The 57,671-nt window shown below is 32.3% G+C and carries 61 protein-coding genes and 1 pseudogene (2 of these 62 cut by a window edge); 44 read left to right on the plus strand and 18 right to left on the minus strand.

Annotated features, from left to right (window positions below; translation table 11 throughout):
- The 9 genes in view from ELQ16_RS04090 to recO are tightly spaced (at most 18 nt apart) and all read left to right on the plus strand, a layout consistent with a single transcriptional unit that may run on beyond the window.
- Positions 1–422 carry the 3' portion of an OmpA family protein gene (locus tag ELQ16_RS04090; protein ID WP_134238298.1) on the plus strand. Its footprint begins 79 nt before the window's first position, so the window shows 422 of its 501 coding nt (coding positions 80–501); its start codon lies beyond the left edge, outside the window; its stop codon occupies positions 420–422.
- Positions 419–1,450 carry a tol-pal system YbgF family protein gene (locus ELQ16_RS04095; RefSeq protein WP_134238299.1) on the plus strand — a complete coding sequence of 344 codons (1,032 nt, stop codon included), beginning with the start codon at positions 419–421 and terminating at the stop codon, positions 1,448–1,450. The genes ELQ16_RS04090 and ELQ16_RS04095 overlap by 4 nt, the downstream gene beginning before the upstream one ends.
- Positions 1,451–1,466: 16 nt before the next feature.
- Positions 1,467–2,039, plus strand: a complete 573-nt coding sequence (locus ELQ16_RS04100; RefSeq protein WP_134238300.1) for a peptidylprolyl isomerase — start codon at positions 1,467–1,469, stop codon at positions 2,037–2,039.
- Position 2,040: 1 nt separating this feature from the next.
- Positions 2,041–2,961, plus strand: a complete 921-nt coding sequence (fabD, locus tag ELQ16_RS04105) for an ACP S-malonyltransferase (protein ID WP_134238367.1) — start codon at positions 2,041–2,043, stop codon at positions 2,959–2,961.
- A complete protein-coding gene (gene pfs, locus ELQ16_RS04110; RefSeq protein WP_134238301.1) occupies positions 2,962–3,648 on the plus strand; it encodes an aminodeoxyfutalosine nucleosidase in 687 nt (228 codons plus the stop codon).
- Positions 3,645–4,400, plus strand: coding sequence for an ATP-binding protein (locus ELQ16_RS04115; protein WP_134238302.1), 756 nt, complete (start codon positions 3,645–3,647; stop codon positions 4,398–4,400). Before pfs ends, ELQ16_RS04115 begins: the two co-directional genes overlap by 4 nt.
- Positions 4,401–4,418: 18 nt before the next feature.
- Positions 4,419–4,940 carry a cysteine hydrolase family protein gene (locus ELQ16_RS04120; RefSeq protein WP_134238303.1) on the plus strand — a complete coding sequence of 174 codons (522 nt, stop codon included), beginning with the start codon at positions 4,419–4,421 and terminating at the stop codon, positions 4,938–4,940.
- Positions 4,941–4,946: 6 nt separating this feature from the next.
- Positions 4,947–5,654: a DUF2726 domain-containing protein gene (locus ELQ16_RS04125; RefSeq protein ID WP_134238304.1), complete on the plus strand. Its 708-nt coding sequence runs from the start codon at positions 4,947–4,949 to the stop codon at positions 5,652–5,654.
- Positions 5,655–5,662: 8 nt separating this feature from the next.
- On the plus strand, positions 5,663–6,277 hold the full coding sequence (recO, locus tag ELQ16_RS04130; protein WP_134238305.1) for a recombination protein RecO: 615 nt from the start codon (positions 5,663–5,665) through the stop codon (positions 6,275–6,277).
- On the opposite strand, the gene ELQ16_RS04135 is transcribed toward recO, so the two are convergent.
- The 7 genes from ELQ16_RS04135 to bamA are packed head-to-tail and all read right to left on the minus strand — an operon-like array spanning position 6,278 to position 13,906.
- The gene (locus tag ELQ16_RS04135) at positions 6,278–8,107 is read right to left on the minus strand and encodes an aryl-sulfate sulfotransferase (RefSeq protein WP_134238306.1); all 1,830 of its coding nucleotides are present in this window, start codon (positions 8,105–8,107) and stop codon (positions 6,278–6,280) included.
- Between the two features lie 13 nt (positions 8,108–8,120).
- Positions 8,121–9,038 (minus strand): tRNA-dihydrouridine synthase, encoded by a 918-nt coding sequence (locus tag ELQ16_RS04140; RefSeq protein WP_134238307.1) that lies wholly within the window; start codon positions 9,036–9,038, stop codon positions 8,121–8,123.
- Positions 9,035–10,018 carry a hypothetical protein gene (locus ELQ16_RS04145; protein ID WP_134238308.1) on the minus strand — a complete coding sequence of 328 codons (984 nt, stop codon included), beginning with the start codon at positions 10,016–10,018 and terminating at the stop codon, positions 9,035–9,037. The genes ELQ16_RS04140 and ELQ16_RS04145 overlap by 4 nt, the downstream gene beginning before the upstream one ends.
- Positions 10,008–10,370, minus strand: a complete 363-nt coding sequence (gene dksA, locus ELQ16_RS04150) for an RNA polymerase-binding protein DksA (protein ID WP_134238309.1) — start codon at positions 10,368–10,370, stop codon at positions 10,008–10,010. The genes ELQ16_RS04145 and dksA overlap by 11 nt, the downstream gene beginning before the upstream one ends.
- Positions 10,371–10,378: 8 nt before the next feature.
- The gene (locus ELQ16_RS04155; protein ID WP_134238310.1) at positions 10,379–10,831 is read right to left on the minus strand and encodes a 23S rRNA (pseudouridine(1915)-N(3))-methyltransferase RlmH; all 453 of its coding nucleotides are present in this window, start codon (positions 10,829–10,831) and stop codon (positions 10,379–10,381) included.
- Between the two features lies 1 nt (position 10,832).
- Positions 10,833–11,675: an acetyl-CoA carboxylase, carboxyltransferase subunit beta gene (gene accD / locus ELQ16_RS04160; protein ID WP_134238311.1), complete on the minus strand. Its 843-nt coding sequence runs from the start codon at positions 11,673–11,675 to the stop codon at positions 10,833–10,835.
- Positions 11,676–11,689: 14 nt separating this feature from the next.
- Complete coding sequence (gene bamA, locus ELQ16_RS04165; RefSeq protein ID WP_134238312.1) at positions 11,690–13,906, minus strand: outer membrane protein assembly factor BamA; 2,217 nt, start codon at positions 13,904–13,906, stop codon at positions 11,690–11,692.
- 81 nt (positions 13,907–13,987) lie between these two features.
- Between bamA and ELQ16_RS04170 the strand changes: the two genes are divergently transcribed.
- The 11 genes from ELQ16_RS04170 to ELQ16_RS04220 all read left to right on the plus strand — a co-directional run bounded on the left by ELQ16_RS04170 (position 13,988) and on the right by ELQ16_RS04220 (position 25,635).
- A complete protein-coding gene (locus tag ELQ16_RS04170) occupies positions 13,988–14,815 on the plus strand; it encodes a prephenate dehydrogenase (protein WP_134238313.1) in 828 nt (275 codons plus the stop codon).
- Positions 14,816–14,881: 66 nt separating this feature from the next.
- A complete protein-coding gene (locus ELQ16_RS04175) occupies positions 14,882–16,258 on the plus strand; it encodes a M23 family metallopeptidase (protein WP_134238314.1) in 1,377 nt (458 codons plus the stop codon).
- On the plus strand, positions 16,255–17,139 hold the full coding sequence (gene lpxC / locus ELQ16_RS04180) for a UDP-3-O-acyl-N-acetylglucosamine deacetylase (protein WP_134238315.1): 885 nt from the start codon (positions 16,255–16,257) through the stop codon (positions 17,137–17,139). Before ELQ16_RS04175 ends, lpxC begins: the two co-directional genes overlap by 4 nt.
- Positions 17,140–17,180: 41 nt before the next feature.
- Positions 17,181–17,582, plus strand: a complete 402-nt coding sequence (locus ELQ16_RS04185; RefSeq protein WP_134238368.1) for a tRNA threonylcarbamoyladenosine biosynthesis protein TsaB — start codon at positions 17,181–17,183, stop codon at positions 17,580–17,582.
- A gap of 7 nt (positions 17,583–17,589) precedes the next feature.
- The gene (gene thrB / locus ELQ16_RS04190) at positions 17,590–18,468 is read left to right on the plus strand and encodes a homoserine kinase (RefSeq protein WP_134238316.1); all 879 of its coding nucleotides are present in this window, start codon (positions 17,590–17,592) and stop codon (positions 18,466–18,468) included.
- 24 nt (positions 18,469–18,492) lie between these two features.
- On the plus strand, positions 18,493–18,747 hold the full coding sequence (locus ELQ16_RS04195; protein ID WP_208335061.1) for a DUF448 domain-containing protein: 255 nt from the start codon (positions 18,493–18,495) through the stop codon (positions 18,745–18,747).
- Positions 18,734–21,346 (plus strand): translation initiation factor IF-2, encoded by a 2,613-nt coding sequence (gene infB, locus ELQ16_RS04200; RefSeq protein ID WP_134238317.1) that lies wholly within the window; start codon positions 18,734–18,736, stop codon positions 21,344–21,346. Before ELQ16_RS04195 ends, infB begins: the two co-directional genes overlap by 14 nt.
- Complete coding sequence (gene rbfA / locus ELQ16_RS04205) at positions 21,343–21,705, plus strand: 30S ribosome-binding factor RbfA (protein ID WP_134238318.1); 363 nt, start codon at positions 21,343–21,345, stop codon at positions 21,703–21,705. Before infB ends, rbfA begins: the two co-directional genes overlap by 4 nt.
- Entirely contained in the window at positions 21,695–22,117 is a 423-nt protein-coding gene (gene rimP / locus ELQ16_RS04210; protein WP_134238319.1) for a ribosome maturation factor RimP, read from the plus strand. Before rbfA ends, rimP begins: the two co-directional genes overlap by 11 nt.
- 559 nt (positions 22,118–22,676) lie before the next feature.
- On the plus strand, positions 22,677–24,299 hold the full coding sequence (locus ELQ16_RS04215; RefSeq protein WP_407919961.1) for an McrB family protein: 1,623 nt from the start codon (positions 22,677–22,679) through the stop codon (positions 24,297–24,299).
- Positions 24,286–25,635, plus strand: coding sequence for an McrC family protein (locus ELQ16_RS04220; protein ID WP_134238370.1), 1,350 nt, complete (start codon positions 24,286–24,288; stop codon positions 25,633–25,635). Before ELQ16_RS04215 ends, ELQ16_RS04220 begins: the two co-directional genes overlap by 14 nt.
- Here ELQ16_RS04220 and ybeY read toward each other — a convergent pair.
- The 5 genes from ybeY to ELQ16_RS04245 form a co-directional block, all read right to left on the minus strand.
- On the minus strand, positions 25,632–26,036 hold the full coding sequence (ybeY, locus tag ELQ16_RS04225; protein ID WP_134238320.1) for an rRNA maturation RNase YbeY: 405 nt from the start codon (positions 26,034–26,036) through the stop codon (positions 25,632–25,634). The two genes, ELQ16_RS04220 and ybeY, sit on opposite strands and share 4 nt — an antisense overlap.
- Positions 26,036–26,797: a type I methionyl aminopeptidase gene (map, locus tag ELQ16_RS04230; RefSeq protein WP_134238321.1), complete on the minus strand. Its 762-nt coding sequence runs from the start codon at positions 26,795–26,797 to the stop codon at positions 26,036–26,038. Before map ends, ybeY begins: the two co-directional genes overlap by 1 nt.
- 10 nt (positions 26,798–26,807) lie before the next feature.
- Complete coding sequence (murI, locus tag ELQ16_RS04235) at positions 26,808–27,557, minus strand: glutamate racemase (RefSeq protein WP_134238322.1); 750 nt, start codon at positions 27,555–27,557, stop codon at positions 26,808–26,810.
- Between the two features lie 15 nt (positions 27,558–27,572).
- Positions 27,573–28,721, minus strand: coding sequence for a Na+/H+ antiporter NhaA (gene nhaA / locus ELQ16_RS04240; protein ID WP_134238323.1), 1,149 nt, complete (start codon positions 28,719–28,721; stop codon positions 27,573–27,575).
- A 96-nt stretch (positions 28,722–28,817) separates the two neighbouring features.
- Entirely contained in the window at positions 28,818–29,006 is a 189-nt protein-coding gene (locus tag ELQ16_RS04245) for a YjfB family protein (protein ID WP_134238324.1), read from the minus strand.
- Between the two features lie 128 nt (positions 29,007–29,134).
- Here ELQ16_RS04245 and ELQ16_RS04250 point away from each other — a divergent pair, with 128 nt between their 5' ends.
- Positions 29,135–29,536: a pyridoxamine 5'-phosphate oxidase family protein gene (locus ELQ16_RS04250; RefSeq protein WP_134238325.1), complete on the plus strand. Its 402-nt coding sequence runs from the start codon at positions 29,135–29,137 to the stop codon at positions 29,534–29,536.
- Positions 29,537–29,725: 189 nt separating this feature from the next.
- On the opposite strand, the gene cydB is transcribed toward ELQ16_RS04250, so the two are convergent.
- From cydB to ELQ16_RS04270, 4 genes are all read right to left on the minus strand, one after another.
- Complete coding sequence (gene cydB / locus ELQ16_RS04255; protein WP_134238326.1) at positions 29,726–30,853, minus strand: cytochrome d ubiquinol oxidase subunit II; 1,128 nt, start codon at positions 30,851–30,853, stop codon at positions 29,726–29,728.
- Positions 30,853–32,391, minus strand: a complete 1,539-nt coding sequence (locus tag ELQ16_RS04260; protein WP_134238327.1) for a cytochrome ubiquinol oxidase subunit I — start codon at positions 32,389–32,391, stop codon at positions 30,853–30,855. The genes cydB and ELQ16_RS04260 overlap by 1 nt, the downstream gene beginning before the upstream one ends.
- The gene (locus tag ELQ16_RS04265; RefSeq protein WP_134238328.1) at positions 32,388–32,618 is read right to left on the minus strand and encodes a DUF4492 domain-containing protein; all 231 of its coding nucleotides are present in this window, start codon (positions 32,616–32,618) and stop codon (positions 32,388–32,390) included. Before ELQ16_RS04265 ends, ELQ16_RS04260 begins: the two co-directional genes overlap by 4 nt.
- Positions 32,619–32,699: 81 nt before the next feature.
- On the minus strand, positions 32,700–33,044 hold the full coding sequence (locus ELQ16_RS04270; protein ID WP_134238329.1) for a cupin domain-containing protein: 345 nt from the start codon (positions 33,042–33,044) through the stop codon (positions 32,700–32,702).
- Positions 33,045–33,341: 297 nt separating this feature from the next.
- Here ELQ16_RS04270 and flgE point away from each other — a divergent pair, with 297 nt between their 5' ends.
- The 4 genes and pseudogenes from flgE (at position 33,342) to ELQ16_RS09970 (ending at position 37,239) form a co-directional block, all read left to right on the plus strand.
- A complete protein-coding gene (gene flgE / locus ELQ16_RS04275; protein ID WP_134238330.1) occupies positions 33,342–35,840 on the plus strand; it encodes a flagellar hook protein FlgE in 2,499 nt (832 codons plus the stop codon).
- 640 nt (positions 35,841–36,480) lie between these two features.
- Positions 36,481–36,621, plus strand: a complete 141-nt coding sequence (locus ELQ16_RS10150) for a hypothetical protein (protein WP_208335062.1) — start codon at positions 36,481–36,483, stop codon at positions 36,619–36,621.
- A gap of 76 nt (positions 36,622–36,697) precedes the next feature.
- Positions 36,698–36,993 (plus strand): annotated as a pseudogene (locus ELQ16_RS10465) (type II toxin-antitoxin system RelE/ParE family toxin).
- A 96-nt stretch (positions 36,994–37,089) separates the two neighbouring features.
- Entirely contained in the window at positions 37,090–37,239 is a 150-nt protein-coding gene (locus tag ELQ16_RS09970) for a hypothetical protein (RefSeq protein WP_166739650.1), read from the plus strand.
- 544 nt (positions 37,240–37,783) lie between these two features.
- Here the strand turns inward: ELQ16_RS09970 and ELQ16_RS04290 are convergent.
- The gene (locus tag ELQ16_RS04290; RefSeq protein ID WP_134238331.1) at positions 37,784–39,121 is read right to left on the minus strand and encodes an anaerobic C4-dicarboxylate transporter; all 1,338 of its coding nucleotides are present in this window, start codon (positions 39,119–39,121) and stop codon (positions 37,784–37,786) included.
- Positions 39,122–39,134: 13 nt separating this feature from the next.
- The gene (locus ELQ16_RS04295; RefSeq protein WP_134238332.1) at positions 39,135–40,547 is read right to left on the minus strand and encodes an aspartate ammonia-lyase; all 1,413 of its coding nucleotides are present in this window, start codon (positions 40,545–40,547) and stop codon (positions 39,135–39,137) included.
- Between the two features lie 223 nt (positions 40,548–40,770).
- Between ELQ16_RS04295 and ung the strand changes: the two genes are divergently transcribed.
- The 19 genes from ung to ELQ16_RS04390 all read left to right on the plus strand — a co-directional run.
- Positions 40,771–41,472 (plus strand): uracil-DNA glycosylase, encoded by a 702-nt coding sequence (ung, locus tag ELQ16_RS04300; protein ID WP_134238333.1) that lies wholly within the window; start codon positions 40,771–40,773, stop codon positions 41,470–41,472.
- 374 nt (positions 41,473–41,846) lie between these two features.
- The gene (locus ELQ16_RS04305) at positions 41,847–43,391 is read left to right on the plus strand and encodes an ABC transporter substrate-binding protein (protein ID WP_134238334.1); all 1,545 of its coding nucleotides are present in this window, start codon (positions 41,847–41,849) and stop codon (positions 43,389–43,391) included.
- Positions 43,376–44,329 (plus strand): ABC transporter permease, encoded by a 954-nt coding sequence (locus ELQ16_RS04310; RefSeq protein ID WP_134238335.1) that lies wholly within the window; start codon positions 43,376–43,378, stop codon positions 44,327–44,329. The genes ELQ16_RS04305 and ELQ16_RS04310 overlap by 16 nt, the downstream gene beginning before the upstream one ends.
- Entirely contained in the window at positions 44,322–45,107 is a 786-nt protein-coding gene (locus tag ELQ16_RS04315) for an ABC transporter permease (RefSeq protein ID WP_134238336.1), read from the plus strand. Before ELQ16_RS04310 ends, ELQ16_RS04315 begins: the two co-directional genes overlap by 8 nt.
- Positions 45,107–45,871, plus strand: coding sequence for an ATP-binding cassette domain-containing protein (locus ELQ16_RS04320; RefSeq protein ID WP_134238373.1), 765 nt, complete (start codon positions 45,107–45,109; stop codon positions 45,869–45,871). Before ELQ16_RS04315 ends, ELQ16_RS04320 begins: the two co-directional genes overlap by 1 nt.
- Positions 45,862–46,542, plus strand: a complete 681-nt coding sequence (locus tag ELQ16_RS04325; RefSeq protein WP_134238337.1) for an ABC transporter ATP-binding protein — start codon at positions 45,862–45,864, stop codon at positions 46,540–46,542. Before ELQ16_RS04320 ends, ELQ16_RS04325 begins: the two co-directional genes overlap by 10 nt.
- Positions 46,543–46,698: 156 nt before the next feature.
- Entirely contained in the window at positions 46,699–47,088 is a 390-nt protein-coding gene (locus ELQ16_RS04330) for an NAD(P)H-quinone oxidoreductase subunit 3 (RefSeq protein WP_134238338.1), read from the plus strand.
- Positions 47,070–47,573: an NADH-quinone oxidoreductase subunit B family protein gene (locus ELQ16_RS04335; RefSeq protein ID WP_002777888.1), complete on the plus strand. Its 504-nt coding sequence runs from the start codon at positions 47,070–47,072 to the stop codon at positions 47,571–47,573. Before ELQ16_RS04330 ends, ELQ16_RS04335 begins: the two co-directional genes overlap by 19 nt.
- Positions 47,574–48,365 carry an NADH-quinone oxidoreductase subunit C gene (locus tag ELQ16_RS04340; protein ID WP_134238339.1) on the plus strand — a complete coding sequence of 264 codons (792 nt, stop codon included), beginning with the start codon at positions 47,574–47,576 and terminating at the stop codon, positions 48,363–48,365. It begins immediately after the preceding gene.
- Between the two features lies 1 nt (position 48,366).
- A complete protein-coding gene (nuoD, locus tag ELQ16_RS04345) occupies positions 48,367–49,593 on the plus strand; it encodes an NADH dehydrogenase (quinone) subunit D (protein ID WP_134238340.1) in 1,227 nt (408 codons plus the stop codon).
- On the plus strand, positions 49,590–49,817 hold the full coding sequence (locus ELQ16_RS04350) for an NADH-ubiquinone oxidoreductase subunit E family protein (RefSeq protein ID WP_087724194.1): 228 nt from the start codon (positions 49,590–49,592) through the stop codon (positions 49,815–49,817). Before nuoD ends, ELQ16_RS04350 begins: the two co-directional genes overlap by 4 nt.
- Entirely contained in the window at positions 49,814–50,506 is a 693-nt protein-coding gene (locus ELQ16_RS04355; RefSeq protein WP_134238341.1) for a hypothetical protein, read from the plus strand. The genes ELQ16_RS04350 and ELQ16_RS04355 overlap by 4 nt, the downstream gene beginning before the upstream one ends.
- Complete coding sequence (locus tag ELQ16_RS04360; protein ID WP_134238342.1) at positions 50,503–52,965, plus strand: NADH-quinone oxidoreductase subunit G; 2,463 nt, start codon at positions 50,503–50,505, stop codon at positions 52,963–52,965. The genes ELQ16_RS04355 and ELQ16_RS04360 overlap by 4 nt, the downstream gene beginning before the upstream one ends.
- Positions 52,958–53,956: an NADH-quinone oxidoreductase subunit NuoH gene (gene nuoH, locus ELQ16_RS04365; RefSeq protein WP_134238343.1), complete on the plus strand. Its 999-nt coding sequence runs from the start codon at positions 52,958–52,960 to the stop codon at positions 53,954–53,956. Before ELQ16_RS04360 ends, nuoH begins: the two co-directional genes overlap by 8 nt.
- A gap of 9 nt (positions 53,957–53,965) precedes the next feature.
- Positions 53,966–54,631: an NADH-quinone oxidoreductase subunit NuoI gene (gene nuoI, locus ELQ16_RS04370; RefSeq protein WP_134238344.1), complete on the plus strand. Its 666-nt coding sequence runs from the start codon at positions 53,966–53,968 to the stop codon at positions 54,629–54,631.
- Positions 54,628–55,131, plus strand: a complete 504-nt coding sequence (locus ELQ16_RS04375) for an NADH-quinone oxidoreductase subunit J (RefSeq protein ID WP_134238345.1) — start codon at positions 54,628–54,630, stop codon at positions 55,129–55,131. Before nuoI ends, ELQ16_RS04375 begins: the two co-directional genes overlap by 4 nt.
- Entirely contained in the window at positions 55,128–55,424 is a 297-nt protein-coding gene (gene nuoK / locus ELQ16_RS04380) for an NADH-quinone oxidoreductase subunit NuoK (RefSeq protein ID WP_134238346.1), read from the plus strand. The genes ELQ16_RS04375 and nuoK overlap by 4 nt, the downstream gene beginning before the upstream one ends.
- A 1-nt stretch (position 55,425) precedes the next feature.
- Complete coding sequence (gene nuoL / locus ELQ16_RS04385; protein ID WP_134238347.1) at positions 55,426–57,222, plus strand: NADH-quinone oxidoreductase subunit L; 1,797 nt, start codon at positions 55,426–55,428, stop codon at positions 57,220–57,222.
- Position 57,223: 1 nt separating this feature from the next.
- A protein-coding gene (locus tag ELQ16_RS04390; protein WP_134238348.1) for a NuoM family protein crosses the window boundary here: on the plus strand, positions 57,224–57,671 show its start. Its footprint extends 1,046 nt past the window's final position; 448 of the gene's 1,494 nt are visible here — the first part of the coding sequence; it begins with the start codon at positions 57,224–57,226; its stop codon lies beyond the right edge, outside the window.

Below are 57,671 nucleotides of genomic sequence, written 5' to 3' on the forward strand. Positions count from 1 at the left end.
GTGGTGGTTCTGATGTAAGTTCTGGACGTGGAACAGGTGGAGCTGATAAATTTGAGAATATCGATGCTAAGATTGATAGATTAAATAATACTTTAGGAAAAGTTTATTTTGATTTTGATAGATTTAATGTTAGAGCTGATATGTATTCGGTTGTAAGAAACAATGCAAATATTTTTAATAATGAAGTGCAAGAAGCACAAATCACAGTTGAAGGCAATTGTGATGAATGGGGAACAGATGAGTATAATCAAGCTTTGGGATTAAAAAGAGCTAAAGCGGTTAAAGAATCTCTAGTTTCTCAAGGCGTAAATGCAAACAGAATTGCAGTAAAAAGCTATGGAGAAACTAATCCAGTATGTACAGATAGAACTAAGTCTTGTGATGCACAAAACAGACGTGCGGAGTTTGTTTTAGCTAAATGAAACAGTATATTTTAGCAGTAGCTCTTTTTGGAGCTACACTTCTTTATGCAGAAACTTCAGCTTTTGATGCAGGAAATTTGCAAAATTCATCGCCTTATGGTTTAACGCCTAACGAAAAAGTATTTAAAGAGAAATTAGATATTTTAGATAATGGATATTCCCAAGTTAATTCGCAAATTAATATTTTGAGTGAAAAAATAGATGGTTTGCAGAGTATTATCGAAGGTATTAACTTGCAATATGCAAAAACAGATGTGCGTCTTAGTAGGATAGAAGATGCAAATTTAAGCAGTAATGATGCAAATTTATCTCAAGAAATTCAGAATTTAAAAATTTATGTTGAAGAAAGTAGAAGAATTCAAGAAGCAAATAATCAACAGTTTAAAAAAGTTCTTATGGAGCTTAGTCAGCTTGTGGATTCTATTAATAGTAATTATATGTCAAAAAAAGTTGATGTTAATCAAAGTACAAATATTAAAACAACCATTACTTCTAACCAAACAGTAAAGCCAGTAGTTAATATTTCTGATAAAAATATTACTTCGCAAATCGGAATTTTAGAAGATTCTAATAATACAAGTGCATCACAAGATGTTTTGGTTGAAAATAATGTTACACAAGAAAATCTAAATCAATCTTATCAAGCACCTGTGGTGGATAATTCTTGGAAGCAAAAGACCCCAAGAGAAATTATGGAACTTGCTATTAGAGAGGTTGAAGATTCAAAATTTAAAGAAGCTAAGGAAAAATTTGAACTTTTAATTGTTTATAAACACAAACCTTCTGAGTCAAATTTTTATCTCGGAGAAATTGAATATAAGCAAGGAAATTATCATGAGGCTATTACTTATTATAAAAAAAGCTCTATGATTAGTTCAAAAAATAGTTTTACTCCAAAGCTTTTATATCATACAGCTATTTCGTTAGATAAAATTGGTGATGTTCAAAATGCAAATAGCTTTTATAAAGCTCTAAAAACTAATTATCCAAAATCACCTGAAGCAAAAGCTTCCCCAGATAGAAAATAAAAAGTAAGGAGAAAAAATGGCTATAGAAAAAAATAGTGTAGTGTCGATGTTTTACGAATTAAAAGATGCAAATACTAATGAGGTTTTAGAATCAAATTTGTATGCAGAACCTATCTCATTTATTTTAGGTAAAGGACAAATTTTAGAAAGTTTGGAAGAAGAAGTGATGAAGCTTGATTGTCCTAGCAATGCTGATGTTATCATTAAAAAAGATAAGGGTTTAGGCGAATACGATGAAAATGCGATCCAAACTTTGCCAAAAGAGCAATTTGCTGGCATTGATTTAAAAATAGGCATGGAGCTTTTTGGAGAGGGCGAAAATGGCGAAACCGTTCGTGTGAGTGTAAAAGAAATCGGCGAAAACGATGTAACAATTGATTATAATCATCCTTATGCAGGACGCGACTTACTATTTTCTCTAAACATTGTAGATGCTAGAGCTGCAAGCGAAGATGAAATTCTTACAGGCATTATAGCAGGAAGCAGAAGTTGCGGTTGTGGAAGCGGACATGGACATGATCATCATCACGGGCATGGCGGTGGTGGATGCTGCGGTGGTGGCGGACACGGTGGTTGCGGTTGCCACTAAGATGAATGCCGCATTTATTTTTCCAGGTCAAGGCTCTCAAAGTCTTGGCATGGGTAAAGATTTTTATGAAAACTCTAAAGGCGCAAAAGAACTTTTAGGTAATGCAAGTGATTTGTGTAAAATTGATTTTAAAAATTTACTATTTACTCAAAATGAAGACTTAAATAAAAGCGAATTCACTCAACCTGCTATACTTTTAAATTCTCTTATGGCTTATACTGCTTTACTAGAAAAAAAACCTGATTTAAAAGCTAAATTTGCACTAGGACATTCTTTGGGTGAATTTTCAGCTTTGGCAATTAGTGGTGCGTTTGATTTTTTAGAAAGCATTTTGCTTGTGAATAAAAGAGGATTATTTATGCAAGAAGATTGCGCAAAAGTTGAAGCGGGTATGATGGTGATTTTAGGACTTGATGATGGCAAGGTAGAAGAGCTTTGTAAGAAAGCTAGAGATAAAAATAAGCAAATTTTTGCAGCCAATTATAATTGCGATGGACAAATTGTAGCAGCAGGCTTAAGGGCTGATTTGACAAGCTTTGAAAGTGAATTTAAATTAGCAGGCGCTAAAAGAGCTATGCTTTTAAATATGAGTGTTGCAAGCCATTGTCCGCTTTTAGAAAATGCTTCAGCTAAGCTTTGCGTAGAACTTGAAAAGGTATTAAAAACAAATTTTAATCCCGTAATTTCTAATGCAAATGCAAAGGCTTACACAAGCAAGGAAGAAGCGCTTTTATTGTTAAAAGCACAACTCATCTCTCCTGTGCTTTATAAACAGAGTATTAAAGCTTACGAAGAGGAAGTGGATTTTTTTGTGGAATTTGGTGCAAGTGTACTTAAGGGTTTAAATAAAAAAATCACCGCAAAAGAAACTTATTCTTTGACAAATTTAAATGATATTGATGAATTTTTAAAGGTTTTATAAATGAAAATAGCGATTTTAGGTGCAATGAGCGAAGAGATTACCCCTTTGCTTGAAACGCTAAAAGATTATACAAAATTAGAACACGCAAATAATACTTATTATTTTGCAAATTATAAAAATCACGAACTTATTCTTGCTTATTCTAAGATAGGCAAGGTAAATTCAACTCTAAGCGCTAGTGTGATGATAGAAAAATTTGGTGCACAAGTTTTACTTTTTACCGGAGTTGCAGGAGCTTTTAATCCAGAGCTTGAAATAGGTGATTTACTTTATGCAACCAAACTAGTACAATACGATCTTGATATTACAGCTTTTGGTCATCCTTTGGGTTTTGTTCCGGGAAATGAAATTTTTATTAAAACAGATGATAAATTAAATAATCTTGCCCTAGAAGTAGCAAAAGAGTTAAATATAAAACTTCGTGCAGGAATTATTGCAACAGGCGATGAATTTATTTGCGATGAAGCCAAAAAAGCAAAAATCAGAGAAATTTTTAATGCCGATGCTTGTGAAATGGAAGGTGCTAGTGTAGCTTTGGTATGTGATGCTTTAAAGGTACCCTGTTTTATTTTAAGAGCGATGAGTGATAAGGCTGGAGAAAAGGCTGAATTTGATTTTGATGAATTCGTGATTAATTCTGCTAAAATTTCAGCGAATTTTGTACTTAAGATGTGTGAGAAATTATGATAAATCTTAGTAAGAAATTAATACGCCAAGTCGCACAGGCTAATGCGAAATTTAATCTTATAAAAGACGGAGATAAAGTCCTTTTAGGGCTTAGCGGCGGAAAAGATTCTTTAGCTTTGGCTCATCTTTTAAAAAGAATGCAAGCTCATGCTCCTTTTAAATTTGAGCTTGAAGCAGCAACTTTAAGCTATGGTATGGGCGAGGATTATTCAGCACTTCATGCACATTGTGAAGAGCATGGCATTAAGCACAGCATAATTGATTCTAATATTTATGAAGTTTCAGGCGATACGATAAGAGAAAATTCGAGTTTTTGTAGTTATTTTTCAAGAATGCGTCGCGGAGCTTTATATACTTACGCGCTTGAAAAAGGTTTTAATAAACTGGCTATTGCACATCATTTAGACGATGCAGCGGAAAGTTTTTTTATGAATTTTATCCACAATGGAGCTTTAAGAACTCTAGCGCCTATATATAAAAGTAAACGCGGTATTACAGTGATCCGTCCTTTGATTTTTGTGCGTGAAAGACAGCTTAGAGATAATGCCACGCAAAATGAGCTTAGCGTAATAGGAAATGAATTTTGTCCAGGTATGAAATTAAGTGAAAAAAATGTCAAATTTCCACATGCAAGAGAAGAAGCAAAGCAACTTTTAGCTAATTTAGAAAAAGAACATCCTAAACTTTTTACAAGTCTAAAAACCGCTTTCTCAAATTTACACACCGAGAGTTTTTGGCTAAATAATAATTAAATTTCTTTTGGATTTGAAATGAAAAAAGCGTTTGTTGTGATAGATTATCAAAATGATTTTGTTGATGGAAGTTTGGGTTTTGAAAAAGCTTTAGAAATTAAAGAAAATATCATTAATGAGCTTAGCAAACTTGATTTTAATACCACGCATTTGCTTTTTACCTATGATACACACGATGAAAATTATTTAAAGAGCAAAGAGGGCATAAATTTGCCTATCAAACACTGCATAAAAGAAAGTTTTGGTTGGCAAATGCCAGAAGTTTTTGAACCTTTTTTGCAAAAAGCACATAAAATTTTTTATAAAAATACTTTTGGAAGTTTAGAATTTGCAAATTTTATTGCAAAAAGTGAATATGAAGAAATCTATTTTGCTGGACTTGTTTCACATATTTGTGTATTTTGTAACATCATTTTAGCTTTTAGCGCAAAGCCCAATGCAAGGCTTGTGCTCCATCAAAATTTAAGTGCAAGTTTTGATGAAAATTTGGAAAAATCAGCCTTTGATTTATTAAAAGCTTATGGTGTTGAGCTAGTGTGAGGTTAAATGATATTTTTTATAATAATACTATTTATCATTATTTTTATTTTGCTTTTTATAAATTATAACAAAGAAAAAACAAACCAGAATTTAAATAAAATCATTTTAGAACAAAGTCAGAAAGAACAAGAAAGAAAACTTAAAAATCATTTTTTTTTAGAGCAAAAAAGACAAGAAGATGAAGAAATAGAATATAAAAAAAGCCAAGAATGCAAGTTAGAATTAATTAAAAATCATAACATCTTGGCTAGTGATAAATTAATGGGCTTGCAAGAATTTATGATTTACAAAGAGTTGATTTTTTGTGAAGATATTAAGAATAATTTCATTGTTTTTCCGCAAATTTCACTCAAAAGTTTTTTAAAAAACGAAGAAGAAAGCGAAGTTTGGAAGGCTTATTCAAATTTAATAATTGATTTTTTGTTTGTGATTAAAGATTTTAAAAACAAAACAACCAAGCCTTTTGCGGTGTTAGAATTTAATGGTGGTGGGCATTATGGAGACAAGTCAGATCTTGATAATGTAGAAAAAATTAAAAAAAATGATGAGATTAAAAAACAAGCTATCATAAAAGCGGGACTTTTATTTTTTATTTTAGAGGCAAACGATGTCTGTAAGGAGAATCAATACTTTATTGATGAAGAAAAACTTAAAATCAAAATCCATATTTTTGCTAAAATTTTAAAATCAAATTTAGAAGCATTTTCAAGTTAAAAATAATTATGCAAGGCTTTATACTCCACACGCAAAGCGTAAAAGATGAAGATTTAATCGTGTATATTTTAAGTCCTAAGAGTGTGATTAAATCTTATAGATTTTATGGTATGAGGCATTCTAGTATTTTAAGTGGTTATAAGATTGACTTTGAGTTAGAGGAAAGTTCTAGATTTTTACCAAGATTAAAAGATGTATTGCATATAGGTTTTGAGTGGATTTTAGATAGAGAAAAAATGTTTTTTTGGCAAGAATTTATTAGACTTTTTTATTGGCATTTAAAAGATGTGGAGCATTTAGATGGTTTTTATTTTGAGCTTTTAGAAGAGTGTATAAAGCGTTTTAAAAAACAAAATCCAAAACGCGTGATTGTAGACGCTTACCTTAAAATTTTAGAATTTGAAGGAAGACTTCATAAAGATTTCATATGTTTTGCTTGCGATGAAAAAATTCAAGGCGATATCACACTTTTAAGGGCATTTTTACCCGCACATGAGCATTGTGCTTTTAGTTATAAATTTGGGCAAAAAAAATTAATAGAATTTTATACAAACAAAAATAGTGCGATTTTTGATAATGATGAGATAGAAAAACTTTATCTCATCATTAAAGAAGGTTTGTGATTATTTAAAAGCTTTATTTAAGTCAAAAGGCATAGCTTGATAGCCCATACCTGTGCCAAAAAATTGAATTTGTACAGAAGGTTCTTTTGCGCCCCATTTAAATTCATCAATCTCAGGTCTAGCTTCACCAATACTTTTTCCATTTTTTAGATCAAAATTCATTCCTGCTGTGGCTGAATACACAAAAATCGAATTTTTATCTTTTTGATATTCGCTTAGCGAAGTCACAGGAGAAAACCACTCTTTGCCTCTTTGTTTGCCATATTCCCAAATTTGCTCTACGGTTTTATTTTTTTGATCGATTTTATAAACCACTGCACGGCTGTATTTTTCATCTGCAAAAATAGCCTGCGCTGCTCCTCTAGCATCTCCGTTATCAAAAGCGGTGATATAGATATATCTTTTATCTGATTTTGAGTCTATTCTCCAAGCTGTATGTTGAGTCCAAGTAAAATCAAAACCGCCTTTTGCATCAAAAAAACCAGGACATTTGCTAAAATCATCTTTGCATTCTATGCTTTTGCCTTGCGAATTTATAGGTTTGAGCAAATAGGGTTTGAATTTATCACTCCAGCCTTTGTGTGCTGAAAGTATCCATTTGACTTTTTTATCGCGTCCAATTTTTACAATTGCACTTTGATGGCGGCTTGAGATGATGATGCTATCATCGCTTGGATCATAATCAATACTATTAACATGAGCCCAGTTTCTTCCAACTCCAACGCCTGCAATATCTCCAAATTTATCTTCTGTATCCATTTTAACTAAATCGGCTTCGCTAAGGGTTTTGCCAATTTGACTAGGATCTATATTAAGACATACTGCGCCCTGATCTAAAACCTTGATAATAGTGCTACGATAAGGATCAAGAATTTCAAATAATCTCCACTCATCCACTACATTGCCATTTTCATCAATTTCAATAATCACATCTCTAACACTGCGAACATTTTTAAGATCTTCACGCAAAACATTGACCGAAGCAACGCGCAAAAGGTAGTGCCCATTTGGCATGGTATCTAGGGCATGTGAAAAATCGATATAGTTTAAAGGAAGTTTGCGGTTGAAAATTTCACGTCCTAAAACATCATATTTCACATATCTTTGTCCAAATCCCCAAGTCAGTGCCCCATCTTCATTTTGCCTAAAACCCATCATAATGCCGCGTTTATAAATATTATCCCAATCCATTAATTTATCATGATCGAAATACCAGCGAATTTCTCCCATTGTATCTATGATAAAAACATTGGAGTTTTCATCCCATTCCATAGCACCACCGATTGGATTATTCCAAACACTTTGCGAACCTTTGGAGAGTTGTTTTCCGGGGACATTATTGACTAGATAAAGCCTGTCTTTAAATTCTTTTTCAAGCTTTAAAATCTTTACGCTTTGAAAAGGAATACCTGTTTGAGCCATAATTCCGCTTGGTTCAAGGGTAATACCAGCGGTTGTGATTTTATAAATTTCATCATTTATTTTTTCGCTTTTTCCTGCAAATTTTTTTGTATAACTTACTTTGATTGTATTAGTATAAGAAGGATAAAGACCAAAAATAGGAATACCGCCATGGGTTTTGGCCAATTGATCGCTCACATTATAATCGAGTGCTTGTCCATTGGGTTTTGGAACTATGCTTACTTTAATATCACTTAACTCATATCCGCCATTGGTAATGATTGCAGTCAGTGGCGATAAACCGTAGGGATTTAGCTTAATGGCGCCAATTTTGCCTTGAATTTCCCAGTTGGTTTTGGTTCCACTTGCCCCACCCAAAGCTAATAATAAATTAGGAATTAGCAAAATGCAAATGATAAAATATTTCATTTTTTCTCCTTTGTTAAAAAAAATCTTCTATTTTTTTTCTCATTTCTTTGGCATCATCAATGCGATTCACGCTATCTCTAAAGGCTGAAGCGTCTTTGTGGCCTTTAGAATACTCGTGCAAATGCTTGCGAAATATGCTTACACCTTGCTCTTTATAATGCTTAATCATTTCATCAAAATGTGTGAGTATGATTTGTTTTTTTAAATTCTCATCTACGCTTTTACCGCTTTTAATTTCATAAAATATCCAAGGATTTCCAACGCTTGCACGCCCTATCATCAGTCCATCGCATTTTGTGATTTCATAGACTTCCGTGGCATTTTGTGCGTTAATATCACCATTTGCAACAACGGGAATTTTCACGCTTTCTTTAGCACTAGCAATGGATTTATAATCAGCTTTTCCACTATAAAGCTGCTTTCTTGTGCGTCCATGAATGCTTATAAAATCTACCCCCAAACTTTCACAAATTTTAGCCATTTTTTCAGGGTATTTTTCATTAAATCCAAGGCGAAATTTAACGCTTGTAAGGCTTTTTTTGTTATTTTCTTTAATCACTCCTACAAGACTTTTAAAAAGTTCTAAATTTTCTAGTAAAGCGCTACCAGCACATTGTTTAACGACTTTATTTACAGGACAACCACAGTTAAAATCAATCCCATCAACAAAATCCATCTCATTTAGCATTTTAACTGCTTTTTTTAATACTTCCTTGTCACCGCCTGCAATTTGGACGATATAAGGACTTTCAAGCTCGGCTCTTTCTAGCATATGTAGAGTTTTTGAACTTTCATAAACTAGAGCATTAGAACTTATCATTTCGCTTATGGTTACATCTGCACCAAATTTTTTTACCACATTGCGAAAAGGCAAGTCAGAAAAACCTGCCATAGGTGCTAAAAATAAAGGTTTTTCGCTAAAATTTATCATTGTATGAGTTGGTTTAAATCGATTTTGATATTTTTTTCACGCAGTATTAAAAAGGCTTTAAAATCGCTAAATTTTGCTTCATCTTTGATTTGCTCTCTTAAATCTTCCATTAGTCCAAATTCAGCCAAAAGATATAAATGTGCCCTTAAAGCTTCGTTTTTTTCATTTTTAATCTTAGTAAAAATTCCTAAAATCGCATCAGGGTTTAAAAGTTTAACGCTCATCTTTGCAACTTCTAAATATTCTTTTTCATTTAAATTTGAATGACTTAAAAGCACTTCAAATTCTGCAGCATTTAAGTCTAAATTTCCAGCTTTAAAGCGCTTAATGAGATTGATAATTTGTCCAGAATTTTTTTGAATTTTAATAGTTTTTATTTGTGCATATTCGCCTTTTTCTAGCAAACAATTAAAAGCAAGAACATCAAGATCATTTTTGCTTTCATCTTTGCCTTTAATTTTATTAAAAGCGTAGTGAATATCTGTTGAAATGAGATTTTTTTCATTTAAAATTGATAGAGGATTGTCTTGATTTAACTTAAATTTCTTAAGATCGAGATATTCGCCTTTGTGCAGCTTTTCTAAAATATCTAAAATTTCATTGATTTTTGCAAAATTTTGAGCTTTTTGAGCTTTTTTTAAACTTATAACAAGTTCTGCGCTGTTTTGAAATTCTTTTGTTTTAAATTTAATTTTACTGTCTTTTTCAAGCAGTAAATCTTCAATAAATATTGCAAATTTTTGTGCGTCTTTGGAAAAATTTTTAAAATTAATATATTTTAAAAAACTATAAAAACTCATATGTAAAAGGGTAAAAATGAAAAATATAAGCACAGGCAAAATGAGCCATAAAACCACAGGTAAATCAAAAGCATTGGCACCAAGACTAAGCGTGTAATTACCAAGATTTAGTTTAAAAGTAAAAATGCTTAATAAAAGAATATAAATTAAACTTGCAAGAATAAATAATTTAATTCTCATATTTTCTTTCCTTTTCAAAATTTTCTCTGCAATTAATGCAGTATCTTGCATGAGGTTTAATCTTTAGTCTTTCAATGTGAATATCATCATTGCACGACTCGCAAATTCCATATTCTCCATCTTTAATTTTTGCAAGAGCGATATCAATTTCACTTAATTCTAATTTTAAATTTGAGTTGATGGTTTGTTCGATTTGAGAACTTGTATTGATAGATGAAAAATCTACATTATCACTAGGCTCGCTATTGTGCAAAGATTCAATTTCTTCTACATTGACATTGAGGTGATTATAAATAGCAATTTTTCTATCTTCTAAAATTTGCTTAAAAAAAGAAAGTTTTGATTTTTCCATGTTTTTTCCTATTTATGATATGGGTGTGCATGATTGATGCAAAAACCACGATAAATTTGCTCTAATAATAAAATTTTCACAAATTTGTGTGCCAAAGTAAGACGGCTTAAAGAGATAGCCAAATCAAAACTCGCAATAAAGTCTTTACTTAAGCCATAAGCTCCACCTATGAAAAATGATATTTCATTTTTATCTTTGAGTAAATTTGCAAATTCTATGCTATTCACTTCTTTGGAATTTTCATCTAATACTATGCAAAAACCTTTTTTATAAGGATTTAAAGCTTCTCCATAGCTTTTTTTGGCTTCTTTTGCACCTAAATTTTGAGCATGCGTAATATGTTTATTATATATATAAGTATCATTTACAACAGCATAAGGTTTTAAAAGTTTGATGTATTTATGTTTAAGCTCATCAAATTCTTTATCATTTTTTTGTATGGAGAAAATATTGATTTGCAAGTTAATTCCTAGAAAATAATTTTAACATATCATAGATATATTGCTTGTGATTATTTCTTGCGACAATACCATCAATTAAACCGTGTTCAAGTAAAAATTCAGCTCTTTGAAAGCCTTCGGGTAAATCTGCACCTATGGTTTGTTTAATCACCCTTGCGCCTGCAAAACCCACTAAGGCACCTGGTTCAGCGATGATTAAATCCCCAAGCCAAGCAAAAGAAGCACTCACCCCGCCCATGGTAGGATCTGTTAAAATGCTAATATAAGGAAGTTTTTCTTTACTTAAAAGTTTTAAGGCAGCGCTTGTTTTGCTCATTTGCATTAAAGAATAAGTGCTTTCTTGCATTCTAGCACCCCCGCTTGCACTGATGATAACAAGAGGCGTTTTATCTGTAATGGCTCTTTGGACTGCACGAACGATTTTTTCACCTTCAACAGACCCTAAACTTCCACCCATAAAAGAAAAATCAAATACGACAAGTTGAATTTTAAGTCCATTAATCAAGCATTCTCCGCTAATAACAGCACTATTGCGCCCAGTTTTTTCAAAACTCTCGCTTAAGCGTTTTTTGTAAGATTTACTATCCACAAATTTTAGCGGATCGATGGCTTGTAAATTTACATCATGTTCAACAAAGGTATTTTCATCACTTAATATTTCTATTCTTTTTTTAGGAGAAATTCTCATATGAAAACCACACTTTGGACATACATTAAAACAAGCTTCAATTTCTTTATAATACATTAAAGAATGGCAACTTCCGCACTTAATCCAATGATTTGGAGCTTCATGAGGACTGGATTGCTTTCGTCTAATTTTTGAAAAAATGTCTGCAAAATTCATAAATTCACCTGTTGTTAAAATCTTGTTCCTAGCATAAATTCAAAGGAATTGGTATCATCGCCTTTTTTGTCGTTTAGAGGTTTAGCGAATACAAGTTGCAAAGGTCCAATTGGAGTAATCCATTCAAGTGCAACACCTGTGCTGTAGCGTTGAATTTCATCAATTCTACTTTTTCCTATCATACCATAGTCAAAAAAGACACTACCTCTTAATTTAATACGATTGATTAGCGGAAAGCTGAGTTCGACGGAGTTTGCAAAAGCAATTGTTCCGCCTATTTCATCTCCCCATTGGTTTTTTGGGCTAACAGTACGGCTTTCAAAGCCACGAATAGAACGTATGCCTCCTAAATAAAATCTTTCGTTAATTGGCAAGTATCCTTGATCCCAGACCTTATATAAATTAGCTTTATAGCGGTAAATCAAATCCCAGCCTATATATTCTTCAAGACCTTGGTAAAAATTAAAACTAGAACTAGAAGATAAGAACTGCTGATCTCCGCCAACTCCTGCAAATTCAAGACTTGTTGATGCAATAATGCCTGATCGTGGCAAATAATAATCATCTGTATTATTAAAGGTTAGTGCTGGGATGATTGAGCTTTTAATGCTTTTACCTAATTTGTAGCCCGAACGCAACAAGGTATCACTAAGATGATAGATATCACTTTGTTCAAGATTATAAGTAAGGCTTGCACTAAGATGTCTTGTGAGCAATCTTCCTGCTGTAATTTCAAAGCCGTAACTTTTTTCATAATAATTATCCCAGTCGTAGTCATTGGCATAAACAGCACCGCCAAGACTGTATTTAGAGTCTCTAACTCTTGGGTTTGTTATGCTGATTCTCCCTGAGAGCATATCATCGTCTTTATCAACATTAATAGAGCTTTTGATGCCTGAGCCAAAAATATTTGTATCTGACAAAGAAGCATTTAAAAGCAAACCATCACTAGATCCATATCCTATACCCCCCGATATGGTTCCGGTTGAAGTTTCTTTAACTTCGACAATTAAATCCATGTGAGTGTCATCCACTCTTTCTTCTTTGATATTCACATCTTCGAAGTAAGAAGTTCTCCTCAAAGCATTTCTTGAGTCTGTCAAATCACTTCTGTGGTATAAATTTCCTTCTGTAAGATAAAGTTCGCGTCTGATGATTTTATCTGCTGTTCTTGAATTTCCTGAGATGATAACATTTCTTATAAAAACTTTTTCATTTGGAATAACTCTAAAAATTATACTCGCTTCACTATCTATTTCATTTTTTTGAATATCGGGAATGACTTGAACGAAGGCATAGCCTAAGTTTGCAGTATCTGTTTCTATGGATTTGATATCTTGTCTGACTTTTTCTATATTAATGGTTTTACCTACGCTTGATTTTAAATCTTGCACTTTTTGCATATTTTCTTCAGAACTAAATACAGGATTTTCGATAGAAATACTTTTGATTTTATAAGGTTTTCCTTCTTTGATATAATAAGTCAAATCAGCCTTATAGGTATCGGTATAAGTTTTAAGATAAGCAGGAGAAACTTTAATATCAAGATAGCCTTTTTTCATGTATTCATCAGCGATTCTAGAGCTATCATTTTCAAGATCAAAAATTTTCAACTCTCCGCTATTTCTACCCCACATCCAACCCATAAATTCTCTTTTTTTATTGCTAACTGCAGGTTCAATATCCGAATAAGATAGTTTGTCGCTTCCACTAAGATAAAAATTCTCTATAGTAATGTTTTCGCCGCGATTTACGATAAAAGTTAATTCCAAACCTTCAGAATTGCTAAGTTTTTCTTTTTCTATTTCTACTATGGTATCAAAATAGCCTTTGGACTCATAAAACATTTTAATCTTTTCAGCGGCATCTTTGACTGAATTTTCATCATATAAAATTCCTTTTTTGATGCCTAAAACTTGATCAATTTGTTTGCGGTCATTTGATGCTATACCGTTAATATTGATTTTTGCAATAGTAAGCTTTTCTGTGAATTTAAAATTTAAAATTCCATTTTTTTCTTCAACAACAATGTCGCTAAAATAATTTTGATTATATAAATTTAGAATAGCTTGATTGATTTTTGCTTCGTCGATTTCTTCGCCAATTTTTAAGCCAGAAATTTGACTCGCAGTTTCTGCTGAAAGATAAGAAAGATTAGAAAACCGAATTTCTTTTATAACAGCAGCTGAAGAAATACTACATAATAGGCATAAATTTAAGATTTTTTTCATTATGTCTTACCTAATTTTGATTAATAAACTCGCTATAATAGCAAAAAAAATTTAACAATTTATTTAAAGGATGAAATTATTATGAAGGTTGCTATTATAGGACTTGGATTGATGGGCGGTTCGCTTGGACTTTGTTTAAAAGAAAATAAATTAATCAGCACGGTTTATGGTTATGATAAAAGTAAAGAGAATGAAAAACAAGCTTTGGAATTACAACTCGTACATGAGCTTATCACTCTTGATAAGCTTGAGGAGTGCGATATAGTCTTTTTGGCTGTGCCTGTTGATGCTATTTTGGAGCTTTTGCAGGCCTTAAAAGATATTTCTTTTAAAACAACGATTATAGAACTTGGAAGCACAAAAAGAAAAATTATAGAATCCCTGCCGCAAAGTTTGAAGAAAAATTTCATCTCAGCTCATCCTATGGCAGGGACAGAAAATAGCGGACCAAAGGCGGCCTTTAAAGAACTCTATAAAGATGCGGTTTGTGTGCTTTGTGATAGTGAAGTGGCTGATGATTTGCATCAGAAAAGAGCAGTGGAAATTTTTTCGCATTTGGGGATGAGAATTGTATTTATGGATAGTGTTGCACACGATCATCATACAGCCATTATTTCGCATTTACCCCATGTAATTAGCTTTTCTTTAGCAAATTATGTAATGAAGGAAGAGGATAAAAGAAACATAGCCCATTTAGGTGGTCCTTCTTTTAAGGGCATGTGTAGGATTGCAAAATCAAATCCTGATATGTGGGGAGGTATTTTTGAGCAAAATAAAGAGAATATACTTTCTAGTATAGAATGTTTTCAAAAAGAATTGGATCGTTGCAAGAAAATGCTAGAAAATGCCGATAAGGATGAGTTGTATGCGTGGATGAAGAGAGCAAACACTTTAAGGGAAATTTTATAAGTTTTATAATTATTTACATATTTGATATAGAATTCTTGGCGAAAAATAAACTATAGGTTAAAATGTATGGCAAGAAGGAAAAATAAATCTTTTATAATATTGTTTTTTGTTTTGGTTATTGCAGCTGGGGTTGGTATAACTCAGCTGAATATTTTTGAACAAAATAAGCCAGAAATTGATATTCCTGATCATATTTATAGCAATTTGGTTGATCCTATTGTGGTAAGAGTTGCGGATAAAGATTCAAATTTGAAAAATATTAAAGTAACTCTTAAAAAAGATATTAATGATGTAGGTGCAGTATTGTGGGATTCAAATATTCAGAATAAAAAAGATATTAATTTACAAATTCCTTTGCCAAAGGTTGGTTTCAAGGAAAAAGTAAATTCATATGTTATGGAGATTGAAGCAAGTGATTCTAGTTTTTGGAATTTTTTTGCAGGCAACAAAGCAACCAAGATTGTTTCTATCACCGTAGATAACAAAAAACCTAATGTGCAGATTTTAAGTAATTCTTATCAAATAGAACAAGGTGGTGCAGCTAGTGTTGTTTTTGAGGCAAAAGATGAAAATTTAGCAGAGCTTTATATTGAAGATAATAAGGGTAAAAAATTTAAAGTTACTCCTTATATCAAAGAGGGTTATTATGTAGCTTTGATTGCTTGGGATGCAAGAGAAGAACAATTTAGGGCTTATGTGGTCGCAAGTGATAAAGCAGGAAATATAACAAAAGAGCGTATTAGATATTATCTTACAAATCGCAAATACAGGGTTTCAAATATTAGTTTAACTGATAGATTTTTAGATGGTAAAATCGAAGATTTAGCAAATCAATATGCTCCACAAGGAAGTAATTTTGATCGTTTGCAAAAATTTAAGTTTGTTAATGAAACACTAAGGCTTTCTGATGAAGAAACTATCCACAAAATCACTTCAGAAATACCTGAGGAAAAAATAGAGCATAATATAAAATTTAATCTTTTTACTCCTTTGAAAAATAGTATGAAGGTGGCAGATTTTGCCGATCATAGGTATTATCATTATGAAGGAAAATTTGTCAGCGATTCTTATCATATGGGACTTGATTTAGCCAGCGTTGCAAGGGATAATATTATTGCAAATAATGATGGCAAAGTTGTTTTTGCTGAAGAGAATGGAATTTATGGTTTAAATATTATTATTTATCATGGTTTGGGTGTCTATACGCTTTATGGACATTGTTCGTCAAAAGATGTTGAGGTGGGCGATACGGTACATGCAAAAGATATAGTTGCAAATACAGGTGTTAGCGGACTTGCTTTGGGCGATCATTTGCATTTTGGTGTTTTAGTGCAAGGAATTGAAACGCGTCCAGAGCAATGGCAAGATGTAAATTGGATGAATAATAATATTTATAAAGTTTTAGAAGATGGAAAAAAAATTATTTTAGGTGAAATAAAATGAATCAATTAACTATTTCAAATATTGTTAAAGGTGTAGGGATAGGACTTCATAAAGGCGAACCTATTGAAATAGTTCTCGAGCCTTTGGAGGCAAATAGTGGAATCGTTTTTTATAGAAGCGATTTGAATATTTCTTATAGAGCTGATTTAAATAATGTGATTGATACACAAATGGCAACTGTAATTGGCGATGATAGGGGTTATATTTCGACAATAGAGCATTTAATGAGTGCTATTAATGCTTATGGTATTGATAATATTAGAATTTGTTTGAATGCTAATGAAGTGCCTATTATGGATGGCAGTAGTGTGAGTTTTTGTATGATGTTAGATGAAGCTAAAATCAAAGAACTTGATGCACCAAAACAAATTTTGGTTATTAAAAAAGATGTTGAAGTAAGAGATGGGGATAAATTTGTAAGACTTAGCCCAACGCAATGCCCTAAAATTAATTATACTATTAAATTTGACAACCCTATAATCGCTAAACAAAGTTTTAGTTTTGAATTCAGTAAAAAAAATTATATTGAAAATATAGCTAGAGCTAGGACTTTTGGATTTTTAAAAGATGTCAAGGCTTTAAGGGCTATGAATTTAGGACTTGGTGGTAGCTTAGAAAATGCTATCATTGTAGATGAAAATCGCATTTTGAATCCTGAGGGTTTGCGTTTTAAAGATGAATTTGTAAGACATAAAATTTTAGATGCTATTGGCGATTTGACTTTGCTTGGTTATAGAGTGTATGGTGATTATACTTCTTATGCAGGTTCGCATAAATTAAATCATCTTTTAACAAAAGAGCTTTTGAAAAATAAAGATGCTTATGAGCTTGTCACTCTTGAAAAAGAACAAGCAAAAATTTATGAAAAGGTATTTGCATAAAAAAAGTTAGTTTGCTTTTAAATGCCTTATCAAAACCTATTATGTTAGGCGTTTATGAAAATAATAATTTAATAAAAAAATATCAAAGCGATGAAAGAGCGAGTGAATTTTTACCTAAAATTCTAGATGAATTATTGCAAGATTTTGATGTGCAAAAACTCATTTATGCAAATGGACCAGGTTCTTATATGGGAATTAAGGTGAGTTTTTTGATCTTTAAAACTTTAAGTATAGTAAAAAACATTCCTTTATATGGTATTAATGCTTTTTGTTTGAATGATTTTAAGCCAATTAGTGCAAATAATCATTTTTGTTTTGTTTTTGAAGAAGGGAAGATTTTGCTTAAAAAAGAAAAGGCGGGCGAATTTTTTATGCCTGAAAATATTGAAAAATTGAAATTAAATGAAGATAACTTACCTTTTTATTTTATAGACGCTGTTTGAGGAAAATATGAAGATTTTAACGCCAGCTACCAGTGCTAATTTAGGTCCAGGATTTGATTGTTTAGGGCTTAGTCTTGGCTTTTTTAATGAAGTAATTATAGAGCGAACTAAATTTTTTAGTATCAGCATTCAAGGAGAGGGTGCTAAGAATGTCTATGTTAAAAAAAATAATGTATTTGTAAATATTTTTAATACAATTTATGAAAAACTAACAGGACAAAAGGATAATTTTCGTTTTATTTTCCATAATAAAATTCCTTTTTCTAGGGGTCTTGGTAGTTCATCCGCAGTCATTGTGGCAGCCATTGCAAGTGCTTATGAAATGAGCGGAGTTAAAGTTTCAAGACAAGAAATTCTAAATGAAGCCTTAAAATATGAAAGTCATCCTGATAATATCGCTCCAGCCACGCTTGGTGGTTTTGTTTGTTCTATGGTTGCAAACAATCAAGTCTATAGTATAAAAAAAGCTATTGATAAAGATTTAAAAGCTGTAGTGCTTATCCCTAATGTGCCAATGAATACCAATAAAAGTAGGACTTTACTACCAAAATCATATCCAATGAAAGATTGCGTGTTTAATCTTTCGCATTCTTCTTTTTTAACAGCTTGTTTTTTAGAGAAAAAATATGATTTATTAAAAATTGCAAGTTTGGATCGAATTCATCAATATAAAAGAATGAAGCTTTTGCCGGAGCTTTTTGAGGTGCAAAAAATAGCTTTGGAAAATAAAGCTTTAATGAGTACACTTTCAGGCTCAGGTTCAAGCTTTTTTTCTATAACTTATCAAGATGATGCAAAACATTTGCAAGAGATTTTACAAACTAAATTCCCTCATTTTAGAGTTGAAATTTTAGAATTTGATGATAAAGGATTTGAAATTTGCTAAAAACTTATAAAAAAAGATATAATTTTGAAAAATCATATACCCATTAGAATGTGCATTGTATGCAAGAATCGTTTTGAGCAACAAAAGTTATATAGATTTCAAATTCAATCATCTAAAATCATTAAAGCAAGTGGGTTTGGACGGAGTTTGTATATTTGTGATGAATGTGTATTGCAAGAAAAGAAAATATACAAGGCATTTTTAAGAGTGTGTAAAACTTTGAATTTAAATACATTACAGCAGGATCTAAAGGAGATAATTTTAAATGGCAAAGATTAGAATTCATGAAATTGCAAAAGAATTAGGATATGATAGTAAAGAGATTATCGAAAAAGCAAATGAATTAGGTTTAAATATCAAGACTGCTTCAAATGCGGTAGAATCTGAAGTCGCAGCAGCGATTTATGAATACATACAAACAAAAACCATTCCAGAGGCCTTTAAAAAAACGCAAAAGAAAAGCGGTATAAAAAAAGCTAAAGAAAAAGACGAAAATAAAGAAAAAGAAACAAAAGCTACTAAAATTTCGGAAGAAAAAAAATCTTCAGAAAAAATTACAGCAGATGCTGATAAAAGAGTTGGAGAGAAGCCAAGTATCACTCATTCCACTTTGCCAGAAGAAAAGAAAATTCAGAGCGAAGAAAGCGTCGTTACACCTAGTATTGCAAGTGCTACCTTAGCAAAGAGAAGAGGGCTTGTTATCGTTAAAAAGAAAAAAGATGAGTTATCTTCTGGTTCTTCTCAGGTTGCACAAGAAGAGCCAAAATTAAATCAAGATAAAATCAGTCTTTCAATGATGTTTTCCAATGCAGATGAAAATTTGAAAAAAAAGAAAAAAGATAAAAAACCAAGTCTTGCAGTAAAAAAAGAAAGTGCTGAAAAAATGGACTTTTTGAGCAATCATGAATTCGGCGATATTGCTTTAGAAGATGAAGATATGGTGGTTTTACCTGATTTTAGTATCAAAGAGCAAAACAATGCCCCTGCTATAAAAAAACAACCTAGTGTGTTAAGACAGTCTTTTAATAATTCTATTAATCAATTTTCAGAAGGCGGTATCCAAAGAAGAAGTCGTAAAAAGCCGCCTAAAAAGGTAGAGAAAAAAGAAAGTGAAGCTATAACCAGTGTAGAAATTCCAAAAGAAATTCGTGTGTATGAATTTGCGGATAAAATAGGAAAAAACACAAGCGAAATCATTTCAAAGCTTTTTATGCTTGGAATGATGACTACAAAAAATGACTTTTTAGATGAAGATGCGATTGAAATTTTAGCTGCTGAATTTGGTATAGAGATTAATATTGTTAATGAGACTGATGAATTTGATTATGTTAAAGAATATGACAAGCATCATAAGGGTGAAAATTTAGTTACTAGAGCACCGGTTATTACCATTATGGGACATGTTGATCATGGAAAAACTTCTTTATTGGATTACATAAGAAATTCGCGTATTGCAAGTGGCGAGGCAGGAGGGATCACTCAACATGTAGGCGCTTATATGATAGAAAAAGATGGTCGCAAAATCACTTTTATCGATACTCCAGGTCACGAAGCATTTACAGCAATGCGTGCAAGGGGTGCGAGTATAACAGATATTGTTATTATCGTTGTTGCGGCAGATGATGGAGTAAAGCCACAAACTAAAGAAGCGATTAATCACGCAAAAGCTGCCGGTGTGCCTATCATCATAGCAGTAAATAAAATGGATAAAGAAGCTGCAAATCCTGATATGGTAAAAACTCAACTTGCTGAAATGGAAATTATGCCTGTAGAGTGGGGTGGAAGCTATGAATTTGTTCCAGTTTCTGCTAAAACAGGTATGGGGATAGAAGAGTTACTTGAAATTGTGCTTTTGCAAGCTGATATTTTAGAGCTTAAGGCCGATCCTAAACATTTTGCTAAGGCAAGCATCATAGAAAGTTCCGTGCAAAAAGGCAGAGGTCCTGTTGCAACCATTATCGTGCAAAATGGGACTTTAACTGTGGGAAGCACTGTTGTTGCGGGTGAGGCTTATGGAAAGATTCGTGCTATAAGCAATGATCAAGGTAAGGCTTTGAAAGAGATTAAACCTGGTGAGTGTGGTGTTATTATAGGTCTTAGTGAGGTAGCGGATGCTGGAGAAACTTTGATCGCTGTAAAAACCGATAAAGAAGCTAGAGAGTATGCTGCTAAGCGTTATGAATATAATCGTCAAAAAGAGCTTAGCAAATCAACTAAAGTCAGTATTGATGAGCTTGGGGCAAAGATTAAAGAAGGTAATTTAAAAGCCTTACCTGTGATTTTAAAAGCCGATGTGCAAGGATCATTAGAAGCCTTAAAAGCAAGTTTGGAGAAACTTAGAAACGATGAAATTAAAGTTAATATTATTCACAGCGGAGTAGGGGGAATCACACAAAGCGATATAGAACTTGCAAGTGCGAGTGAGAATTCTATCGTGCTAGGCTTTAATATCCGTCCAACCGGCGAAGTAAAAGAGCGTGCAAAAGATAAAGGCGTGGAAATTAAAACTTATAATGTAATTTATAATTTACTTGATGATGTAAAAGCTTTGCTTGGTGGTATGATGAGTCCTATTATTTCAGAAGAGCAGCTTGGACAAGCAGAGATTAGACAAGTGATTAATGTGCCAAAAATCGGACAAATTGCAGGTTGCATGGTGACTGAAGGTGTAATCAACCGCGGGGCTAAAATTCGCCTTATCCGCGAAGGAGTTGTTGTGTATGAAGGCAATGTAAGCTCACTTAAACGCTTTAAAGATGATGCTAAAGAAGTGGCAAAAGGCTATGAGTGTGGCGTTGGTATAGAAGGATGTGATGATATGAGAGTGGGCGATTATATAGAAAGCTATAAAGAAGTAGAGGAACAAGCAAGTCTATGAATCCAGCTGAAATCAAAAAACTTCGCACAGAGAGTATTTTAAAAGAGCTTATTCCTGAAGCTTTGGCGAGTTTAGATGATGAGAATTTAAAAAATCTTTGCGTGGTTGATGTGGAGTGTAAAAAAGGTAGATACGATGCCTTTGTGTATTTGGATAAAATGTTTTTCAATACTCATGAGCAAGAAAAGATTTTACTTTCTTTGAAAAAAGCAAGCAAGGCTTTGCAAAATTACTGCATGAGTGAGCAAGGCTGGTATAGGTGCCCGAATTTTCACTTTAAATTTGATGATAGGCTTGAATATCAAAACCATATGGATGCTTTATTTGAAAAAATCAAAAAGGAACAAAATGAATCTTAAAGCACTTTGTAAAGAAGCAGGGCTTAGCTTTTATGATGATGAGCTAGTAAGTGAAAATGGTAGAAAGATTTATAGAATTTATGTGCAAAAAGAAGGCGGGGTAAATCTTGATGATTGTGCTAGGCTTAGTGAGATTTTATCGCCTATTTTTGATGTAGAACCGCCAGTTAGCGGCGAGTATTTTTTAGAAGTATCAAGCTGTGGGCTTGAGAGAAAACTTAGCAAAATCGAGCATTTTGCAAAAAGCATTAACGAACTTGTAAAAATCACAACTAGTGAAAAAGAAAAGATCGAAGCAAAAATCATCGCTGTAAATGATGAAAATATCACTTTAGAAAATTTAGAAACTCAAGAAAAAACTACTATAAATTTTAGCAACATAAAAAAAGCTAAAACCTTTGTGCAGTGGTAGAATAATAAATTTTTTAATATCTAAAAAGGCTTATTTTGTGAATATAAATTCAATTGATGATTATGAAAAATTTTTAAATATAGTTTATGAAGGGTATAAAAATAAACTTTTAGAATTTAAAAAAGATGATATAGAATTTTATAAAAATAACAATGAAATCAAAAAATTAAAAACAAAAGAAGGTTATTATTTTTATGTTGCTAAAAACGCAAAATCAATAGTATCGTTTGCCAGTGCAAGCAAAAAATTATGCGATACATTTACTATGGATAGTTTTTTAGATAAATTAAAAGGTGTTGTTGATAAGCAAATTAGATCTTATAATCCTATTATATATAAAGATATTTTAGAAAGCAGCGGTTTGGTTTCAGATAGTTCAGATTATTTTTTGATTCCTTCAAATCCAAAAGTTTTTGATCTTGAAGGATATGTTGATGAAAATAAAGGTAAAGAATTAACATGGGGTGAAAAAGGAGCAGGGGCGCTTTTAAGCATGAAGTCAAATAGTAAAGTATTTTTCTATATAGCTAGAGAATCTTTAGTTTGTTTTTATGGTGTAGTGAAAGAAATTAAAGAAGATGGAAAATTTATTATTAATAAAATTCAAAAATTAGAAAAAACAATAAGCTTAAATGATGCTAGAGAGTATGGCTTTAAAGTGCCTCAGCGTAATCAAAATTTTTATAATATGTTTGTCTTAAATTATCTATTATTGGCAAATAATTTAATAAAAGGTAAAAAAATGATTATAGATGATGAAGTAAATATAAAAAATCCACCTTTAAATCAAATTCTTTATGGGCCTCCAGGGACAGGGAAAACTTATCATACCATTGATAAGGCTTTAGAGATTATATTAAAAGAAGAAAAAATACAAATTCCAAGTGAAGATGATAGAGTAAATAGAAAAAAGTTATTTGATGAGTATATAAAAAATGGACAAATAGTTTTTACTACTTTTCATCAAAGCTATGGGTATGAAGAATTTGTAGAAGGTATAAAACCTGTTATGGATAGCGAGCAAGGTAATTCTAAAGAAGTAGAATATGAAATAAAAGATGGAGTTTTTAAAGAACTTTGTAAAAAAGCTAATAAAAATTACCTCTCATCAAATGAAAATAACAATGAGCTTGATTTAGATAAATTGATTTTTGAATTTGCTAATTACATTAATCAAAATTTTATAAATAAGGGCGATGAATTTCCTCTAGAAAATAGGGTTAATATTAAAGAAATTCTTTTAAATTCTAAAGGCGAATATCGTTCTTTTTTATTGGGTGGATCAATAAAAAGTCCTCAAAGATTGACTATTGATATTATAAAAAGAGATTATTTAAATTTTAAAGAAAACAAAATTTTAGATTATAAAGATATCAAACCAAAATATGAAAGTCAAAGCGATTATCACGGAAATGCGATTTATTATTTTATGTTTTATAAAAAATTAAAAGAATTTGAAAATACACAAAATGTAAGTTTTAAAAATATAAATGAGAAATTAAAGCCTTACATAATCATCATAGATGAAATCAATCGTGGTAATGTAAGTAAGATTTTTGGTGAGCTTATCACCTTAATAGAACCTAGTAAAAGGATAGGTGAAAGCGAGGAATTAAAAATTACTTTGCCTTACAGCGGTGAAAAATTTGGAGTGCCTAAAAATGTATATATCATAGGCACTATGAATACAGCTGATAGAAGCATCACTTCACTTGATACAGCTTTAAGAAGACGCTTTGAATTTGTAGAGATGATGCCTGATGTAAGCAAATTATCTATAGATTGTGAAGGTGTTAATTTGCAAGAATTATTAAAAGCTATCAATACTCGTATAGAATACTTGCTAGATAGAGAAAAGACTATAGGACACGCATTTTTTATAAGCATTGATAGTTTAGAGAAATTAAAAAATGTTTTTCAAAATAAAATCATCCCATTATTGCAAGAGTATTTTTATAATAATTATGCTTTGATTGATGCAGTTTTAAATAATAATGGTATGATTTTTGAAGATAAAAAAGATAATAAATATTTACAAAAAATAAAAAATTTAGATAATGTAGATAACGAAAAAAATATTTATAATATCACCTCATTTAATGATGAAATTTGGGATAAACCAGAAACATATCAAGCTATTTATGATGATGAGAAAAATAAAACAAAAAATGATGAACAATAACATTTTTTCCATCATCGAGCACCAAGCCTTTTGCGAAGAAGATTTAAAAGAAATTTTTAAAGAAAAGGCTGGAAAATTTTATGAAGAACTAGAAAATTTCGCAAAAAATAACGAAAATTTTCTAGGCTTTAAAAACAAAAACACTTTAAAAGCTAAAAATTATGTAGGCATTATACAAACCAAAAGCGGAGTTTTGGAGATCTTGCCAAAATGCACGGACTTAGAAAGCTATAAAGAAGAAAAAAATTCATCGAATATTTCACAAGAAAAACTAATAAAAGCTTATGATTTATCGCAAATAAATAAAACGAATCAAGATGATGATTTTTATGAAAAAGATTTTAAATTTAACCCCAAAATTCTTTTAATCAATATGTTAAAAACCTTAAAAAACTCTCCTTTTAAAAAATCTCAAATTTCATCTTTGCAAAGTTCTAAAACGCCTTTGCTTGAAGTATTTATTATGATGTTTTTAGATGAATTTGATAGTGTGTATAAAAAAGGCTTGATGAGATCTTATGTAAATAGCGAAGAAAATAGAGCTTTTTTAAAAGGAAAATTACTATTTAATGAGCATATAAAATCAAATTTAATCCACAAAGAAAGATTTTTTACAAGTTTTGATGAGTTTGTTTTGGATATAGCACCAAATCGTCTCATCAAATCAACTCTAAATTTCTTAAAATCCAAAACAACTACTAATAAATTTAGAATCATCAAAGCTATGCAAATTCTTGATGAGGTAGAATTTTCTAAAAATTATGAAAAAGATTTTAGCTTTAAAATTTCAAGACATTTTGATTATTATGAAAATATACTTTCTTGGTGTAAGATATTTTTGCAAAATCAAAGCTTTGCTCCATATAAAGGTAAAAACGAAGCCTTTGCTTTACTTTTTCCTATGGAAAAACTTTTTGAAAACTATGTGGCTTATATGTTTAAACTTGCTAATCCTAGTGAAAATGTAAAAGCCCAAAGTAGTGGAAAGTATTTAATCTCAAAAAATGATGAAAAATGTTTTATGTTAAAACCTGATTTATATATAGAAAATAAAATGATCCTAGATACCAAATGGAAAATTCCAGATGATAACGAAGATGAGAAAAAGCATGGCATATCGCAAAGCGATTTATACCAAATGTTTGCTTATGCTTGTAATTTTAAGATAAATGATATAAAGCTTATTTATCCGCTTTGTAAAAGAACAATGGAGTTAAAAAATAAAATAAAAGAATTAGAATTTAACGCAAGTAAGCATTTGGCATTTTTAAACAATGATGGTTTTTTGAAAACAAATATAAAAGTCCAAGTCTTTTTCGTACCTTTGCCCTTCTAACTTTGAGTTCTTATAATCAAACTTGGCGGAAGTTTAAAAAATTCTATCAACTCTCTTTCTTTCTCTCTCATTTGCCCTTGATCGTTTTCGTGATCAAAGCCCATTAAATGCAAAAGTGCGTGGATAAAAAGCAAGGAAATTTCATCTTCAAAACTGTGCCCAAATTCCTTTGCTTTTTGCTCCGCTAAATTTTTATTAATCACAACTGAACCTAAAGGCAAATTGTCGTGGATATTTTCAAGTGGGAAGGAAAGCACATCGGTGGTTTTGTCGATATTTCTTTGAGAAAGGTTAATTTCTCTCATCTCTTTATCATCAACAAAAACAAGTTCCACATCTTTAGAAGTCATTTTGTTAGCGATTTTCTCTAAAAAAGCACAACTTTCATCACAAAGTATCATCACTCATCCACAGAAAGAATTTGCGCTTTTTTACCTACAATGGCGACGCAATGCTCATAATGTGCAGCATTGAGTCCATCAGCACTACCCGCATCCCATTTTCCATTGTAATGTTTTGGAGTGCCATCTTTTTGACAAATCATAGGTTCTATGCAAAAAACCATACCTTCTTTGATTTTTGGTCCGCTTTTTGCACTTGCGCCATTTTCAAGATAGTTTAAAATTTCAGGCTCGCCGTGTGGTTTGCGACCTATGCCATGTCCGCAGTATCCGCGAAGTGGTACAAAGCCACGAGAATGTATAAATTCGCCCAAAAATGCCGAAAGTTCTTTAAATCGCATTCCTTCGCGAATTTCATCGATAGCGCCATATAAGGCATCTTTGGCGCAAGCGATGAGTTTTTCATCTTGGCTTGAAATTTTTCCTATGGCTATGGTGCGCGCTGCATCGCCATAATATCCATTTAAAAAAGTTCCCACATCAAGCCCTAAAATGTCGCCTTCTTTGATGATTTTTTCATCAGGAATTCCGTGTATGCAAACTTGATTTAAAGAAATGCAAATAGCACCAGGAAAGCCATAAAGCCCTTTAAAAGATGGTTTTGCACCATGACTTAGTATGAAATCTTCAGCCATTTTATCGATTTGTTTTAGGCTCATACCCACTTTAATTTCTTTTTCTAAAAAATCCAGTGTTTTGGCTACGATTTTATTAGCTGCTCTTAGTTTTTCTATTTCTTCAGGTTTTTTTAATTCTATCATTTTTTAATCCTTAATTTTCATTAATATTAAGCCAAATTTTGGCAGTGTTTTTTAAAGAATTTACATCGCTGGACGCATAAAAATTTAGCTTTGCTTTATGTTTTAAAGTTGGTAAATCTTTATGGGTTTTTAAAAAATCCACAATGGCATCGCCAGAATGTATAAGCTTGGTATTTTCTCCAAAATACTCGCTTAAAGCTTTTGAGATTAACGGAAAATGCGTGCAAGCCAAAATCAGTCCATCGGGCTTTTGAATATCCTTAAAATAATACTCAAAAGCACTTTGTAGAAACTCACCTTCGAAAATTCCTTCCTCAACCATAGGGACAAAAAGACTAGTGGAAAGAGCATTGATATGATTAAAACCTTCTTTTTGCAAACGATCTTGATAGGCTTTTGAATTTATAGTGGCTTTTGTAGCTATGACAAGAATGTTTTGATTTTTTTTTAGAGTTTTTTTGGTAGCCTCGATCCCAGCGTCAATAACACCATAAATGGGAAATTTAGCTTTTTCTTGTAAAGCTTTGAGTGCATAAGCGCTTGCGGTATTGCAAGCAATGATCAGCATATCAATGTCAAATTTTTCAAAAAAATCAAGTGCTTCAAGGCAAAATTTAATGATAGTGTCTTTATCTTTTACTCCATAAGGAACGCGTGCGGTATCGCCGTAATAAATTACTTCATTAAATAAATTCGCCTCATACAAAGACTTTAAAACACTAAGTCCACCAACGCCACTATCAAAAACACCGATTTTCATCATTATTTACAAAATTTATTTGATAATTCTTAAATACAAATATCCCACTAAGGCACTTAAAAAACTCGCAATCAAAATAGCAAGCCTATCGGCGTGTTCAAAAATAGCACTGTCTTGGTAAGCTAAACCATCAATAAATAAGCTCATAGTAAAGCCAATTCCTGTTAAAATGCAAATTCCATAGAATTGTGAATATTTTACACCTTCTGGCAATTTTGCAAGTTTGAGTTTAATGCTAAGATAAGAAAATAAAAACACTCCGACTTGTTTGCCTATAAAAAGTCCTAAAATAATACCTAAGCTTACAGGAGCAAGCAGGGAAGAGAAACTCATTCCGCTAATGTCAATTCCAGCGTTTGCAAAAGCAAATAAAGGCAAAATAAAATAAATTACCCAAGGGTTTAAATCATGATGTAAATCTTGCACGAAATCTTGCCCATTTTTGCGTTCCATTGGTATAAATAAAGCAACGATAATACCCGCCAAAGTTGCATGCACTCCACTTTTTAGCATTGCTACCCATAATACAACGCCCACTAAAACATAAAAAGGCAGATGTGAAATTCTAAAATAATTAAGTAAAAACAATGCCCCTATGCAAAGTAAAGAAATGAAAATCGCAAGAGTAGAGAGCTCACTAGTGTAAAATAAAGCAATGATAATAATTGCTCCTAAATCATCAAAAATTGCCAAAGAAAGCAAAAATAGTTTTAAGCTTGTAGGAATTTTATTTCCCAAAAGCATTAAAATTCCCACCGCAAAAGCAATATCTGTGGCTGTTGGTATCGCCCAACCTTTCATTGCAAATATATCTTGATGATTGATAGAGGCAAAGATTAAAGCAGGAGCTATCATACCGCCTAATGCACCAAAAATAGGCAAGGAAACAGAGCGGATATTGCGAAGTTGTCCCCTTAAAACTTCATGTTTTAATTCAAGTCCTATGCTAAGGAAAAAAACAGCAATCAGACCATCATTTATCCATAAAAGTAAGGGTTTGAAAATTTCAAAATCATTGATTTTAAAGCCAAAATCTGTATGTAAAAAATTATCATAAATTAGGCTTAGAGAAGAATTCTTACATGCTAAAGCAAAAAAAGTACAAAAGATCAGCAAAACACCTGGAAAAGACTCGCTTTGAATAATTTTTTTAAAATTTTGCATCATAATCCTTGAAAAGTTTTTAAAAAGCTTATTTTACCGTTAAAATACAAATTTTTAGTTTAAAATTTGAGAAAAGTAAAGCCTTGTTTCCAAGGCTTAAGCGTAGATATCAATCCCGCCAGAATTTGCAGAAGAGCTTACAGCAGGAGTGCTTGAAGTATTTGTTCCGCTTGTTAGTCCTTCTAAAAGTTGTGCCATTGCCGCTTCGTTTGCGTCCATAGCTTTTTTAAAAACGCTGGTATTTACCGCAACCATTAAGGAAGCATTACTCATATCAGGTATCATTACACCCTCCTTTGTGAAACTAAGCACTTAATATTAATCGGAAAAAAATACAAATAATTAACATTTCTAAAGTAAATTTTTTAAATATAAGTAAAATTTAACAATAAAATACAAAATAAGGATAAATAATGAAAAATTCTTTAGAAAAATTATTTTCTTATCTTTCACAAAATACAATTCATATTTTAAGCACTAGCGCAGATAATATCGTTCATTCAAGACCTATTGGAAGTATGATATTAGCAAGAGATAGGATTTATTATTGTATGAATAAAAATAAAGCAATGTATACTCAGCTTTGTATCAACAATCAAATTTGCATTTGTGTGTGTTTGGAAAATTATACTTGGGTTAGAATTTATGCTAAGGTTTGTTTTGATGATGATTTAAGTGTAAAGCAAATTTTTATTGATAAAAACAAAACTAGATTTCAAAATGCAAAAGATGATAATTTTGCTATTTTTTATCTTAGTGATATTAAGGCTGAAATTCATAAAGGTTTAGAAATTGAAGTTTTAGAATTAAAATAAAAGCCCAAAAAGGGCTTTTAAGCAATATTTTGAAAAGATTCAAACTCTATATCGGAAAGAATTTAAAAAATTTTATAGTTTTTCTTCAATTTCAAGTTGTTTTATATTTAGCACAATGAATTTATATGAAAGATAAATTACTAAAGGCCAAGTAAGTAAAAATAAAGCATGTAGCATTGTAATTCCTTTTTAATAAGCATGATCATCATTTGCGATTTCTTCGCGTGTGATTTTTTCCCTATCCATAGCACGCCACACATAAGTAATGTAAGCTAAAACAAAAGGCACAAGCAAAGAAGCATAAGCCATCACACTAAGGGTGTAGTAACTCGAACTCGCATTTTTTATCGTTAATGAGCTTTGCAAATGTGTAGTTGATGGATAAAACGCACTGTCTCCAAGCCCAACATTTAAAAGCAAAGCAAACACACACAAAATAGTTCCCAAACCCAAAGTCCAGATTGCGCAAGCAGTTTTTACAAAGGCACCCAAGTAAATTCCTAGCAAAACAAAAAGCACTCCAAGTAAAAGCAAAACAAGCAGTAATGGTTGTTCCAAAAAAGTATAAAAATACAAATTTGCACTCATACACACAAAATGATTTTCATCAACAAAAAAGCCATCTTTTAAAAAAATCCAAACAAGAAAAGCTAGGAAAAATGGTAAAAATAGAAGAGCATTGATGAAAATTTGTTTTGAAGCTTTAAATTTAATGCTTTCATTTTTGATATTATTCATAAAATACGCCGCACCCAAAATACGACTTAAAAAAATCAAAGCCAAGCCAAGTAAGTAATTATAAGGATTTAAAAGAAGTTCAAGTCCTCTAAAAGTATGCTCCCAAACGACAAAATTGTGCTCATCAAGTAAAAACTCAGATCCGCTAAAAAAACTACTCACAGCAACACCTATAAGAAAGGTAGCCAAGTAGCCATTGATTTTTAAGAAAAATTCATAGCTTTTTGCACCGTATAAATTACCTTGTTTTTTGCGGTATTCATAAGACACAGCTTGCAAGATGAAGCAAAAAAGTATGATAAGCCAAGCCCAATAAGCCCCGCCAAAACTTGTGCTATAAAAAAGTGGAAAAGCCGCAAAAGCTGCTCCGCCAAACATTACAAGAGTTGTAAAACCAAGTTCCCATTTGCGTCCTAAAGAATTGATAAGCATAGTTTTTTCAAGCTCATTAGTGCTTAAAGTATCTATAAGGGTTTGTCCGCCTTGCACAAAAAACATAAAAATTAAAAGAGCACCAAGCAAACTTAAAACCACCCACCAATAAATTTGAAGCTCTGCTAATTCTAAACCAAAAAACATTATTTTACCCCTTTATCCTCGCTAAAGCCTTTTTTGATTTGACTTAGCATGATTTTGATTTCCGCAAGTAAAAGTGCAGTAAATAACACAGCAAAAATCCAAAAAGAAATTTTCACATTCACGCTTGCTAAATTTGTAGCCGCAATGCTAGTAGGCATAAGATCTTGTATGGCCCAAGGTTGTCTGCCCACTTCAGCTACGATCCATCCAGCTTCTGCAGCTATATATCCTAGTGGGATTGTTAAAACGCAAAGCCATAAAATTTTGCGGAATTTTTCAATATCATTTGCCATAGTTAAATAAAGCGTGATGATAAAGAGTATGAAAAAATAACTTCCCAAAGCCACCATGATGTGAAAACTGTAAAAGGTTAGAGCAATCGGCGGCACAGCATCGCTTGGCTTTTCTAGATAACCATAACCAAAATCTTTAAAATGCTTTTCGAGTAAAATTTTATTTAAATTCATAGCATTTGTGTCGTTATTGTCTTTAGCTATTTTGTAATTTTTTAAGGCATCAATGGCGATTTTACCATTATCAATGCGAGTTTGCAAAGGGCTTATACCTTGTTTTTCATTGCCAAAAACTAAATCTTCAATGCCAGCTACAAAAGAATTTGCATCACGGTTTCCTAAAATCGATAAAGCGTAAGGTATGCTTAAGTCAAATAAAAACACACTTTCGTTATTATCTAAAGTCTTTTTAGGATTTAATATCCCAAAAGCAACGATACCCGCTCTATGTTCGCCTTTGTAAATTCCTTCCATCGCTGCAAGTTTCATCGGCTGGGTTTGAGTGACCCTATAGGCACTCTCATCGCCGCTAAAAAATAAAAATACCGAGCAAATAAGCCCAAAACTAGCACCAACTACAAGGCTTTTTTTGGCTTCTATAATATGGCGTTTTTTGAGTAAAAACCAAGCTGAAATTCCCATAACAAATAAAGCAGAAATCACATAGCCACTCGCCACAGTGTGTAAAAATTTCGAAACAGCCACAGGAGAAAAAGCCACTTCAAAGAAATTTTGCATTTCATTTCTTGCGGTATCAGGATTAAATTTCATTCCGATAGGGTATTGCATCCAGCCGTTTGCAACCAAAATCCAAAAGGCGCTTAGGTTGCTTCCAACTGCTACACACCAAGTCGAAAACAAGTGGAATTTTTTAGAAACCTTATCCCAGCCAAAAAACATTACTGCAAAAAAGGTTGCCTCTAAAAAGAATGCCATCAAGCCTTCAAACGCTAAAGGTGCGCCAAAAATATCACCTACAAACCAGCTGTAATTTGCCCAATTTGTCCCGAATTCAAATTCCATTATAATGCCCGTTGCTACACCGATGGCAAAATTTATAGCAAATAAAGCAAGCCAAAATTTGGTGATTTTTTTCCATTTTTCATTGCCTGTTTTAACATAGATTGTTTCCATAATGGCAATGATAAAAGAAAGCCCTAGAGTCAAAGGCACAAATAAAAAATGATAAAGTGCAGTTAGTGCAAATTGTGCTCTTGAGTAATCAACGCTACTAAGATCCATTATTCTTCCTTGGTAAGATTTTTTATAACAAAATTTGTTTTTTCTTTTTGAGTGTTAAAAGCGGAATTTATAGTGTTATCAAATAAAAACATTTTGATAAACAAAAACATCACTAAAAGCTTAATGATGATGATTTTCCATAAGGTTTTACCTAGTTTTAAATTCATAAAACCTTCTTTGTAAAAATTAAAAATTTCACACAAAGCATTAAAATAGCGTTTTAAAAGCATATTTTATCCTTGAAATAAATTCAAAAATGCAAATCTTAAAATAAATCTTATAAAAATTTGCTTTATATGGCGGTGATTTTGTTACTTTACGATGAATTTGTCATTGTGTGATTTTGGGCAAGATACGACTATAAACTCTAAATCTTCGCAAGTTTGATTTATCATTTGATGAATTTGATGAGCTTTGATATGTATACCTTCCCCTGCTTCTAGTTCGATATCCGCATTTTCTAGTCTCATCAAGGCTTTTCCTTTTAAAATATAAAAAAACTGCTCAGCTTTATCATGATAATGCATATCTTCAGCTGTATGTGGAGGCATTTTTTCGGCAATAATGCTTAAATGTTTACTATCAACAAAGTGCCAACCGTCGCAAATTTCTTTCCAATTATAATGTTTGGCATTTTCTCTTGTAATTTTTTGCATTTCACTTCCCCTACTAAATTTTTGGTATTATAAGTATTTTTTGACTAAAACATTATTAAAAGCAAAAATGTTTATAAGTGGCATTTGATTTTGGACGAATTTAAAAAATCGCTAAATTTTGCCACGAACTTATAAATTATGATAATTCCAAGGATTTTAAACTCATCACTCACGCCAACGACACTACAAATTTTAATTTTAAAATACTAAATTTTTACAAAACTATCTACAAATTTTATAAATTTGGAACGCTATTTGCTTGAGTTTTGCAACTCAATATTTTATAAAGGATTTAACATGATGAGATCTCTGTGGTCTGGAGTATCTGGACTTCAAACACATCAAGTAGCAATGGATGTAGAAGGTAACAATATCGCCAATGTCAATACGACTGGTTTTAAATATTCTCGTGTGGATTTTGGAACAATGTTTAGTCAAACAGTAAAAATTGCAACAGGACCAAATGGTAATCAAGGTGGTCAGAATCCTTTACAAGTGGGACTTGGTTCTGCAGTAAATTCTACGACAAGAATTCATTCTCAAGGTTCTATTCAAAGTACTGAGAAAACCACCGATGTGGCGATAGAGGGTGATGGATTTTTTATGGTTTCTGATGATGGGGGCTTGACTCGTTATCTTACAAGAAATGGGGACTTTAAGCTTGATGCGGCAGGAAATTTCGTTAATAATGCCGGTTATGTCGTGCAAGGTTGGAACCGTGATCCTATGAGTGGGCTTATAAACAACTCTGCATCTCCAACAAATATTTTCATCGATCCAGGTATGAATATCCCTGCGAAAATGAGTACAGAGCTTGCTATTAAAGCAAATCTTAACAGTGGACTTAGCATAGGAAATGCGAAATCTCCTATTTATGCACTTGATTCTGTGCACGGTTTTAATACCAAAAATGCTGAAACTATCAATGAAAATGATCCAAGCGAAACACAATTTTATACTACTGAAAAAAATGCAAATCAAATCATCGAAAAAGGTGTTGATGCTGGAAGTTTGTATAATGGAAATGGCGAAGGTTTAAATTTAAGAGATGGACAAGGAATTTGGGTAAGTTATGCAGATGCGAAATTTAGCACGGCTAAGGAAAATTCTACCGGAGTATTTAATCCTGATAATAAAACAGCACAAAACAATGTGACTTTTTGGGGACATGAGAAAAAACCTGTGACTTTAGATATCACTATCAATGGGGTGCATATTTATAATGAAAATATTAAAAGCATAGACGAAGCCATTGCTTATATCAATACCTTTGCTATACCTGATGATAACAGAGACGGCACAGGGGTTAAAGCGACAAAAAATGCTGATGGTTCGGGTATTGATTTTGTTAATACCAATGCAGATGGCACTACAGACAATATGAAAAATATTCATTTGGTTGTAAATCAAGGTAATAGCGCAGGTGAGGTTCAAACTATACCTGTGACAGGCAATCCCGCTGATTTTGATTGGGATAATGTAACTTTAAATACTGCTGGTGCTGATTCTTCGCTTATTGATGGAACTTCTAATCAAATTGAAATTATTACAGCTCATAAGTATGTATATAGCTCATCTCCTGTAGATATACCACCAATGGTAAATCCTGATGGCGGCCCTGCATATAATGCTGGAGATGCTGCAACTCCTGGTACGGGATCTGCAAATTTTGAAGATGCTTTGGCTGGTGGTTTGCTAAATACTAATACTAGGACTTTTAGAACCACTGAGGATTTAAGAGAGCTTTTGCAAAGAGATGCAAGATATGGGGTTGATTATGATGGAAGTGGGGTATTTGAAGACAGTGATGTTAATGGAGCGGTTAAGGTGACTGTAAATTCTTCAGGTGCTTTTGTGATTTCTAATCCAAACACTACAAGTGATAATTTTGGACAAACTACAGCACAACAACCAAAAGATATGAATTTTAATATTACTGCTTATAAGGATAAAGCCGGCACTGTAAGCACCAATGATGCCTTTACTAAGATTTTCAAAGGTTTTGATGGTCCTATGACTGTGGGTTCAGCGATTAAAGAAAGTGAAGCGATGTATCTTAGCTCTTTTTCAGCAAGTCTTGATGTTTATGATTCTTTAGGATCAAAACATACTATTGTTGTTGAATTTACTAAGCTTAATACTACAGCAGATGGTGGTAATGAATGGTCGATGATTATTAAAGTGCCTGAACCTGCAGAGATCAATGCCACAGGCGAAGGTCCAAACAATATCATCGTGGGTAGTGCGAGATTTAACAATGATGGTTCTTTGGTTGCTTATAATCCAAAAACTATTAATTTCTCACCAAATAACGGTGCAATGCCAAATCAACAAATCAAACTTTCTTTTGGTTCAAGCGGTGGTTTTGATGGTATAGTAAGTAATTCCCAACAATCAGCACTCACAGCACAAAAAACTGATGGTTATGCCGGAGGTAGTTTGCAGCCTGAGTCTTTAAAAGTCGATGAAAGTGGTTATATTTGGGGTGAATTTACCAATGGACAGGCTTTGGCTTTAGCACAAATTGGTATCGCAAATGTTAGCAATAATGCAGGGCTTGAAGAAATTGGCGGAAATATGTTTAAACTTACTGCAAATTCTGGAGATTTAATCATAGGTGAAGCAGGAACAGGCGGTCGCGGAAAAATGCATTCAAGTGCACTTGAAATGTCAAATGTGGATTTGAGTCGCTCTTTAACTCAACTTATCGTGGTGCAAAGGGGTTATCAAGCGAATTCAAAAACCATTTCAACTAGCGATCAAATGCTTAATACCTTACTTCAACTCAAACAATAATTTTTTAACAGTCAAGCTTAGTGCTTGGCTATTTTTGGTTTGTGATTGTTTTAAGTTTTGGTGAGTTTTTGTTCTTTTAAATTTTTGTATTTTGTGAAAATTTTTGGCGAATTTGCTTTGTTAAAGAGTTATGAAATTTTTAAGAATTTTATTTTTCGAGCTTTAAATTTATATTTTATTTAAAGTTTTAAATTCGCTTTGGATATTGAAATTTCGGTGCTTAGAAATAAGATAAAATCAATGCTAATTTTCCAAATGAAACAAAAATGTAATTTGTGTTAAATATTTTAAACTTAAATCTAGCTTTACAAGTCTATGATTATAGCTTTGTAATACTAGATTTATAGACTTGACCTTCAATCTATTGCTAACCTGCTCTCTTTTTCGTTGAGCGGGTTGCAATTTTCTTTAAGCTAAAATTTTGTTTTTTTGATATAAAATTACGCCCAGAGTTTCATTTCCTTTGATTATTATAATTACAACTTCAATCCCCCCCCCCATCATAGATTGAATGTTTTACATTATGAAACTCTAGAGGGAAGCTCCTTCCCTCGCTTTAAACTAAATTTCCTAAACTTCTTTTTATTAATTGACTATAATCTTTAGATGATTTATGATTTTTATCAAAGCAAAGGAAAAAATGCAAACCATAACTTTACAAGCAAATGAAGAGCAACTTGGTAAACTTTTAGAGCTTTTTAAAGAGCTAAATATCAGCTACGAGATAGAAGCAGATGGATATGAAAAGCTTTTAAGCGAATGTGAAAGCGGTAAAACTTGAGAGCAAACCAAGCAAGAACTTCACAAAGCTTTGGCTGATTATGAAAGCGGGAAGGCTAGGCTAACGCCTTTGGGCAGTGGGTGGCTATGATGCAAATTTAGAGAGTGATATATTTACCGATGAGTTAAATTTGTGTTGTCTTTTACTCAAGGTGCGGTAGTTTAAGGGCTAAAAATACCTTAAAAAAGAATTGCGTAAGGCTTGACGGGGCTTGATTTTATGCCTTATAAATTCAGAAAATCTTTTATTTTTGATGATGAAAATATAAGAGATTTTATCTTTAAAGGTTATGTGATACCTTATAAAATCGACAAGGAAAAAGACTTAATCATCATTTTAGACATTTATAAAGAAAATTTGCTTGATTTTTGATTTATCTTTAAATTTAAGCTTTTTTAAAGAAAGTGCAATTTTTGTGCTTATTTTAATTTATTGTCGATAACTACAATCAAATTCGAAGGACTTCTTGTGTCCCACTTCTTTTTAAATGATTTTCAAGAGTTTTTGTTGTTTTTAGAATATTTTACCGATACAGTTGCAATGAAATTCAAAGGGCTTCCTAGTAGCCCACCTTTTTTAATATTGCTTCAAAATTTCTTCATCAAGCATTTTGATTAAATCTAAAAAATAATTCTATTCTTAGGATTAAGTCCTGTGGATGCTTTCAATTTTTGTAGTTAATCTTAGAAAGCTTTTGCCATTTTTGTTGTTTTTATAAAATATTTTCCTAGCGATAATTCCTATTCCTTAAATTTTGAATAGACTAAGAACTATATCTAAACTTTATATATTCCTAAAACACAACTTATTTCCATTTTCAAAAATAAATTTCTATTGCATTGATCATAATGTGTAAAATTAATATTTTTTAAATTCATCGCAAAATTTTACACCTTATTTTATTTGATAAGATAAATAATTGCTCCTAAGCCTATACAAGAAAGATGCTGATGGGATAAAATTCTTTTTTAATTTTTTTATCATTGGAATTTTATCCATCTGTTAAATTTACTATCAAGTTTATTTCTGGAAATGATTTCTATTGTGGCGATTTTTTTTGTAAGTTTAAAATTTATGTGTTTTTTATGAAAATGATTTAATAAAGTAGCTTGAAATAATTTTTTGCAAGAATTTAACCCTTTCCAAAAGGAAAGGGAAATTTTTAAGCAAATAAAGGAGCCACTAAAAATCCTAGTGCAACAGCGATGATGATCGCTACAACGCCTGGGATAAAGAAAGCGTGGTTAAAGATAAATTTGCCAATTCTAGTTGTGCCTGTATCGTCCATTTGAACCGCACCCAAAAGTGTAGGATAAGTTGGTAAAACGAAAAGTGCAGAAACTGCAGCAAAACAAGCAACTAGCATATAAGAATCACCTGTATTAGTAGCACTGATTCCTAATGCTGCAATGATAACTGGAACAATAGCTTTTGCAGTAGCTGCTTGAGAATATAAAAGCATACTTGCAAAGAAGAATGCCACAGCAAGCATAGCAGGAGCTTGTTTAACCCAATCTCCTGCTACTTCTTTAATAGCTGTTTCATGTCCTGCAACAAAAGTATTTCCAAGCCAAGCCACACCAAATACACAAACACAAGCAGTCATACCGCTTTTAAATACGCTTGTATCTAAAATTTTAGCCGGTTCAACTTTGCAAAGCCAAGTGATTAGTGCTGCAGCAGTAAGCAAGAAACTCATAATCGCTGCATCTCTTGGCACAACAACAGGATCAATCCACTTGATGTTGCTTGAAATTGCGGTAGCATAAAGCACAACAGCTAAAACGGTGATTAGAAAAATTGCAACTGAAAGTTTTGCACCTGGTTTATCTTCGCCAGCTAAAACCTCGCCTGCATCTTTTACAAGCCCAGCTTTTAATCTTTCTTGATACACAGGATCTTTACTTAAATCCATAGGAGTGATAAGACTTACAATGAAAGCTGTAAGCATGCAAGCAACAAAGGTTGTTACGATCCAAATTCCAATTAAAGTTGGATAGTTCCAACCCAAAGGCTCTAAAACACCACTCATATAAACAACTGCAGCACTTACAGGAGATGCAGTAATACCGATTTGCGAAGATACAACCATTAATGAAAGTGGCGCACTAGGTTTGATGTTTTGAGATTTTGCAACATCTACAACAACTGGCATTAAAGAAAATACTGCATTTCCGGTTCCTGCTAAAATAGTAAGCAACCAACCGCAAGCTGGAGCAAGATAGTTGATAAATCTAGGATGTTTTCTTAAAACTTTTTCAGTTACTCTAACCATATAATCAAGCCCGCCAGCTTGCTGCATAGCAGAAATTGCAGCAATAGCTGCTGCAATGATTAAAATAACATCCCAAGGAATATTTCCTGGTTTCATTCCTAAAACAAGACCTAAAACAACAACGCCAAGTCCACCTGCATAACCAATGGCAATACCACCTAAGCGTATACCGATGAAAATAGCACCCAAAAAGACGATTAATTGTAAAATCAGCATAAGATCCATTTTTAACTCCTAATTAAGCTTTTCTTTTCTCTGTCATTTGAGGATTTAGCATATTTTCAGGTGTTAAAATTTTATCAATCTCTTCTTTTGGAAGATAACCTCTTTCTAAACAAATATCACCTACTGCTTTTCCAGTTTGCAAAGCTTCTTTAGCAATGCTTGCAGATTTTTCATAGCCAAGTACTGGATTAAATGCTGTAACGATACCGATAGAATTTAATACCATTTTTTTGCAAGCTTCTGGATTAGCTTTTAAGCCTTTTACTGCTTTTTGTGCTAGAGTTTTCATCGCATTTTCAAGCAATACAATAGAATTGAAAAGCCCATAAGCAATTCCTGGTTCAAAAGCGTTAAGTTCAAATTCGCCTCTTTCAGAGCAAAGCATGATGGTTACATCATTTCCAATTACTTCATAGCAAGCTTCGCCTACTGCTTCGCAAATTACAGGATTTACTTTACCTGGCATAATAGAACTTCCTGGTTGCATAGCAGGTAAAGTGATTTCGCCGAGTCCGCATCTTGGACCTGAATTCATTAATCTTAAGTCGTTGGCAATTTTAGAAAGTCTAACAGCTGCAGTTTTTAAAGCACCGCTTACAAAAACAAAATCTGCAGTATCTTGAGTTGCGGCGATTAAATCTTTTGCTGGTTTAAAATCTACACCTGTGATTTCTTTTAATTTTTGTTCTACTTTTACTTTATAATCTGGGTGGCAGTTAATTCCTGTCCCAATCGCAGTTGCACCTAAATTTAAAACTGTCATTACCTCTCTTGCAGCGGTAAGTTTTTCTATGTCGCTTTGAATGTAGCTTGCAAAAGCGTTGAAAGTATTACCTAGCGTTGTTGGTACAGCATCTTCAAGCTCTGTTCTACCCATTTTAATCATATCTTTGTATTCTTTGGCTTTTACTAAAAGCTCACTTTTTAATTCTTCCATAGCTTTTAATAAATCTCCAAGTTTAGCATGAGTTGCTACTTTAATGGAGCTTGGATAAGTGTCGTTTGTTGATTGTCCTAGGTTTGTGTGATCGTTTGGATGAAGGTATTGATATTCACCTTTTTTGTGTCCCATGCTTTCTAATGCAATGTTAGTTAAAACTTCATTAACATTCATATTAGTTGAAGTTCCAGCACCACCTTGGATCATATCTACAACAAATTGATCTATAAATTCGCCATTTATTAATCTATCACAAGCTTTCGCAATAGCATCAGCCTTATCGGCATCAAGAACTCCTAATTCTTTATTGCTTAGGGCAGCAGCTTTTTTTACTTGCGCAAAAGCCTTAACAAAATAAGGGTAATTTTTTAGACTTCTTCCACTCATATGGAAGTTTTCTAGCGCTCTAAAAGTTTGCACGCCATAATACACATCATCAGAAATTTCAAGTTCTCCAATGAAATCATGTTCTTTTCTTGTTCCCATGATAAACCTTTCTAAAAAAGATATTGTAAGAAATAAATCTTACTTGCTGTAATATTAACACTCATAATTTTAATTTTAGTTTAAAAATTTAGTCTTTCTAGATCCAATAAAAAGGACTTTTTGAGTCCTTTTTATAACTCAAACTATGGTAAATTTTAAGTTTAATGTGTTATATTGCCATAATTATTTTATTTAAAATAAATTTTTATTTCATGGAAGATATATGGAAAATCTTAAAATTGAGCTAGAAAAAATCAAAATGAATCCTGAATGGAAAGAATTTTTAAAAGATGAATTTTGCAAAGATTATTTTTTAGAAATAAAAAAACACTACAAACAAGCTTTAGATGAAAGAAAGGTGATATATCCACCTTCTAATTTAACTTTTAATGCTTTTAATCTCACTCCTTTAAATTCCTTAAAAGTTGTTCTTTTAGGGCAAGATCCTTACCATCAACCGCATCAAGCGATGGGGCTTAGTTTTTCTGTGCCTTGTGGAGTGCGAATTCCGCCTAGTCTTTTAAATATTTATAAAGAATTACAAGCAGATTTAGGCATTAAAATTCATCATAATGGAGATTTGAGTGCTTGGGCAAGACAAGGAGTTTTGCTTTTAAATTCTATACTTAGCGTAGAAGCAAATAAACCAGCAAGCCATAGTTCTTGGGGTTGGCAAGAATTTAGTGATGCGGTAATTTCGCGTTTGAGTGAGCAAAAGCAGGGTTTGATTTTTTTACTCTGGGGTAATTATGCAAAAAGCAAAAAAGTTTTGATTGATACACGCAAGCATTTTGTATTAGAGGCAGCACATCCAAGTCCTTTAGCTAGGAGTGGTTTTTTAGGATGTAGGCATTTTTCTAAAACAAATCAGCTTTTGGAAAATCAAGGTAAAGAGAAGATAGAGTGGGATTTGGGTAAGTTTTAAAATTTAAATATTTATATTTACTATTTTTTAAATGAAAAATAAAAATTATTAAACTATATTACACTAATTTATAAAAAGTTAAGTTTTATTGGGCTAGAATGAGTTCGGTTTTTTAAAAAACTTTAATGATGTTTTCATAATGTAAAACAACATCTATGCTTAGATAGCTTATCTAAGAGGGGGCTCAATTTCTTAATTAAATACAGTTAAACAAAATTTGTCTTCTATTTTTAAGATTTTTTTATGTTTGATTGTATTTTTATAAGAATTTAAACCATTTTCTTTTTTTAAATTTCTTAACCCCCTATGAGGCTTGCACGAAATTTTTTTTTGCCTTATAATTTTTTGTGTTTTGCAAAAATTAAGGAGAAAAAATGTTAAGAAAAATATTTCTAGTTTTATTTTCAATATTTGTGTTAAATTCCCAAGCATTAATTCCAAAAGATACTATAGTGGTTGCAGTAGAAAATGAACCCAAACGCATTAATCCAATTTTCAGCGAAGATCACGATGCGGCCATTGCACTGATATTTTCAGGACTTACACGCTTTGATGAGAAGATGAATATCAAGCCTGATTTGGCAAAATCTTGGAAAATCAGCAAAGATGGCTTGGTCTATGAGTTTGACTTAAGGGAAGATGTTTTGTGGCATGATGGAGAAAAATTTAGCGCAAAAGATGTGAAATTTAGCCTAGAGGCATTTAAAAATAAAAAGCTAAATACTCCTGTATGGGTGAATTTTGAAATGATTGAAGATATAAAAATTATAAATGATTATAAGATAAAAATTACGCTTAAAGAACCTTTTCCAGCATTTTTAGATGTTTTGAGCTTGGGGATATTGCCAAAACATTTGCTAGAAAATAAAGATTTAAACAAAGATATTTTCAATCAAAAACCCATAGGCACAGGGCCTTTTAAATTTAAAGAATGGAAAAAAGGACAATATCTTAGTCTTGAAGCCAATGAAAATTATCATTTAGGCAAAGTAGGAAGTAAAAAGCTTATTTTAAAATTCATTTCAGATCCTTCTATCGCGGCTTTAGAATTAAAAAATTCAAGTGTTGATGTGGCTGTAGTTGATGCAACTTTGGCAAAAAATTTTGAAAATGATGCAAATTTTAATGTTTTAAAAATGAAAGGGGCTGATTATAGGGCTTTGATGTTTAATTTTGAAAATGAGCTTTTCAAAGATAAAAAAGTGCGTTTGGCCTTAAATTATGCGGTGAATAAAGCAGTTCTGATTGATTCTTTATTACATGGTTATGGCTTTGTGGCTAATCAACCTTTGCAGCTTTCTTGGGCGAGTCCAAAAGAAAATTTTGACTATGCTTATGATATGAAAAAAGCACAGAGTTTATTAGAAGAAGCGGGTTGGGCGAAAAATCAAAAAGGAATTTTAGAAAAAGATGGCAAGGAATTTGAATTTGAAATGTATGCTATGAGTGACGATCCTTTGCGTGTGGCTTTGGTGAATTTTTTGCAAAGTGAATTGAGGAAAATTGGCATTAAAGCAAGGGCGATGGCAAAGCCTCGTGGGAGTTTTGATTATTCTAAAGTTGATAGTTTTTTAGTGGGCTGGGGAAGTCCTTATGATCCAGATTTGCATACTTTTAGGGTTTTTAGCTCCATAGGTGATACTAAGAATAACGCTGGAGGTTGGAATTACGGACATTATGAGAATGCAAAAGTGGATAAGACTTTGTTGAACGCAAGAAGTGTTTTGGATATTGACAAACGAAAAAAACATTATGAAGAATTTATCAAAGCTTTAAATGAAGATCCTGCTTACATTTTTCTTGTTTATTTAGAATTTCCTGTTGTAGCGGCTAAAAATATACAAGGTTTAAAAGCAACGACTTTGGGTCACCATGGTGTAGGATTTACTTTTAATGCTTATGAGTGGAGCAAAAATTAGTGCTTATTTTGCTTATAAAGCGTATTCTTTGGGCTTGTTTTTTGTCTTTGTTTGGAAGTTTTTTGTGCTTTGTTTTGATTTTTTATTCCAAAGGAAGTGTGGCTCATGCTATGAGTTTAGCACCTGTAAATACAGAGCTTGTGAGTCAGATTGAAAGCAATTTAAATTTAGACAAACCACTTTTTATTCAGTATAAATCTTGGCTTACTCACTTTTTGCAAGCAGATTTTGGCATTTCTTTTGTGAGTGGCGAAAAAGTGAGTGTGATTTTAATGCAAACCTTGCCCTTAACGCTTATACTTGGACTTGGAGCATTTTTTGTTTTGTCTGTTTTATCCATTGTTTTGGCTATGCTTTGTGTGTATTATAAAGATAGTTTTTTTGATAAGTTCTTGCATTTTATAAGCATGAGTTTTTTGGCATTACCTTCTTTTGCTTTGTCTTCATTAGCAATATTGCTATTTAGTGTGGAGCTTAAAATTTTGCCTAGTTCTGGGGCTTTAACTTTTGAAGGAAATTTTAGTTTTAAGAATTTGATTTTGCCTTTGAGTGTGCTCGTTTTAACGCATTTGGCTATTTATTTGCGTTTTAGCAGAGAAGCTTTTTTAGAAAGTTTAAATCAAAACTATATCCAAAATGCTTTTGCAAGAGGACTTAGTAAAAAAAGAATTTATTGGCATTTGGTTTTAAAGGATGCTATGCCAAGTATTGTGAGTTATTTTGGCTCGTGCATAGTAAGTTTTTTAGGTACGACTTATGTTGTAGAGAGTGTTTTTTCTTATGGAGGCTTGGGTCAACTTGCACTAAAGAGTATTCTTTTTAAGGATTATCCTGTGGTGCTTGCTGTGATTGTCATAAGTATTTGTTTGGCTGTTTTTATCACTTTGTGTTGTGAGTTAATCATAAAAAGCATTTATACAAGGCTTGATAATGCTTAAAAATTATATTTATCTAGGTATTTTTTTATCATGTGTTGTGTTTGCAATTTGCATACCGCTTAGTCCCCATGAAGTCGATGTTGTAGATTTGTCTAATGCTAAAATTTCTCCTAGCTGGGAGTATTTTTTTGGTAGTGATTTGCTTGGTAGAGATGTATTTACAAGGATTGGGTATTCTTTTAGAATTTCTTTATTTGTCGGCCTTGGAGCAAGTTTTTTAGCACTATGTTTTGCGATTTTTTATGTGGGGTTAATGAGAATTGCTTTTAGGGAGTTTTGGCTTAGAATTTTGGATATGTTTTTGGCAATGCCATCTTTGCTTTTTATCATGTTTTTTCAAAGCATTTTAGCGGGTAATATTTTTGTGATGATTTTTGTTATAGCTTTAGGACATTGGGCTTTTATGGCAAAACTTTTGGATTCTAAGCTTTGTTATTTTGAAAAAAGCGATTTTTATTTAGCGGCTTTAGTGCTTGGAAATTCTAAATTTCGTGCTTTCTTTTTCGAGCTTTTACCTGCTTGTTTTCATATATTTTTTTTGCTTTTTTTGCTTAATATCACTCACGCAATTGCCGCTGAAGCGACTTTGAGTTTTTTTGGCTTAGGGCTTGATTTAAGCGAGGCAAGTTTGGGGACCATGTTAAATGATGCGAGTAAGGGCATTTTTAGCGGGGCTTGGTGGATTGTTGTTTTTCCTATTATTGCTTTGCTTGCACTTGTTTTGCCTCTTTTGGCTTTGGCGGATAATTTAAGGAAAAATTTGGGGGTTAAAATTTGATTTGCGTTAGGAATTTAAATTGCCAAGTTGGGGATAAAAAATTATTAGAAAATATTAGCTTAAATTTAGAAGAAAAACAAGCTCTTGCTATTATAGGTAAAAGTGGTTCTGGAAAGAGTTTGTTGGCTAGGAGTTTGTTGGCTTTATTGGATAGAGATTTTTATCTTAGAGCAGATGAGTTTTTTGTTGATGAAATCAAACCTTTAAAAGCAAATTCTAAGACATTGCAAATTTTAAGAACACGCGTGGCTTTAGTATTTCAAGATGTGATGGCGAGTTTTTATCCTTTTTTAGATGTGGGAGCTTTGTTTCATTTGATTTTAAAAACTCATACAAGATTGAATGCTAAGATGAGAAAAGAAAAAGCCTTTTTTTATCTCCATCGTTTTGGGCTTGAAAATTTGGAGCTTATTTGGCATTCTTATGTGCACCAATTAAGCGTTGGTATGGCCAGAAGAGTGAGTTTAGCTTTGGCTTTAGTGTGTGAGCCTAGGTATTTAATTTGCGATGAAATCACTTGTTCTTTAGACCATGAAAATGAACTTAGAATTTATGAGTTTTTGAAAGAATTAAAAAAAGATCTGGGCATTATTTTAATTACTCATGATTTAAATGGTGCAAGGGAACTTGCTGATGAAATTTTGGTTTTAGAAGAGGGTAAATGTATTGAAAAAGCTTTGAAAGATGAATTTTTTCAAGCTCCAAAAAGCGAATACGCAAAGAATTTATTGGCTGAATTTAAAAAGGAAAAATATTGCTTTTAAAACTTGATAATGTGTCTAAATTTTATACCTTAAAAAGGCATTGGTATTTAAAAAAAGAAAAAAATTGTATTTTTAAAAACATTAGTTTTAATCTTGCAAAAGGGCAAAATTTGCTTTTATCAGGGCAAAGCGGTTGTGGAAAAAGTACTTTGGCTAAGATGATAGCAATGCTTGAAAATATAGACGAAGGAGAAATTAAATTCCAAAACCACTCTTTAAATTCTTTAAAATTTGAAGAGCAAAGAGAGCTTAGAAAAAAATTACAATTTGTTTTTCAAGATCAAAAAACCGCTTTGCACCCTTGTAAAAAAGTTAAAACTTTACTTTTTGATGTGTATCAAAATTTCTCTTTAAAAGCTAATTTGGATGAAATTTTGGCATTTTTTGATTTGTTTGAGTTAAAAAAAGAAGTATTGGAGTTAAAGCCTTTTTATTTAAGTGGCGGACAAGCAGCTAGAATAGGGCTTATAAGAGCTTTGATTATAAAACCTGAATTACTGATTTTGGATGAAACAACAGCTTCTTTGGATTATTTAAGTGAAAAAAAAATATTGAAATTTTTAAATAAACTTGGAGAGCAAACGCTGATGAGCTGCATTTTCATTTCGCATAAAAATACTTTGATTAAAAATTATTGCCATAAGGAATTTAGTTTGGATAAAGTTTTGTAATTTTAATTATTTCAAAAATTCTCATTTTTAAATTGAAAATTTTATAATTAACTTTTATAAGTTTTTATATAGAAAAGATTAAGTAGAATATAAGAAGTTTTTCAAACAATTTTTTTAGAATTGTTTAAGTTTTACTCTAAAATAAAAGGAGTTTTTATGTCTCATATTTATACGCAACATCCTTATTTTGGGATATTTGCGATGATGGTTATTGCGAGTTTGATTTTTTTTGGACTAGTGTTTTTAGCTTCAAAAATTGGCAATAATTTTGCTGCAAAAAACCGAAAAAAACTAGGACTTGGAATTTATGAATGCGGTCCAATTCCTGTAAAACAAGCTAATAAAATAAATTCTCAATTCTTCATTGTGGCTTTAATTTTCATTCTTTTAGATATAGAAGTGGTTTTTTTATTTCCTTGGGCTTTGATTTTTAAAGAGCTGGGTTGGTTTGGGCTTTTAGAAGTTTTTGTTTTCATCCTACTTTTGGGAGTAGGTTTTTTATATGCTTATAAAAAAGGAGCGTTTCAATGGCAGAGCATCAAGTAAATTATGCCAGTGGTTTGCCGGTAGTTTTAACAAGCGTAGATAAGCTTGTTCAATGGGGAAGGAGCAATTCTTTATGGGCTTTATCTTATGGTTTAGCCTGTTGTGCGATTGAAATGATGGCAGCAGGCGGTTCAAGGTATGATTTTGATAGATTTGGGACTATTTTTAGAGCTTCACCACGCCATAGTGAAGTGATGATTATTGCAGGAACTTTGTGTAAAAAGCACGCTGAATTTACAAGAAGATTATACGACCAAATGCCTGATCCTAAATGGGTAATTTCTATGGGAAGTTGTGCAAACACAGGCGGTATGTTTAATACTTATTCGACTGTTCAAGGTGTGGATAGGATTATCCCTGTGGATATTTATGTGCCAGGTTGTGCGCCGCGCCCTGAAAGTTTTCAATTTGCTTTGATGATTTTGCAGAAAAAAATTCGTAAAGAAAAAGCGAGTCGTAAGATTGCTCCAAAAAGGCTTGTATAAATGAGAAAATATAGTGATAAAAAAAATGCTCAACTTCAAAATTATTACAAAGATAGATTTTACCATGCTCCACATACTAAAAAATTCGATGTAAATGAAAGTATTTTCAAGCAAGATTATGAAGTTTTAAAAACCCAAATTGAAATTATAAATTCTTTCATAGAACTTGATTTTTGGGTGATTGAAATCAAAAAAGAAGATAATGTTAAGACCTTAGAAATGCTTAAAACTTTAGGATATTTAAGCTTTACAGAAGCAAGCGCAATTGATTTTGTAGTACAAAAAAATGGCTTTGAAGTGTTTTATCAGCTTTTAAATTTAGAAAAAAAGCTAAGGGTGCGTGTTAGAACCTTTGTGGGCGTAAAAGAAAGATTGCAAAGCGTTGCGCATATCTTTAAAGGGGCAAATTGGAGTGAGAGAGAAATTTATGATATGTTTGGAATTTTCATCATAAATCATCCAAATTTAAAACGCATTCTAATGCCTGATGATTGGTATGGACATCCACTCTTAAAAACCTATCCTTTGCAGGGTGATGAGTTTGCTAAGTGGTATGAGATTGATAAAATTTTTGGCAAAGAATATAGAGAAATTGTAGGCGAAGAGCAAAGAGATCCTGGTTTTGTAAACGATAAAGATACGCTAAATTTTGCAAGGCTTTATCACGAAACGCCAAAAGGCGGCGCTAGTAAGGAAATTTCTTTTAAACAAGAATATCAAGAAGATGATGGCGTGGCTTTTGTAAAAAAAGTCAAACGCGATCAAGCAAAAATTTTAGAAAAAAGGCGTTAAGATGCAAATTCCTAGCAAGTTAAAACCTTATTATGAAAATATAGTTTTCGAGCAAGAAGACTCAAAGATGATTATAAATCTAGGACCGCAACACCCATCAGCACACGGGAATTTACGCCTTGTTTTAGAGCTTGATGGAGAGCAGGTTGTAAAGGCAAGGCCAACCATTGGTTATATGCATCGTGGTATGGAAAAAATGGCCGAAAATATGATTTATCAAGAATTTATCCCTACCACTGATAGGATGGACTATATCGCAGCTTCTGCAAATAATTATGCTTATTGTGCGGCCGTTGAAAAGCTTTGTGGCTTAGAAATTCCGCGTCGTGCACAAGTTATACGAATGATACTTTTAGAGCTAAACCGCATTGCATCGCATTTGCTTTGGCTTGCGACTCACGCGCTTGATATTGGGGCGATGAGTGTGTTTTTGTATTGTTTTAGAGAGCGCGAATATGTTTTGGATTTAATAGAAAAATATTGCGGTGCAAGACTCACGCATTCTTCGATGAGAATTGGCGGAGTAATGCTTGATTTGCCAGAAGGCTTTTTAAATGAGCTTTTGGCATTTTGCGATAAATTTCCTAAAGATGTGGCTGATTATGAAGCCTTACTCGATGATAATAGAATTTGGCGTTTAAGAACCGAAAATGTAGGTGTCGTAAGCAAAGAGCAAGCTTTAAATTGGGGTTGTACTGGCGTGATGTTAAGGGGCAGTGGTGTAAAATATGACATACGCAAAGAAGAGTCTTATTTACTCTATAACGAGATAGATTTTGGTGTACCTTATGCAATGCAAGGAGATTCTTATGCAAGATATAAAGTGTATATGCAAGAATTCCGCGAAAGTCTTAAAATACTTAGACAATGTGCCACGCTTTATAAAGATACCCCGCCTGAAATTTTAGCAAATCATCCCGAATATGTAAGTAGTTCAAAAGAGCAAATTTTAACGCAAAATTATTCTTTAATGCAGCATTTTGTTTTAATCACTCAAGGCTTAAAACCGCCTAAAGGTGAAGTTTATGTGCCAACTGAAAGTCCTAAAGGAGAGCTTGGCTTTTTTATCCATAGTGATGGCACGGGAAGACCTTATCGTTTAAAAGCTAGGACTCCAAGTTACTGGCATTGTGCTTTTTTTGAAGAAATGCTTGTGGGTACTTATTTGGCTGATGTTGTAGCCATTATGGGAAATGTAAATATTGTTTTAGGCGAGATTGACCGATGAGAAGAGTGGATTTAAGAAAGAGTAAAGAGCTTTTTGAAGATTTAGCACAAATCATTAAAGAAGCTAAAGTGGGAGAAGTTTTAGTGGTGCTTTTTGAAATCGGTGATTTTTCTCCAGTGGAAAAAAGTTTTTCTTTTGTTAAAGAGCAAGGTTGTGAGCTTTTAAATTCTTTGAAATTCAATCAAGTGGATTGGACTATAGTGATTAAAAAGGAAAGTGTATGAGTTATGAAAAGGCGCTTTGTTTTTTAGATATGCCAAGTCTTAAAAATAAGAAGTTATGTGAAAAAATTCAAGGTGAAAATATCAATATTTCCTGTCTTGAAGATAAAAATTTAAATGCGAAATTTTATAAGTGTGAAATTGCAAGTTTGAGTTTTGTTTTGGCTTTGCTTTGCAAGATGAGTGATGCAAAGAGTTTTAAAGATTTAGATGAAGGATATTTGAGCGCAGAATCTTGTTTTGGCGAAGAGGAAGCAAGCGAGGTTTTAAATTTTTTAAACAATGCGCAATATTTAATTGTTGATGAAAATATCCATTTTTATAAAGATAGTGAAAATATCAAATATTTTTTAAATTTTTTAAGTGATAAATTTAAACTTAAAATAATAGACACTAAAGAAATAGAATGTGATTTTAAAAATGCTAAATTAAATCCTTTAAAAGAGCTTGATAATTACGATGGTTTGGTGCTTTTTAGGGCTAATTTGCAAGATAAAAATTTGCATTGCTCTAAGCAATTTTTGCAAATTGCCAAATGCAAAGATAAAAGCGAAGTTGAGGTTTTAGCTAAAGATTTTAGTCTTAAAACCACGCTTTGTTTAGATGAAAATTTGCAAGGCACTATAGCTTTTTTAAATTATGAAAATAAGGGTTTTGATTTTACTCAAATTCGCATAAAGGAAGCAAAATGACAATTAAAATCAATGGTAAGACTTGCACCTTTGAAGAGGGCGAATATATCTTAAATATAGCTAGAAGAAATGATATTTTTATCCCTGCAATTTGCTATTTATCAGGTTGTAGTCCGACTTTGGCATGTCGTATGTGTATGGTGGAAGCTGATGGAAAAAAGGTTTATTCTTGCAATACTAAAGCAAAAGAAGGTATGGTTGTAGAAAGTGATTTGCAAAATCTTTGGGATGAAAGAAATGAAATCATGCAAGCTTATTGCATTAATCATCCTTTAGAGTGTGGAGTTTGCGATAAATCAGGAGAATGTGAGTTGCAAAATTTCACTCATAAAAGCCGTGTGAATATCCAAAAACATTGGATTAAAGATACACATAAACCGCACAAACATTGGGGAGTGATTAATTACGATCCCGCGCTTTGTATAGTATGCGAAAGGTGTATCACGGTTTGTAAAGATAAAATCGGCGAAAGTGCTTTAAAAACCGTGCCAAGAGGTGGCGATAGTGTGGATAGTGGTTTTAAGGACACTATGGGCAAAGATGCTTATGCGATTTGGACGAAATTTCAAAAAAGTTTGATTGGGCCTAGTAATGGTGAGATGCTTGATTGTTCCTTTTGCGGGGAATGTACCAGTGTATGTCCAACCGGAGCTTTGATAGGATCAAGGTTTCAATACACTTCAAATATTTGGGAACTCAAACGCATTCCAGCTTCAAATCCGCATTCTAGTGATTGTGAGCTTATGTATTATGATATCAAACAAAGTGGCATTAGCAATCAAACACCTAAAATTTATCGCGTAAGTAATGATTTTGCCTTTGCTACTTTAAATAGAGCTGCAAGATTTGCCTTTGATACGCAAAATGAAGCAAGTAAAGATAAAAAAGCTTTTAACAAGCTTGTCGCCCTTTTTGAAAACAATGAGATTAAAAATATTAAATTTAATAGCTTTATCACCAACGAAGAAGCTTTAATTTTACAAAATTTAAAGAAAAAATTTGATCTTAATTTAATCAACGAAGAAGCTTTAAAATTTAAAGAATTTTTAGATGAATTTATAAGCAATTGTGGCGAATTTTACAATGCGACAACAAAAGATATAACAAATAGTGATTTTTTAGTTGTTGCAGGAACACTTTTAAGATACGATGCGCCAACGCTTAGCTATAAAATCAATAATGCTTTAGTGATGAATAAAGGTGCGGGACTTTATTTTCATCCTTTAGAGGATGCTGGACTTGCAAAATATTCTAAAAATTTTATTTCACATACACATAAAAGCGGAGACGAAGAGCAAATTTTATACTTTTTACTTCAAAAATTCAGTACAGATGAAAGTATAAAAGAGAGTTTGGCTGAATTTTTTGTAAGTGAAAATAAAGAAATAGAAGAAAGTATCAATGAAGAAGTTATAGAACAAGTGATAGAAAAAGATGAAGAAGGCAATGAAATTTCAAAAGAAGTAAAAAAACTTGTGCCTAAAAAAGTGAAAAAAACCATAGAAGTGAAACGATCAGTTTTTGCTAGGAATTTAGGAGTTGATGAAGATAAATTAGAAGATTTATTGCTTAAAAAAGCTAATTTTACTTTTGTTGTGGGAAGTGATTTTTACTTCCACAAAAACGCTTTAAAGCTAGCCAAATTGCTCGCATTAGTTCAAAGCACAACGCCTTTTAAAGTTTTTTTAAATCCTACGCATACTAATACTTTGGGCGTTGCAATGATTTGTGATTTGGATGAAGGTATAAAAGACGGTAAAATTTTAGGTTATAACGAAAAAGGCGATTTTAGTTTTTCTTATGAAGAGTGCGCAAATTTGGCTAGTTCGAGTTTAAACCAACAAGAAGGCACTTTTTTAAATTACGATAAAAGAGTGGTGCCAACTAATGCGGCTTTAGAATTTGGCGGGTATTTTTTAAATGATTTGGCTAATGCTTTAGGATATGATGAAGAATACACCATAAATTACACCAAAAAACTTCCTGCAAACAAAGGTTTTTACGCTTTAGACTTTGATAGTTTGGAGAATTTTTATACCAATGGAGGCGAATGCAAAAGGGGTTATGAGCTTAATTTAGAATGCTTCAAGCAAGTCGCTAAAAAAGAATTTATTGCTCCAAATTTACAAAATTTGATTCTAAAAGATAATGAAATTTTGCTTTATAGTGCCAATCCTAGCTATCAATTCGGTAGATTTTCAAATCGTGCCAGTGCTATTAGTGAAGCGATTTTTTTAGGAGTGAGTGAGAATTTGGCAAAAGAAAAGAATTTACAAGATAAAGATTTGGTTAAGATTTCTATTAAAGACAAAACTTTGACTTTGAGCGTGCGTGTGGATAAAGATATAAAAAATGGAGCTTATTTGCCATATTTTGATGAAAAAATCGACACGCTAAACTTTTTTGATGAAAGATTTATTGTGGCAAATTTAGAAAAATTAGGAGCAAACAATGAGTGATTTTGCTTTTTTTGCTTTAGAAGTTTTGGTTAAATGTATTATAGTGATTGCACTTTTTGCAACTTTAGCGGGTTTTGCAACCTATGCAGAAAGAAAGGTTTTGGCGTATTTTCAAAGACGCATTGGACCTGATATGGTAGGACCTTTTGGGCTTATTCAACTTGTAGCGGATATGATAAAGCTTTTCACTAAAGAAGATATTATCCCTTCAAATTCACAAAAAATTATTTTTGCTATTGCTCCTTTAATCGCTGCAATTTGTGCTTTTGTGTCTTTAGCAGCTATTCCAATGCTTCCTGAATTTACTTTATTTGGACTTGTGATAAGACCGATTATTGCAGATATTAATGTGGCTTTGCTTTTTGTGATAGGCACTTCAGGGCTTTGTTTTTATGCGGTATTTTTAGGCGGTCTTGCGAGTAATAATAAATGGTCCATTATAGGAGCTGCAAGAGGACTTGTGGCCATTATTTCTTATGAAAGTGTAGGGGCTTTAGCTTTGATTGCTATTGTAATGCTTGTGGGATCTTTTTCTTTAGTGGATATTAATAATTATCAAAATAATGGATTTTTTTCTTGGCTCATTTTTAAACAACCTTTGGCTTTTGTGCTTTTTATTATTGCACTTTTTATTGAAACAAACAGAACCCCGCTTTGTTTAACAGAAAATGAGGCTGATATTGTCGCGGGTTATGGGACAGAATATTCAGGTCTTAGATGGGGTATGTTTTTCATAGGCGAATACACCTCTATGATAGCTGGAGCGATTTTAGTTACCCTTTTGTTTTTGGGCGGATTTAATGATTTTTATTTTATACCGGGTTGGATTATGATGATAGTAAAATCTAGCTTTATTTTCTTTTTGTATTTTTGGGCTAGGGCGGCTTTTCCGCAACTTAGACCTGATCAAGTGATGAAAATGTGTTATTTGATTTTAATTCCTTTAGCGGTTTTAAATCTCTTAATCACTGCTCTAGCGGTGCTTTTATAGGAGTTTTTGATGAAAAATTATTATTTGATTGATGAAAAAAGAAAAACGCCAACAAGTACTTGGCAGAAAATTTCACAAGCCTTCAAAAGAAGTGTAAAATTAGAGCTTTTTGTGGGGCTTGGCGTGGTAATGCGTGAAATGTTGAAAAGAAATAATAGCGCAACCATAAAATACCCATTTGAAAAAGTCAAGCTTGATAATCGCTACCGAGCTGTGCATCGTTTGATGCGTTTTATAGAAAGCGAAAATGAAAGATGTATAGGTTGTGGGCTTTGTGAGAAAATTTGTATCAGTAATTGTATAAGAATGGAAACTTCTTTAGATGAAAATGGCCGTAAAAAAGTGGGAAATTATAGTATAAATTTAGGGCGTTGTATTTATTGTGGTTTTTGTGCTGAGGTTTGTCCTGAGCTTGCTATAGTTCATGGTACAGAGTATGAAAATGCAGCCGAGCAAAGATCTTATTTTGGCTATAAGCAAGATTTTTTAACCCCTATTGATAAGCTTAAAAATCAAGTTGAATTTGAAGGTGCGGGCAGTCTTAGAAAAGATGCTGATTTATTTGTTAAAAAGACTCCAAATTATTATGAAATTTTGCAAGAAAGAGAGAAAAATTTATGCACGGATGAAGAATGTACATTGCCAAATTCAAATTCGCAAGGGGAAAACAAATGATAGAACAATTAGCTTTTTACTTTTTTGCGTTTTTGGTTATAGTGTTTTTTAGTATCAGTATTATCAGTAAAAATGTGCTTTATGCCTTAAGTTCTTTGGCTGCTGCTATGGTGCTTTTATCGAGTTTTTATTTTTTGCTTGATGCGGAATTTTTGGGTGTAATACAAATCATCGTTTATGGAGGAGCGGTTTTGGGGCTTTATAGCTTTGCAATGATGTTTTTTGATTTTTCTAAAAATATCAAAGAAAAATTAAAAGCCAAGAAAACTTTTGTAATTTTATCCTTAGCACTAGCTTTGGTGTTTGCATTTATTGCTGGAGGGATGGGTGTATCAGAGCAAATGAATTTAAGTTCATTGCAGCAAGATATCAGCAAAAATTTGGCGGCTTTGATTTTTTCTAAATACCTTTTGGCATTTGAATTTATCGCTGTTTTGTTATTGATTGCCTTGGTATGTGCTATTGTGCTTACTCATAAAGAACTTGGGAAGGAAGAATAATGGAAAAGTATTTTGTTCTTGCATTTATTTTATTTATCATAGGACTTATAGGAATTTTGAAAAGACAAAATTTAATTATGCTTTTTATTTCTAGTGAAATTTTACTCAATGCTGCAAATTTAGCTTTGATTGCTACATCAAAAATGCATGAAAATTTAGATGGACAAGTGTTTGCCCTTTTTATTATGGGTATAGCAGCTTGTGAGATCGCAGTGGGTGTAGCCTTATGTGTGCTTTGGTATAGAAAAACAGGTTCTTTAGAATTTAAGAGTTTAAAAGAGAGGGGAAATTAAAATGCAAAATTTAGCTTTACTTTCTCTTTTTATGCCTTTGCTCGCTTCTTTATTTGCGAGTCTTTTTGCTTTTAGGACGAAAAATATTTTAGTGGGCTATGTTTGTTCTATTTTAGTTGGTGTGAGTATGGTTGCGTCTTTGATTTTGTTGCATAAAAATCAAGAACTCAGCTTAGAGCTTAGCCAATGGATAGGACTTGTGGGTATTTCATTTAGCTTTAAAATTGATGTTATTTCGCTTACCATGATGAGTGTTGTTGGCATTGTGGCAACTTGTGTGCATTTTTATAGTATTTTTTATATGGCGCACGATAAGGGTTTTAATAAATTCTTTGCCTATTTAGGACTTTTTGTATTTTCTATGCTTTTTTTAGTCATGAGTGATAATTTCTTAGGACTTTTTGTGGGCTGGGAAGGCGTAGGGCTTTGTTCTTGGTTGCTTATTGGTTTTTGGTATAAAAATGATAATTATTCTTTTGCAGCAAATGAAGCTTTTATAATGAATAGAATCGCAGACTTAGGTATGCTTTTAGGAATTTTTTGGCTTTATATACAAGCAGGGACTTTAAAATACGATGAGGTTTTTGCTATGGTTCAAAGCTTAGATCATAACGCTTTGATTTTAATCGCAACTTGTTTATTTATCGGTGCTATGGGAAAATCAGCACAGTTTCCTTTTCATACTTGGCTTGCTGATGCTATGGCGGGTCCAACGCCAGTTTCGGCATTAATCCATGCTGCAACTATGGTGACTGCAGGGGTTTATTTGGTTATTCGTGCTGGAGAAATTTATGCTTTGGTGAGCGAGGTTTCTTATTTTATCGCTTTACTTGGAGCTTTTGTAGCTATTTTTGCGGCTTCTATGGCTTTGGTGGCTAGGGATTTAAAACGTATTATTGCCTATTCTACTTTATCACAACTTGGCTATATGTTTGTAGCTGCAGGGCTTGGTGCTTATGGTATAGCTTTGTTTCACTTAGCCACTCACGCCTTTTTTAAATCTTTGCTTTTCTTGGGTGCTGGAAATGTAATGCATGCTATGAATGATAATTTAGATATCAAAAAAATGGGTGGGCTTTTCAAGCCTTTAAAAATTACAGCTATTTTTATGACTATAGGTTCTTTGGCTTTGGCTGGAATTTATCCTTTTGCTGGATTTTTCTCAAAAGATTTAATTTTAGGATATTCTTTCATTTCTTTTCATCATGGTATTTTTTTGGTGCTTTTAATCGCAGCTTTCTTAACTGCTTTTTATAGTTTTAGACTTTTAATGTTGGTGTTTTTTACTCCTGCAAGACATGATTTACATCCGCATGAAGCAAGTAAAATAGCGCTTTTGGCTATGAGTCCTTTGGTGATTTTAGCTGTGATTGCGGGATTTTTTGAGCATAGTTTTTTCAATTATCTTAGTGTTAAATTAGAAGTGATTGATGCGCAAAACACAATCGTTATAATTTGCGCAAGCACAGCAGCGATTTTGGGTGTGATTTTGGCTATTATTGCTTATCATTTTAATTGGTTTAAGCCAAGTATAGAGGAAAATTTCATTTACAAACTTTTGGAAAACGATTATTATATTCCTAGGTTTTATGAGAAATTTTTCATTAAATTTTACGAGCTTTTGTGTTTGATTTTAAAAAAATGCGATATTTACATACTGGATACCTTGGTTAATAAAATAGCAGGTGGCATTTTAGCTTCTTCAAAATTTATAAGCTTAAATGCCAGTCTTTCTTTGATGCTTAGAGCTTTGATTTTTGGTTTTGTGATTTTATCAATTTTGTTGTGGGTGATGTAAGATGTTGAATGTATTGATTTTTTTGCCTTTATTTGTGGCTTTTATTTTATTGGGACTTAAAAATAAAAACACTATTAAATTTTTAAGTCTTATAGCTAGTGCTGTGATTTTGCTTTTAAATTTAGCTTTATTTTTAAAATACACAAAAGGATATGCCTTTGAATATCAACTTCAAAGTGCTACAAATTATTTATTAAACTATCATATCGGTGTTGATTCTATTGCACTTATTTTAATGTTACTTTGTTCTTTAATGGTATTTTTGTCCTTTTTGTGTTTAAAAATAAGACACAAGGGAATTTTTGTAAGTTTATTTGTTTTAGAATTTGCTATTATGGGGCTTTTTAGCGCTTTAGATGCCTTGCTTTTTTATGTGTTTTGGGAGTTTTCTTTATTGCCATTAATTTATATTATAGGTTTGCATTCTAAAGATTACAAAGCAGGGGTTA

Origin of the sequence: Campylobacter sp. US33a (assembly GCF_004378855.1) — a bacterium.
GTDB lineage: Bacteria > Campylobacterota > Campylobacteria > Campylobacterales > Campylobacteraceae > Campylobacter_D.

Excerpts from the sequence above, each read along its gene's own strand:
- ELQ16_RS04095 (WP_134238299.1), top strand. The coding sequence starts at position 419 with ATGAAACAGTATATTTTAGCAGTAGCTCTTTTTGGAGCTACACTTCTT.
- ELQ16_RS04100 (WP_134238300.1), top strand. The coding sequence starts at position 1,467 with ATGGCTATAGAAAAAAATAGTGTAGTGTCGATGTTTTACGAATTAAAA.
- fabD (WP_134238367.1), top strand. The coding sequence starts at position 2,041 with ATGAATGCCGCATTTATTTTTCCAGGTCAAGGCTCTCAAAGTCTTGGC.
- pfs (WP_134238301.1), top strand. The coding sequence starts at position 2,962 with ATGAAAATAGCGATTTTAGGTGCAATGAGCGAAGAGATTACCCCTTTG.
- ELQ16_RS04115 (WP_134238302.1), top strand. The coding sequence starts at position 3,645 with ATGATAAATCTTAGTAAGAAATTAATACGCCAAGTCGCACAGGCTAAT.
- ELQ16_RS04120 (WP_134238303.1), top strand. The coding sequence starts at position 4,419 with ATGAAAAAAGCGTTTGTTGTGATAGATTATCAAAATGATTTTGTTGAT.
- ELQ16_RS04125 (WP_134238304.1), top strand. The coding sequence starts at position 4,947 with ATGATATTTTTTATAATAATACTATTTATCATTATTTTTATTTTGCTT.
- recO (WP_134238305.1), top strand. The coding sequence starts at position 5,663 with ATGCAAGGCTTTATACTCCACACGCAAAGCGTAAAAGATGAAGATTTA.
- ELQ16_RS04135 (WP_134238306.1), bottom strand. The coding sequence starts at position 8,107 with ATGAAATATTTTATCATTTGCATTTTGCTAATTCCTAATTTATTATTA.
- ELQ16_RS04140 (WP_134238307.1), bottom strand. The coding sequence starts at position 9,038 with ATGATAAATTTTAGCGAAAAACCTTTATTTTTAGCACCTATGGCAGGT.
- ELQ16_RS04145 (WP_134238308.1), bottom strand. The coding sequence starts at position 10,018 with ATGAGAATTAAATTATTTATTCTTGCAAGTTTAATTTATATTCTTTTA.
- dksA (WP_134238309.1), bottom strand. The coding sequence starts at position 10,370 with ATGGAAAAATCAAAACTTTCTTTTTTTAAGCAAATTTTAGAAGATAGA.
- accD (WP_134238311.1), bottom strand. The coding sequence starts at position 11,675 with ATGAATTTTGCAGACATTTTTTCAAAAATTAGACGAAAGCAATCCAGT.
- bamA (WP_134238312.1), bottom strand. The coding sequence starts at position 13,906 with ATGAAAAAAATCTTAAATTTATGCCTATTATGTAGTATTTCTTCAGCT.
- ELQ16_RS04170 (WP_134238313.1), top strand. The coding sequence starts at position 13,988 with ATGAAGGTTGCTATTATAGGACTTGGATTGATGGGCGGTTCGCTTGGA.
- ELQ16_RS04175 (WP_134238314.1), top strand. The coding sequence starts at position 14,882 with ATGGCAAGAAGGAAAAATAAATCTTTTATAATATTGTTTTTTGTTTTG.
- lpxC (WP_134238315.1), top strand. The coding sequence starts at position 16,255 with ATGAATCAATTAACTATTTCAAATATTGTTAAAGGTGTAGGGATAGGA.
- ELQ16_RS04185 (WP_134238368.1), top strand. The coding sequence starts at position 17,181 with ATGTTAGGCGTTTATGAAAATAATAATTTAATAAAAAAATATCAAAGC.
- thrB (WP_134238316.1), top strand. The coding sequence starts at position 17,590 with ATGAAGATTTTAACGCCAGCTACCAGTGCTAATTTAGGTCCAGGATTT.
- infB (WP_134238317.1), top strand. The coding sequence starts at position 18,734 with ATGGCAAAGATTAGAATTCATGAAATTGCAAAAGAATTAGGATATGAT.
- rbfA (WP_134238318.1), top strand. The coding sequence starts at position 21,343 with ATGAATCCAGCTGAAATCAAAAAACTTCGCACAGAGAGTATTTTAAAA.
- rimP (WP_134238319.1), top strand. The coding sequence starts at position 21,695 with ATGAATCTTAAAGCACTTTGTAAAGAAGCAGGGCTTAGCTTTTATGAT.
- ELQ16_RS04220 (WP_134238370.1), top strand. The coding sequence starts at position 24,286 with ATGATGAACAATAACATTTTTTCCATCATCGAGCACCAAGCCTTTTGC.
- ybeY (WP_134238320.1), bottom strand. The coding sequence starts at position 26,036 with ATGATACTTTGTGATGAAAGTTGTGCTTTTTTAGAGAAAATCGCTAAC.
- map (WP_134238321.1), bottom strand. The coding sequence starts at position 26,797 with ATGATAGAATTAAAAAAACCTGAAGAAATAGAAAAACTAAGAGCAGCT.
- murI (WP_134238322.1), bottom strand. The coding sequence starts at position 27,557 with ATGAAAATCGGTGTTTTTGATAGTGGCGTTGGTGGACTTAGTGTTTTA.
- nhaA (WP_134238323.1), bottom strand. The coding sequence starts at position 28,721 with ATGCAAAATTTTAAAAAAATTATTCAAAGCGAGTCTTTTCCAGGTGTT.
- ELQ16_RS04245 (WP_134238324.1), bottom strand. The coding sequence starts at position 29,006 with ATGATACCTGATATGAGTAATGCTTCCTTAATGGTTGCGGTAAATACC.
- ELQ16_RS04250 (WP_134238325.1), top strand. The coding sequence starts at position 29,135 with ATGAAAAATTCTTTAGAAAAATTATTTTCTTATCTTTCACAAAATACA.
- cydB (WP_134238326.1), bottom strand. The coding sequence starts at position 30,853 with ATGTTTTTTGGTTTAGAATTAGCAGAGCTTCAAATTTATTGGTGGGTG.
- ELQ16_RS04265 (WP_134238328.1), bottom strand. The coding sequence starts at position 32,618 with ATGCTTTTAAAACGCTATTTTAATGCTTTGTGTGAAATTTTTAATTTT.
- ELQ16_RS04270 (WP_134238329.1), bottom strand. The coding sequence starts at position 33,044 with ATGCAAAAAATTACAAGAGAAAATGCCAAACATTATAATTGGAAAGAA.
- flgE (WP_134238330.1), top strand. The coding sequence starts at position 33,342 with ATGATGAGATCTCTGTGGTCTGGAGTATCTGGACTTCAAACACATCAA.
- ELQ16_RS10150 (WP_208335062.1), top strand. The coding sequence starts at position 36,481 with ATGCAAACCATAACTTTACAAGCAAATGAAGAGCAACTTGGTAAACTT.
- ELQ16_RS04290 (WP_134238331.1), bottom strand. The coding sequence starts at position 39,121 with ATGGATCTTATGCTGATTTTACAATTAATCGTCTTTTTGGGTGCTATT.
- ELQ16_RS04295 (WP_134238332.1), bottom strand. The coding sequence starts at position 40,547 with ATGGGAACAAGAAAAGAACATGATTTCATTGGAGAACTTGAAATTTCT.
- ung (WP_134238333.1), top strand. The coding sequence starts at position 40,771 with ATGGAAAATCTTAAAATTGAGCTAGAAAAAATCAAAATGAATCCTGAA.
- ELQ16_RS04305 (WP_134238334.1), top strand. The coding sequence starts at position 41,847 with ATGTTAAGAAAAATATTTCTAGTTTTATTTTCAATATTTGTGTTAAAT.
- ELQ16_RS04315 (WP_134238336.1), top strand. The coding sequence starts at position 44,322 with ATGCTTAAAAATTATATTTATCTAGGTATTTTTTTATCATGTGTTGTG.
- ELQ16_RS04330 (WP_134238338.1), top strand. The coding sequence starts at position 46,699 with ATGTCTCATATTTATACGCAACATCCTTATTTTGGGATATTTGCGATG.
- ELQ16_RS04335 (WP_002777888.1), top strand. The coding sequence starts at position 47,070 with ATGGCAGAGCATCAAGTAAATTATGCCAGTGGTTTGCCGGTAGTTTTA.
- ELQ16_RS04340 (WP_134238339.1), top strand. The coding sequence starts at position 47,574 with ATGAGAAAATATAGTGATAAAAAAAATGCTCAACTTCAAAATTATTAC.
- nuoD (WP_134238340.1), top strand. The coding sequence starts at position 48,367 with ATGCAAATTCCTAGCAAGTTAAAACCTTATTATGAAAATATAGTTTTC.
- ELQ16_RS04350 (WP_087724194.1), top strand. The coding sequence starts at position 49,590 with ATGAGAAGAGTGGATTTAAGAAAGAGTAAAGAGCTTTTTGAAGATTTA.
- ELQ16_RS04355 (WP_134238341.1), top strand. The coding sequence starts at position 49,814 with ATGAGTTATGAAAAGGCGCTTTGTTTTTTAGATATGCCAAGTCTTAAA.
- ELQ16_RS04360 (WP_134238342.1), top strand. The coding sequence starts at position 50,503 with ATGACAATTAAAATCAATGGTAAGACTTGCACCTTTGAAGAGGGCGAA.
- nuoH (WP_134238343.1), top strand. The coding sequence starts at position 52,958 with ATGAGTGATTTTGCTTTTTTTGCTTTAGAAGTTTTGGTTAAATGTATT.
- nuoI (WP_134238344.1), top strand. The coding sequence starts at position 53,966 with ATGAAAAATTATTATTTGATTGATGAAAAAAGAAAAACGCCAACAAGT.
- ELQ16_RS04375 (WP_134238345.1), top strand. The coding sequence starts at position 54,628 with ATGATAGAACAATTAGCTTTTTACTTTTTTGCGTTTTTGGTTATAGTG.
- nuoL (WP_134238347.1), top strand. The coding sequence starts at position 55,426 with ATGCAAAATTTAGCTTTACTTTCTCTTTTTATGCCTTTGCTCGCTTCT.